The 57,671-nt window shown below is 66.5% G+C and carries 51 protein-coding genes (1 of these 51 cut by a window edge); 15 read left to right on the top strand and 36 right to left on the bottom strand.

The window, feature by feature from the left end:
* Positions 1–115: 115 nt before the first annotated feature.
* Together BMY74_RS40785 and BMY74_RS40780 are read right to left on the bottom strand one after the other, a co-directional pair.
* Positions 116–2,143: a hypothetical protein gene (locus tag BMY74_RS40785; RefSeq protein ID WP_143091923.1), complete on the bottom strand. Its 2,028-nt coding sequence runs from the start codon at positions 2,141–2,143 to the stop codon at positions 116–118.
* A gap of 132 nt (positions 2,144–2,275) precedes the next feature.
* Positions 2,276–4,933 carry an NACHT domain-containing protein gene (locus tag BMY74_RS40780; protein WP_143091922.1) on the bottom strand — a complete coding sequence of 886 codons (2,658 nt, stop codon included), beginning with the start codon at positions 4,931–4,933 and terminating at the stop codon, positions 2,276–2,278.
* Between the two features lie 613 nt (positions 4,934–5,546).
* Between BMY74_RS40780 and BMY74_RS40775 the strand changes: the two genes are divergently transcribed.
* Both BMY74_RS40775 and BMY74_RS40770 read left to right on the top strand, forming a co-directional pair.
* Positions 5,547–5,897 (top strand): histone-like nucleoid-structuring protein Lsr2, encoded by a 351-nt coding sequence (locus tag BMY74_RS40775; protein WP_089926849.1) that lies wholly within the window; start codon positions 5,547–5,549, stop codon positions 5,895–5,897.
* A 41-nt stretch (positions 5,898–5,938) separates the two neighbouring features.
* Entirely contained in the window at positions 5,939–6,709 is a 771-nt protein-coding gene (locus tag BMY74_RS40770) for a hypothetical protein (RefSeq protein WP_089926744.1), read from the top strand.
* 173 nt (positions 6,710–6,882) lie between these two features.
* Here the strand turns inward: BMY74_RS40770 and BMY74_RS40765 are convergent, their stop codons facing one another.
* The 5 genes from BMY74_RS40765 to BMY74_RS40745 all read right to left on the bottom strand — a co-directional run bounded on the left by BMY74_RS40765 (position 6,883) and on the right by BMY74_RS40745 (position 12,892).
* Positions 6,883–7,986, bottom strand: a complete 1,104-nt coding sequence (locus BMY74_RS40765; RefSeq protein WP_089926741.1) for an AbiJ-related protein — start codon at positions 7,984–7,986, stop codon at positions 6,883–6,885.
* Positions 7,987–8,032: 46 nt separating this feature from the next.
* Positions 8,033–8,791, bottom strand: coding sequence for a TatD family hydrolase (locus tag BMY74_RS40760; protein ID WP_089926738.1), 759 nt, complete (start codon positions 8,789–8,791; stop codon positions 8,033–8,035).
* On the bottom strand, positions 8,788–10,158 hold the full coding sequence (qatC, locus tag BMY74_RS40755) for a Qat anti-phage system QueC-like protein QatC (RefSeq protein ID WP_089926735.1): 1,371 nt from the start codon (positions 10,156–10,158) through the stop codon (positions 8,788–8,790). The genes BMY74_RS40760 and qatC overlap by 4 nt, the downstream gene beginning before the upstream one ends.
* Entirely contained in the window at positions 10,155–10,766 is a 612-nt protein-coding gene (locus tag BMY74_RS40750; protein WP_218159920.1) for a hypothetical protein, read from the bottom strand. Before BMY74_RS40750 ends, qatC begins: the two co-directional genes overlap by 4 nt.
* A 125-nt stretch (positions 10,767–10,891) precedes the next feature.
* Positions 10,892–12,892: a KAP family P-loop NTPase fold protein gene (locus tag BMY74_RS40745; RefSeq protein ID WP_089926729.1), complete on the bottom strand. Its 2,001-nt coding sequence runs from the start codon at positions 12,890–12,892 to the stop codon at positions 10,892–10,894.
* Positions 12,893–13,423: 531 nt separating this feature from the next.
* Between BMY74_RS40745 and BMY74_RS40740 the strand changes: the two genes are divergently transcribed.
* The 3 genes from BMY74_RS40740 to BMY74_RS40730 all read left to right on the top strand — a co-directional run bounded on the left by BMY74_RS40740 (position 13,424) and on the right by BMY74_RS40730 (position 21,000).
* Complete coding sequence (locus BMY74_RS40740) at positions 13,424–14,704, top strand: metallophosphoesterase family protein (protein WP_089926726.1); 1,281 nt, start codon at positions 13,424–13,426, stop codon at positions 14,702–14,704.
* Positions 14,701–18,144, top strand: a complete 3,444-nt coding sequence (locus BMY74_RS40735; protein WP_089926722.1) for an AAA family ATPase — start codon at positions 14,701–14,703, stop codon at positions 18,142–18,144. The genes BMY74_RS40740 and BMY74_RS40735 overlap by 4 nt, the downstream gene beginning before the upstream one ends.
* Before the next feature lie 513 nt (positions 18,145–18,657).
* Positions 18,658–21,000, top strand: a complete 2,343-nt coding sequence (locus tag BMY74_RS40730; RefSeq protein WP_089926719.1) for a hypothetical protein — start codon at positions 18,658–18,660, stop codon at positions 20,998–21,000.
* 206 nt (positions 21,001–21,206) lie between these two features.
* Here the strand turns inward: BMY74_RS40730 and BMY74_RS40725 are convergent, their stop codons facing one another.
* From BMY74_RS40725 to BMY74_RS47080, 4 genes are all read right to left on the bottom strand, one after another.
* A complete protein-coding gene (locus BMY74_RS40725) occupies positions 21,207–22,148 on the bottom strand; it encodes a hypothetical protein (protein WP_089926716.1) in 942 nt (313 codons plus the stop codon).
* Complete coding sequence (locus tag BMY74_RS40720; RefSeq protein ID WP_177230178.1) at positions 22,139–23,380, bottom strand: XRE family transcriptional regulator; 1,242 nt, start codon at positions 23,378–23,380, stop codon at positions 22,139–22,141. The genes BMY74_RS40725 and BMY74_RS40720 overlap by 10 nt, the downstream gene beginning before the upstream one ends.
* Positions 23,373–24,164 carry a hypothetical protein gene (locus tag BMY74_RS40715; RefSeq protein WP_089926713.1) on the bottom strand — a complete coding sequence of 264 codons (792 nt, stop codon included), beginning with the start codon at positions 24,162–24,164 and terminating at the stop codon, positions 23,373–23,375. Before BMY74_RS40715 ends, BMY74_RS40720 begins: the two co-directional genes overlap by 8 nt.
* 607 nt (positions 24,165–24,771) lie before the next feature.
* Positions 24,772–24,861, bottom strand: coding sequence for a muconolactone Delta-isomerase family protein (locus tag BMY74_RS47080; RefSeq protein WP_089926710.1), 90 nt, complete (start codon positions 24,859–24,861; stop codon positions 24,772–24,774).
* Positions 24,862–24,881: 20 nt separating this feature from the next.
* On the opposite strand from BMY74_RS47080, the gene BMY74_RS40705 reads away from it, so the two are divergent.
* Positions 24,882–25,526 carry an aldehyde dehydrogenase family protein gene (locus BMY74_RS40705; protein WP_245786671.1) on the top strand — a complete coding sequence of 215 codons (645 nt, stop codon included), beginning with the start codon at positions 24,882–24,884 and terminating at the stop codon, positions 25,524–25,526.
* A 532-nt stretch (positions 25,527–26,058) separates the two neighbouring features.
* Here the strand turns inward: BMY74_RS40705 and BMY74_RS40700 are convergent.
* The 6 genes from BMY74_RS40700 to BMY74_RS40675 form a co-directional block, all read right to left on the bottom strand.
* On the bottom strand, positions 26,059–26,277 hold the full coding sequence (locus tag BMY74_RS40700) for a hypothetical protein (RefSeq protein WP_245786670.1): 219 nt from the start codon (positions 26,275–26,277) through the stop codon (positions 26,059–26,061).
* 82 nt (positions 26,278–26,359) lie between these two features.
* Entirely contained in the window at positions 26,360–26,689 is a 330-nt protein-coding gene (locus BMY74_RS40695) for a hypothetical protein (RefSeq protein WP_143091921.1), read from the bottom strand.
* A gap of 78 nt (positions 26,690–26,767) precedes the next feature.
* Complete coding sequence (locus BMY74_RS40690) at positions 26,768–27,640, bottom strand: tyrosine-type recombinase/integrase (RefSeq protein WP_245786669.1); 873 nt, start codon at positions 27,638–27,640, stop codon at positions 26,768–26,770.
* A 598-nt stretch (positions 27,641–28,238) separates the two neighbouring features.
* Positions 28,239–29,276 (bottom strand): DNA cytosine methyltransferase, encoded by a 1,038-nt coding sequence (locus BMY74_RS40685; RefSeq protein ID WP_089926701.1) that lies wholly within the window; start codon positions 29,274–29,276, stop codon positions 28,239–28,241.
* The gene (locus BMY74_RS40680) at positions 29,273–30,157 is read right to left on the bottom strand and encodes a TRM11 family SAM-dependent methyltransferase (protein ID WP_089926698.1); all 885 of its coding nucleotides are present in this window, start codon (positions 30,155–30,157) and stop codon (positions 29,273–29,275) included. The genes BMY74_RS40685 and BMY74_RS40680 overlap by 4 nt, the downstream gene beginning before the upstream one ends.
* A complete protein-coding gene (locus BMY74_RS40675; protein ID WP_245786667.1) occupies positions 30,154–30,612 on the bottom strand; it encodes a hypothetical protein in 459 nt (152 codons plus the stop codon). Before BMY74_RS40675 ends, BMY74_RS40680 begins: the two co-directional genes overlap by 4 nt.
* Before the next feature lie 714 nt (positions 30,613–31,326).
* Between BMY74_RS40675 and BMY74_RS40670 the strand changes: the two genes are divergently transcribed.
* The 9 genes from BMY74_RS40670 to BMY74_RS40630 all read left to right on the top strand — a co-directional run bounded on the left by BMY74_RS40670 (position 31,327) and on the right by BMY74_RS40630 (position 42,340).
* Entirely contained in the window at positions 31,327–32,193 is an 867-nt protein-coding gene (locus BMY74_RS40670) for a hypothetical protein (RefSeq protein WP_245786666.1), read from the top strand.
* Positions 32,184–32,534, top strand: a complete 351-nt coding sequence (locus BMY74_RS40665) for a pilin (protein ID WP_089926695.1) — start codon at positions 32,184–32,186, stop codon at positions 32,532–32,534. Before BMY74_RS40670 ends, BMY74_RS40665 begins: the two co-directional genes overlap by 10 nt.
* A 59-nt stretch (positions 32,535–32,593) precedes the next feature.
* Positions 32,594–34,366, top strand: coding sequence for a TrbL/VirB6 family protein (locus BMY74_RS40660; RefSeq protein WP_089926692.1), 1,773 nt, complete (start codon positions 32,594–32,596; stop codon positions 34,364–34,366).
* Positions 34,363–35,391: a PrgI family protein gene (locus BMY74_RS47075; RefSeq protein WP_089926689.1), complete on the top strand. Its 1,029-nt coding sequence runs from the start codon at positions 34,363–34,365 to the stop codon at positions 35,389–35,391. Before BMY74_RS40660 ends, BMY74_RS47075 begins: the two co-directional genes overlap by 4 nt.
* The gene (locus BMY74_RS40650; RefSeq protein WP_089926685.1) at positions 35,388–37,178 is read left to right on the top strand and encodes a VirB4 family type IV secretion system protein; all 1,791 of its coding nucleotides are present in this window, start codon (positions 35,388–35,390) and stop codon (positions 37,176–37,178) included. The genes BMY74_RS47075 and BMY74_RS40650 overlap by 4 nt, the downstream gene beginning before the upstream one ends.
* Positions 37,178–39,649, top strand: a complete 2,472-nt coding sequence (locus tag BMY74_RS40645) for a DUF8128 domain-containing protein (protein WP_089926680.1) — start codon at positions 37,178–37,180, stop codon at positions 39,647–39,649. Before BMY74_RS40650 ends, BMY74_RS40645 begins: the two co-directional genes overlap by 1 nt.
* Positions 39,650–39,801: 152 nt before the next feature.
* Complete coding sequence (locus BMY74_RS40640) at positions 39,802–40,668, top strand: replication-relaxation family protein (protein WP_342718427.1); 867 nt, start codon at positions 39,802–39,804, stop codon at positions 40,666–40,668.
* Complete coding sequence (locus BMY74_RS40635) at positions 40,665–41,627, top strand: C40 family peptidase (RefSeq protein ID WP_089926674.1); 963 nt, start codon at positions 40,665–40,667, stop codon at positions 41,625–41,627. Before BMY74_RS40640 ends, BMY74_RS40635 begins: the two co-directional genes overlap by 4 nt.
* Before the next feature lie 152 nt (positions 41,628–41,779).
* Entirely contained in the window at positions 41,780–42,340 is a 561-nt protein-coding gene (locus BMY74_RS40630; protein WP_089926671.1) for a COG3415 family protein, read from the top strand.
* A 145-nt stretch (positions 42,341–42,485) separates the two neighbouring features.
* On the opposite strand, the gene BMY74_RS40625 is transcribed toward BMY74_RS40630, so the two are convergent.
* The 19 genes from BMY74_RS40625 to BMY74_RS40540 all read right to left on the bottom strand — a co-directional run.
* Positions 42,486–43,052, bottom strand: a complete 567-nt coding sequence (locus tag BMY74_RS40625) for a hypothetical protein (RefSeq protein ID WP_089926668.1) — start codon at positions 43,050–43,052, stop codon at positions 42,486–42,488.
* Between the two features lie 66 nt (positions 43,053–43,118).
* The gene (locus BMY74_RS40620) at positions 43,119–43,604 is read right to left on the bottom strand and encodes a hypothetical protein (RefSeq protein WP_089926665.1); all 486 of its coding nucleotides are present in this window, start codon (positions 43,602–43,604) and stop codon (positions 43,119–43,121) included.
* A gap of 36 nt (positions 43,605–43,640) precedes the next feature.
* Positions 43,641–43,874: a hypothetical protein gene (locus BMY74_RS45505; RefSeq protein WP_177230177.1), complete on the bottom strand. Its 234-nt coding sequence runs from the start codon at positions 43,872–43,874 to the stop codon at positions 43,641–43,643.
* Between the two features lie 94 nt (positions 43,875–43,968).
* On the bottom strand, positions 43,969–44,484 hold the full coding sequence (locus BMY74_RS40610) for a hypothetical protein (RefSeq protein ID WP_089926662.1): 516 nt from the start codon (positions 44,482–44,484) through the stop codon (positions 43,969–43,971).
* A gap of 24 nt (positions 44,485–44,508) precedes the next feature.
* Positions 44,509–46,242: a vWA domain-containing protein gene (locus tag BMY74_RS40605; RefSeq protein ID WP_089926659.1), complete on the bottom strand. Its 1,734-nt coding sequence runs from the start codon at positions 46,240–46,242 to the stop codon at positions 44,509–44,511.
* 28 nt (positions 46,243–46,270) lie between these two features.
* Positions 46,271–47,446 carry an AAA family ATPase gene (locus BMY74_RS40600; protein WP_089926656.1) on the bottom strand — a complete coding sequence of 392 codons (1,176 nt, stop codon included), beginning with the start codon at positions 47,444–47,446 and terminating at the stop codon, positions 46,271–46,273.
* A 31-nt stretch (positions 47,447–47,477) separates the two neighbouring features.
* The gene (locus BMY74_RS45500; protein ID WP_177230176.1) at positions 47,478–47,636 is read right to left on the bottom strand and encodes a hypothetical protein; all 159 of its coding nucleotides are present in this window, start codon (positions 47,634–47,636) and stop codon (positions 47,478–47,480) included.
* Between the two features lie 634 nt (positions 47,637–48,270).
* Positions 48,271–50,565: a BTAD domain-containing putative transcriptional regulator gene (locus BMY74_RS40595; RefSeq protein ID WP_089926652.1), complete on the bottom strand. Its 2,295-nt coding sequence runs from the start codon at positions 50,563–50,565 to the stop codon at positions 48,271–48,273.
* Positions 50,562–50,948, bottom strand: coding sequence for a hypothetical protein (locus BMY74_RS40590; protein WP_089926649.1), 387 nt, complete (start codon positions 50,946–50,948; stop codon positions 50,562–50,564). Before BMY74_RS40590 ends, BMY74_RS40595 begins: the two co-directional genes overlap by 4 nt.
* Positions 50,949–50,970: 22 nt before the next feature.
* Positions 50,971–51,360: a pilus assembly protein TadG-related protein gene (locus BMY74_RS40585; protein WP_089926646.1), complete on the bottom strand. Its 390-nt coding sequence runs from the start codon at positions 51,358–51,360 to the stop codon at positions 50,971–50,973.
* Positions 51,357–51,752: a pilus assembly protein TadE gene (locus BMY74_RS40580; RefSeq protein ID WP_245786665.1), complete on the bottom strand. Its 396-nt coding sequence runs from the start codon at positions 51,750–51,752 to the stop codon at positions 51,357–51,359. Before BMY74_RS40580 ends, BMY74_RS40585 begins: the two co-directional genes overlap by 4 nt.
* Positions 51,753–51,787: 35 nt before the next feature.
* A complete protein-coding gene (locus tag BMY74_RS40575) occupies positions 51,788–52,180 on the bottom strand; it encodes a TadE family protein (protein WP_143091920.1) in 393 nt (130 codons plus the stop codon).
* A gap of 13 nt (positions 52,181–52,193) precedes the next feature.
* Complete coding sequence (locus BMY74_RS40570; RefSeq protein ID WP_143091919.1) at positions 52,194–52,373, bottom strand: hypothetical protein; 180 nt, start codon at positions 52,371–52,373, stop codon at positions 52,194–52,196.
* Positions 52,374–52,378: 5 nt separating this feature from the next.
* Complete coding sequence (locus tag BMY74_RS40565) at positions 52,379–53,164, bottom strand: type II secretion system F family protein (protein ID WP_245786664.1); 786 nt, start codon at positions 53,162–53,164, stop codon at positions 52,379–52,381.
* Between the two features lie 89 nt (positions 53,165–53,253).
* Positions 53,254–54,087 (bottom strand): type II secretion system F family protein, encoded by an 834-nt coding sequence (locus tag BMY74_RS40560; RefSeq protein ID WP_089926637.1) that lies wholly within the window; start codon positions 54,085–54,087, stop codon positions 53,254–53,256.
* Positions 54,084–55,127, bottom strand: a complete 1,044-nt coding sequence (locus tag BMY74_RS40555; protein WP_245786663.1) for a TadA family conjugal transfer-associated ATPase — start codon at positions 55,125–55,127, stop codon at positions 54,084–54,086. Before BMY74_RS40555 ends, BMY74_RS40560 begins: the two co-directional genes overlap by 4 nt.
* 311 nt (positions 55,128–55,438) lie before the next feature.
* Positions 55,439–56,158, bottom strand: coding sequence for a CpaE/TadZ family protein (locus tag BMY74_RS40550; RefSeq protein WP_089926630.1), 720 nt, complete (start codon positions 56,156–56,158; stop codon positions 55,439–55,441).
* Entirely contained in the window at positions 56,158–56,685 is a 528-nt protein-coding gene (locus tag BMY74_RS40545; RefSeq protein ID WP_089926626.1) for a hypothetical protein, read from the bottom strand. Before BMY74_RS40545 ends, BMY74_RS40550 begins: the two co-directional genes overlap by 1 nt.
* Before the next feature lie 186 nt (positions 56,686–56,871).
* Positions 56,872–57,671, bottom strand: partial view of a hypothetical protein gene (locus tag BMY74_RS40540; RefSeq protein ID WP_089926623.1) — the 3' portion only. 46 nt of this gene lie beyond the right edge of the window; the window shows 800 of its 846 coding nt (coding positions 47–846); its start codon lies beyond the right edge, outside the window; the stop codon is at positions 56,872–56,874.

The raw sequence follows: 57,671 nt of genomic DNA, 5'->3' as shown, positions 1-57,671 counted from the left end.
ACTGACGATCACACACCAAACATGATCACAAACCGTCGCCGCACACCTGATCCCGCGCACAGTCAGTTGATCACGCAATCATGGACAGAGCCGCTCGTTTTACAGTCCCCCCGTTTCAGGCGTCGGAGGTGCTGGGCGTTGGTGTGTGCGGCGGACGTGGCGCGTATTGATGGTCGTGTTGGAGTGATCCTGTGAGGTTCCAGCCTGTAGAGGTGGGCTGGTGGATGTGAAGGCTGGTGCGGGTGTTCCAGCCGGGCCAGGGGTCGTGTTTGTGGGCATCGCCGGATCGGCGTTCTTGGTAGATGACGCTGCCTAGAGCGAGGTCGGCTTGTGTGACCTTGGTGTGCAGGATGTCGGCGCGGATGAGGAGGGCGTGTTCTCCGGGTTCGAAGATGTTGGGCGCGAATGCGATGACTTCGCCGTGTGGAGCGCGTATGGCGCCGTCGCGGGCGTAGGCGTCGGGGGCGAGGAGTCGAAGGAGGTGGACGCTGGGCAGGGAGACGGAGACCGCGTTGGTCAGTGAGCAGTCGTAGTTGCTGCCTTCCCACGTGTAGTGGTCCGTGGTGTGTAGGACTGGTGCGGGAATGTTGGTGTCGGTGGTCCAGCCGTCCTGTTGTCCGCGGTCGTCAAGAAGGTCGGTAAAGGCGGGTTGGTCGGGATACTCACCGAGAAACGCGCTGTTGGTAAAGCCGTGGTTGTAGTAGTGCGGGTCGTATGCCTTCAGCGGGGAGGCGAGGATGCCGGTGACGTCGGCCTGGCGGATCAGGACGGTGTGGTGCACTGCGGCGTGGTCGGCCCAGACCCCCTCACTGGCCAGATTTTGCGCAGGGCCGTCGGCGTCCCAGTACCAGGCAACGGTGCCATCCAGCAGTATCCATTCGTCGTGGTCGCGCAACTGTAGTGTGCGGCCGGCTGGTGAAGCCGCGACCACATTGCCGGGGATGGTGACGAGTCGGCTGGTGTCCAGCAGTGCCGTTTGGTCGGAGACCCAGGCGCACTGGAGGTCGAAGCTGGACAGGTCAGGAGCCTCGGGAGTGGGCAGCGGCAACCACCAAAAGGCGGTGGTATCGAGGTAGTCGTCGGCGGCGGAGTCCTCGGGGTTGCCGGAGAGCAGGTGTGAGGGGTCGAAGTCTCGGGTGGAGGAGATTCGCGCGGCCGTAACGGGTTGGCGCTTCGGGTGTTCTTGGAGTAGGTGGGTGTCGGCGAGGCGGGCTAGGGCTTCGTGCCATGCCTGCCACTGGTACTTCTTGCCGATGCGTTCGCGCTTGTGGGGAGCGCGTCCCACGGACTGTTCGGCGTAGAGCTCGCGGTCGAGGTCGCGGAAGCGTTCAGGTGTCCAGCCGCGGTCGGCGACTCCGAGGATGACGAACCTGGTCACCGCGTCCGCGTCGATTGGGTCGTCGCGTCGTCGGCGCGATGTGGTTTCGGCTGTGGCTTCCGCGTGGGTGAGTAGGTTGGTGAAGGTTGCGCGGAGTGGGTCGTCCTCATCTAGTGCATCGGTGAACTGCTGGAGAAGACCGGGCCGAGAAGGTTCGGTGCCGTCGGACGCCCCGACGTCGCCGGGTGCCGCATGCCGCTCCTGTTCGCTGCGTAGGCGGGTGGTGAACGGAAAGCCGTAAGGGTGGTTGGTGCCGACGATGTAGCGGCCGAAATCGCCGCCTTCGCCGGCGCTGAGGTGAATGGAGGCCCAAAGCGAGCCTTCTCGAGCCGGCTCCTCGTCGGCGAACAGCGGGTAGAGGCGTTCCAGCTCGTCCTGGTCGGGAATGTCTCGACCTGGCCACGGGCTCGACCAAGGGCCTGCTGCTCGAGTCCAGTCAGTGTCGTTTACCAGGCCGCGTCGGTGGGCGAGGCGGATGACGCCTTGGGCGTAGTCGCGGATGAGAATGTGGACCGGTGGTTCGACTTGGCCGAACACGGTGTCGAGGGTCGCTGACGCGAGGTCGCGCAGCACGGCGTCGGGTAGGCGGCGTAGCGCGACACCGTAGGCGGCCGCGCAGACCCGCTCCAAGACGTAGAGGTCGTTCACTTCTGCGGCACGGTGGATCAGCGCGGGCAGCACGGTCGGGTGGACGGAGGCAATTTTGACCAGGCGGCGGGTGGCGGTGTTGCGCACGAACCGATCGGAGTTGGTGAACGCCCACATGAGCGTAATCGCACTGGCGAAGGCCGACTCTTGGCTGAGGTGAGACAGAATGGGTTCGTCCTCAGCGTTAATCCACATGAACAGCCCGGTGTATGGACTTGGTTGTCCTCGTCGGCCGACGGTGGCGGCGGTTCAGGTCATGTCGCGGCGCCACATCGGCATCGCCGTCAACGTCGCGTGCAACCACCGGTAGTCGAGGCGGTGGCCGGGTAGACATGCCAGTGGCACTGCGACGTTTGCGGCGGCTCGAGCTACTTGGAGGTCGTCGCTCAGTAGCCGTTCTTCGACCAGTCCGGCTGCGGTAGCGGTGATCGCGTTCGGCGCGCGCAGTGGCAACGAGGCGATCACGCGGTCGGACAGCATGCTGCTCGTGTGCGGCGCCACGGCGTGGATCAGGTCGATCAGCTCGATCCCGACGCGTTCGGGCAACAGGACGGTGAGCGCGTCGAGTGTGGTGTCGCCGGCGGTCAGGCCTGCTGAGATTTGAGCCAGCTCGTCGTGGTCGTAGCGGCCGTGGTGACGGGTTGAGTCAATGAGGACGGTGGCGACCACGTGGTCGGCGAGGCGCTCGTAGGCGAACTGCACCGGCTGTGCGTCCGGCGTCGCCTCTCGCGCACCCACGAAGCTCTGGATCAGCACTCGCTCGGTGAGCAAGGCCAGGAACAATGAGCGGGAGAACCCGCCGGTTGTCGGCCACACGCGTTCGGTGATCTGCTTGGCCTCTTGCCTGCTCAACCAGCGCCTGCCCAGACTGAGCATGGCCGTGGCCAGTTCACGGCAGGCGGTGACCACCACACGGTCATGAGGGTCAATGTTGAGCCGTTCGGAGACCACCTTGTCCCTGGTGGTGAGGAACGTGTCGAGAACGGCGCTCAGACCTGGTGCGGCGCCGGTCAACAGGGGTGAGTGTTGTTGTGCTGCGCGGCAGAACAGCTCCAAGAACAGCGGTTCGCGGAACTCCCGTTGCAGGAGCGGTGTGGCGGGGCTGGTGAGCTTGTAGTGGCGGAAGAACTCCTGCACGGCGTCGAACTCCACGTCGGCGAACCCGCGATGGTCGACGACCACGGCGTTCTCGCGGACGTTGTCCGGAACGCAGGCGTCTCGGGCGATGGTCCGCACAGTCAGGACCACGCCGATCCAGTCGAACCGGCGTATCTGCCTCAGGAAGCCCGCCAATCGTGTGGACCACATCGTCGTGCCCTCGCCCTCGTTGAGGGCATCGACCATCAGAAGTGCCCGGCGGCCCGCGGCCTTGGCAAGACTGTTGAGCGCGGTGAGGAACTCCTCGGCAGTGCCGGGCCACCGCAGGTTGGCGATCGCCTGGGTCCATGGGTCGCTGGTGTGAAGGAAGTGTTGGCCCAGCAACAGCACGGCGGGCTGGCCGTCACGTATGGAGGAGAGGGCCGTGTCAGCCAAGAGGTGACTTTTGCCTCGCCCCTGCTCTCCAGTGATGAGCAGGACCGAGTCGTTCCACGCCTGTGGGATCCGCCCCCTCAGCCACCTGACGGCCAGTTCGAGGTGATCCCAGCACGAATCAACAGTGCCGCGGAACTTCGACGATTCGCGACTGCCTATAGCAGGATCATTTGGGATCTGCCGGAGAGATTCGATCATCGCCGAGCAACGGGAACGCCACGAATCGACCGGCAGAACGCCGGGACCGGCCGGGGCGTCAATCGAGTTACGCAGATCAGCCAATTCCGTCAGCAGGTCGGCGAGCCGCTGGTCACCGGACTCCTTGGCGGCGGCTCGGCCGAGAGCGGCGTGCGCTTGGCGCAGCTGTACGCGTAGAGGTGACAACGCGGCGTCGAGGCGCGCGAAACCTGCGGTCACCCGCCCTACGGGCACCTTGACGGTCAGCTCGCGGTTGTAGCGAGGGCCCAGGTCTTCGACGGCTTCGTCTAGACGATGACGCAACCACTCGAACGAGACATGTCCTCGCGGCCTGTTAGGCGTGCTGACCCCGGACTCGGTCGGGACGTCGAGTGCGGCTCTGAGCTGGTGGGTGAGCCGCCATGATCGTTCATGAGCGAATGCGATCCCCAACTGGATAAGCCGTTCGAAGGATCCGTCCGTCGCACCGGCGCATTCCAGCAGGCTGAGGGCCCGTCTGCGATCGATCCCGGTGTCAGTGAAGTCGAGCCGATGAATCTCCAGGATGCGGCAGAACCGGCGCAGCTCCTCCTGTGTGGGTGCCGTGCCCGCCAGTTCGGCCCATCGCTGTTCCAAGATGCCGAGGAAACGCCTCCAGACATCCACCTGCTTTGCGGTGCCGGCGGCACTCTCCAGCGGCAGCGTATCGGGATGGCCTCGAAGGCGGGCGAGAATGGTCGCGAGATCATCGAACGCGCCGCTGGATGAGGTATCAGTCGCAACCACCAGGCGATCTCTTGCTAGATCGACGGCACGCACTTCCACCCTGGTGCGTAGACCACCGCGGAAGGCGTCGATCAATTGGTCGATAGCCTTGCGTAGATCGCTGGAGCTGGAATCGAGCCGACGCATCCCGCGCTTGGCCTGGATGAGAATGAAGCCCCCGTTGTGCAGTGCGACTCCGACATCATCGACCGGGAACCCCGTCTCACAGCCGACAGCCAGCACCCTGGGTGCCGGAAGTAAGTCGAAACCGGGCTCCCCGTCGGATATCGCGAGAGCTGCCCACCAGGCGAAGACCTCCGCCTGAAAACCGATGCCCCCAGCGGCCCGGGATCCTCCCGAGGACGCGGCACCTCCAGCATCGTCATGCTGACCAGCCACAACCTTGTCCCTTCCGGCCAGGCACAGCGCCATGTGACGACGAAGACTGACAGTGGGTCTCGGGGATTAACCTCTGGCTCGGTCAGTTTGGCATAGGCGTGGCCGACCTAATGGACCACCGAGAACAAGGGCCCCGGCCACTTCAGTGGGCGAGCCGGGACCACACCACCCAACTCAGCCAGGGGCCCGGCCAGCCATCGCAGCGATAAGAAGTTGGACGATTCACGACCACTCGACGCAGCCACCGCGATGGAGATGAAGAGTAACGACGCATTCAGCCTCCCCAAACAGACCGTGTGTTGGCTGATCGGCCGAACCCGCACAGGCGTTACCGTAAGTACGACCAGCAGCCCTGATAGAACCCGACGCCTCTGGCCCTGCCTGCGGGAGAGGCGGGCGGCACGAGCGGCTAAGGCGTCGACGCCGACTTGGCGCGGGAGCGCCGACGATGCAGGTGCTGAGGGCGTCCGGATCAGCCGAACTCGAGCCAGCTCAGCGCCACACCAACGATCATCCTCTGGCGCGGCACGCCCCGCGGGCGCGGCCTCAGCCTACCGGCCGCCGACCGGGCACACAGCGTTTGGGCGGATGCTTTGCTATTGTCGCGGAGACCTAAAGCGCGCAAGGATTCGTGAGGCTCAGTGTCATGGCACAGAAGGTCCTCGTCCAGCTCATCGACGACCTCGACGGTACTGCGGCCGAAGACGTCGAGACGGTGAACTTCGCGCTTGACGGCGTGATATATGAAATCGACCTGAAGCAGAAAAACGCATCCAAATTGCGTGACAGCCTGGCTGACTTCGTAGCGAGTGCTCGTCGGAGCGGCGGATGGGCGAGGCGTGGGTCAACCACCAGCCGGCGTGTTGTCGGAGAGGCTCGCACCAAGGAACAGCCCCAGGCCATCCGTCAATGGGCGAAGGCCAACGGCCACGAACTGTCCGACCGCGGGCGTATCCCGGCGCACATCATCGAGGAGTTCGAGAAGGCGCACCGGTGATCGTCGCCATGCAGCTTGCACCGCCGAACCGTTGACCTGGCATGGCTGAGGACTGGGATCAGCGCTGGGATGCAGGCGCGAGAACCTTCTATATAGCCGAAGTGGTTCGGCAGTCGGCGTACGCCTTGGCTGCTCTTGACCAAGCGCTGGAAGCTGCCGAGGTAAGAGACCGTTCGGAAGCGTGGCCGGCCGTCCAAGCGTTCCTTACCGCCACCGCGAACGTGAGCAAGCTGCTGTGGCCGGTGCGGAGCGACAGGGACAACCGCGAGTCACGATGGCGCAAGTTTCGCGGCGAAAGGTTGCGCGTCGAACTTGGCATCGCTGACTCTTCGGTGTTGCCGGACAGGGATGTCCGTAACTCTGCCGAGCACTTCGACGAACGTATTGATGACCTGGTGCGCGACCAGGAGATTTCAGAGTCCTGGACAGCGGCCCAGGCAGAGGACTTCACGCGCCTCCCAGCGCCGTTTCGCGCCGTGGATCTTGAGACCGGCGAGATCATCGCGGGTCACGACCGGATGGCGTTCGCTCCGGTAGTTGCGGAGTTGAAGGCACTTCTTGAACGGTGCGCCGCGGTTGAACCGCAGGCCATCGGCCAGCATGACGTGGTGGCGATGATGGCCACGCTGCGATGGCCGCCGCTTCCGTCGATCTTCGTGCCAAGTGAACGGCCCGACGAACCTGTCACAGCGGGTGCCGAGCTCGACCGTTCGGGTCCAAGGACACTCGAAGACCTTGTAGCCAAGGTCGCCGAGCGGTTGCAGGTCGAGCAGTCGGGCAGGGAGGAAACGCCGGACAAGGCGCAGAATTGACCCAGGCTGTAGATCCGTACGTCGTCGGCGAGTGTTTAGCGGATTGATCAACAAGTACGGTGCGTTTTTGAAGTCGAGCGACTTTCCGCGGAAGTACAGCGGCTGAGGCAGTGGCGGCCTGACGCAGATCGCTCGACGCGTCGTGAACACTTCGGGTCGAGCAAGCACTACGGTCAGGTGGAGTAGCGTTCGGCGAGCCGGTCGAAAAAGGACGCAAGCCGCCTGCTGGTGGCAGGGCTGTCTGTGAGTTCGGCGCCGCCGAAGCGGTACACCTCGTAGCCGCGCAGCCGTAGTTCGCGGTCCTCGGCGACAATCTCGGCGTATCGCTGGGAGTCGGCGCGTCCGGCTTCGTCGGCGTAGTGCTGTCTGCCGTCGCACTCGATCACGATGCGGATTCGCTGCGGTAGGAGCAGGAGGAAGTCCATCCGCTGGCGGGGCAACGGGGAGGAACCGGGAGCGTGGTGGGCTCGGGTGTACGGGTCGTAGTGCAGGTAGACCTGCGGGAGCAGCGCCGGGATGCCGTCGCCGACCCGGACGTAGCGATCGGCGTACGCGCGCAGTACTCGTCGTTCGGCGTCGTTGTCGCCCAGCGATCGGTCGAGTCGCCGGTACAGGTTGAGCGAGATTTCGCGTGGAGGTGCTCCTGTGAGCCCTTCGCGCTCGGCCCACCAGTTGGTCAGGTCGGCCCACGTAAGTCCGTGTGCCGCCAACGGTCGGTCGTAGACGAGGCAGAACTGTTCGTTCTTGACTACCCGGACGTCGTTGTTGAGCGCATCGCTGAACACGATCTCCGGCTTGGGACCGTCTGCGGCGAAGATCAGATTCTTCATCGAGCCAGGCACACCAGCGCCGATCCTGCGGCCGGCGAACACGGGTGCGCCGCTGATGGCGTCGATCTGGACGATCTCGTAGCCGTCGTGAACCAGCGTCTGGTTGAGGAAGTCGTGTAGCCGCTCGACTTCGGCCAGGTTCGTCCGGACCGCTGGGTGCAGCATTTCGGCCAGGAATCGCAGGAGCGCGTCGTCGTTTTCCGCCAGGCCGAATCGCTCGTCGTAGAAGATCCAGTCGTCGGGCCAGTCCAGGTTGGCGATGCAGTGCTGGATGATGTCCTCGCGTGCCGTGGGGAACTGCTTGGACCGGGAATCGGTGGTGGGCAGCGTGCTGAGGTCGTAGAGGCGCCCAAGGAACTCGACTTCGTCGAGCACGCCGTACCAGGCCGTGGTGGCGAGACCCTCGATGAGGCGCCGCCAGGTGACCTCGGTGATGTGGCTTGCCATGGCGATGGTGCCTCCTGGACATCGGCTGCAGGCGGTGAACAGGTCGTCAGGCTGGTGGCGGCTCGCTGGCGGTACAGCGAAGTCGGTGTTCGTTGTCCGCGACCGTATTCCGCGCTTCACTGGTCGTCATGGCCCAGAGCTGTGCCAGGTGATCGAGTGTTCCGAGCAGATCGGCAGGAACGGCTGAGCGGCTTCCGGAGCGGGCGAAGGGGCCATCGGTTTCGAGTAGGACGCGTTCTGGAGGGAGTCGTTGGAGCAGCGGCATGGCTTTCTTCGACCGGACCATCGCTGGGTTGATCGAGAACCAGAGCCCTGCGTTGAGTGCATCGTCCACGGCGGCCAGCGGCCCGGTGTACCAGTGCAGGATTGCCTGCACGTGCGCTTGTGCGAGTCGGGTGATGGTCTCCCGCTCGGCGCCCCGGCTGTGGACGGTGACAGGTCGAGTTCGTAGCTGGGGGTCGGCCAAGATGGCCTCGAACACGCGAAGCTGTTGCTTGCGGGTAGCGACTCCGGCGCGAGAGAAGTCGAGTCCGATCTCGCCGATCCACGCGGCCTGCGGCACGAGCCGGAGAAATCGAGCTAGATCGTGAGGGGATGCTGCTCCTGCGCGAAGAGGGTGAAAGCCCAGTGCGACATCGACGCCTTTGCGTCGGCCGAGGCGGGTGCGCAGCAGGCGGTACTTACCAGGGTCCTCAGTCACCGCGATCACGTGAACGCCTGCGGCGCGGGCGCCATCCAGTACGGCGAGTGGGTTGTCGTAGGCGTCGATGTGGCAGTGGGTGTCGGTCAGCACCGTGGTGGTCATGATCGAGACTCCACCAGCTCGGCCAGTGGGCCGCGGGCTCCACTGGTGAGCCAGGTGCGGAGCTCGGCGAGCCCACGTCGCCAAACCCCGGTGAAGGCAGCGCGTTCGCCTTGCGGAAGCGGACCGTTGCGCAGGACGTCGCGGTCTGGTCGATCCGCGAACGCTCCGGCGATCACGGCTCGCAGGTCGGCTCCGCGGTGACTGCGGCGGTTGAGGAGGATTGTGGAGTCGTCCTCGGCGAACACGTTGTACGCGTACTCGTCGTCGTCCCATCCGACGTGTGCCAGTGAGGCGCGGCGGATCAGGCAGGGGAAGCAGTATCCGCAGTTGCCTTGTTTGCGGCCGACGTAGCGGGCGGTCTCGGGGTGGGAGCAGGAGACGCTCAGCGAGGCCAGGCGCCGCAGAAGAGGGGCGTTGCGGGACTCGGCGAGCATCTCGCCTTTGGTGCGCAGGCGGTACGGGTTGATCACGCGGTTCGACACGCCAATTGCGGCGCTGGCCGTGGCGAGTAGGTGCATGAAGTGCGGGTGTGTCGTGCGGGTGCTCGCGCTGCCGACACGGGCTCGGGTGAGTGGCACATTGATCCCGATGAAGCCGTTTTCGGGCAAGAAAACCGGCACGTCCGGTCCTTCGGCGGCGGCGAGGGCCAAGGCAGCGGACAGGAAGAGCAGGGACCGGGACCGGGTGGTGTTCTCGCGTGGCCGGGGCAGAGATCGGGCTTGGTGGTTATTCGGGGGTGCGGGACGCAGGTAGAGGCGCCGGGAGCGGATGCGTTCGGTGCCGTAGTGGTCGTTGAGTTCGTCGAGCAGAAGTTGTTGCGCAGTGGATGCTTGTCCGCCTTCGTGGTGGGACAGCAGGCAGAGCCGTCGTTCGGGGTCTTCCTCGAGGAGATTGATGACGCCGCACAGTGAGTCGAGGCCGCCTGAGAACAGGCACACGCCGTCGACGGCGAGCCCGACCGGCCGCTCGTCAAGCGGGACGCCGGACACAACGGCGAGGGGGTGCCGGCTGGAGTCGTAGGGCTGGATCTCCCAGTGGTCGCCGGTCAGAAACCGCAGTGCGGCGTCGAAATTGGCGTTTCGCCAAGCGGCGGTGGCCTCGACGGGGAGCTTGAGGGTGATGTCCCTGGTCCAGGAGTCCGGCGTGCCGCGTCGTCGGGTGGTCTTGTCGGCGCAGTACACGGCCGCGCCCAGCAGCAGGAGGTCGGCGGCGGCACGCGGCGGTCGCCAGCCCGTGAAGAACTCAGGGCCGGCGTCGCCGGTTTGGATTGTGGCCGCAATCCGGCCAGGCGCCCAATCCAACAGCCGGACATCGTCGGATTCGGTTACCGGGTCGATGAGATCCGTGCGCACCAGGTACTTGGTCACTGCGCGTCTCCGTCCAGCCCCTGCAGGGCCTCGTAAGTCATGCGGACGGTGTCCTCGGCGATCTGACGTCCCTCCGGACCGGCCCAGTCGACTGTGAATGGGTCGTCGGGGATGCGTAGCGAAACCAGGACTTGGATGATTTGGCGCATTTCCTCGTCGGCTTGGCGCACGGCGTGCGGGTCGGTGATGCGGCTTAGGCGTTCGGCGATGACGGGAACCCGGTTGTAGACGTACTGGGCGAGGAAGGTTTCCAGCAGGGTGGGCAGGTTCTCCCGCGAGACGGTCATCTCGGCGGTGTCGGTCAACTCGGTCCACGTATCGGCGTCGCCGAAGACCTCGTCCAGCACGTCGCACGCGGCGTCGCGGGCGGCTTGGGAGTCCAGGTCATCGCCGTCTCCGGCGATGAAGGTAATCAGCTCGTCGAGCACGTCGAATCGGGTTCGGCCGACGAGAGTGGCCAGTCCCAGCGAGGTCAGCGTGTTCTCAAGCCCGGTTCCGCCGACTCCAGCGAGCAAGGCGCCGAGGCGCTGGACGCCGCTTCGTCCGGCACGGGCGCCGGCCGCAGCACCGCCGGCTCCTCCTAACACGGGAACGTGGCGGGCGAGCACCCGCTGGGCGTACGTGCGGGTGCTCTGAGATCCGGAGTTGAGCCCGCGCACGTAGGACGCGGTCGCGTGTTTGAGTGGAGTCCACGCTCCGCCGCTGCCCGCGGTCCGATCAGCCGAGGTACCCATCAGCGCCGGCCGCCGCGTCGTTGAGCTTGACGCGCGGTGCTGATCACGCCCTTCAGACCGGGGGCGTCGCTGTTTTCCCACCGGTCCAGCAAAGTAGACACCATCGGGTTGTCAGCTGGGAGGCGGAGGACAGCGCTGCCGGCCTGCCCACGCGGGACCGCCTCGGGTGGAATCCTCATCAAGGCGTCGCAGATGGCCGACAGAGTGTCGGGCGCCCGCTCGGCGAGCTCAATCGCGGCGAGGAAGGCCGGACCGCCCGGTCGACGCGCCAACACCTCCACCAACGCCTCCACGAGTTGGACACGCTCGTCGTCAGGCAGCTTTCCGATCTCATCACAAGCGAGCCGCCGCACACCGGCGACCTCGGTCTGCGCCCTGGTGAGCAGCTCCTGCAGGTGTGGAAGCAACCGCGTGACGGCGACGCCGAAAGCGAGCTTGTCGCGGGAATAGGTGAAGTACGGCCCTAGGTCCACCTCGCCGAGCGGAGGCTCCAGCCGCAGCCACGCCCGCACGTGCGTTTTATCCGCCCACGCCCGCACCTCTTCGGCGACCTGCGGCTGTTGGGCGGCCCTCCGCCCCCGCTTGGCCGCGGGTGATCGGCGGGCGCCTGAAGCCTCGCCCTCGTCTGGGTGCGAAGATTCCCCTTCGTCGTCCGGTTCAGCCGCGGTCGATCCGGCCCGTGCGATGGACTCCGCGGCCGCGAGCTCCGGGATCGGGCCGGGCGAGACGAGTTGCCAGTCGAACAACCGCTGGAAGTCGCTGAAGTGTTGTTCCTCCAGGACCATGAGCTTTGCCAGCACCGGCAGGTCGAGGGCGATCTTCCGACGCTGCGCGCTGCGGTGCTTGAGCAACAGGTTGTTGAGGAACCGCTTGAGCTGTCTCGGATTCCCGCGCAGGCCACCCCCGAGTACTTCGGCGATGCTCGCCGCCCAGTTCAGGTCGCGCACCAGGTCGGGCGGTACATCGCCGAGAATCGCCCCGGCCACGCCGACGTTGAACGCCACGCGCAGGTTGCCCGCTTCGCGGCGACGGCGGGTCTCGGCCAGGACCTTGGCGAACTGCTGGTCGTGGAGGCGCAGTTCAGCCAGCAGCAGGTTGACGTAGGTGTCGGCCTCCGGCGCGGACAGCGGCGGGATGGCAACCTTGAGCTGCAGCATCTTCTCCAGATAGTCGGCACCGATTCCGGCGCCGTCTGGCCGCCGCAGCTGCGGGTAGCGCGAGTCGATCGCGGACTCCACGACCGCCTGGTTGGCTGCCAGGACGTAGGCGGTCTTGGGCGTGTTGAGGAAGAGCCGGATCGCCTCGAAGGTGTCCACCACGGTCTCAGGCAGGCACCGGTCGAGGTCGTCGATGAACACCACCACGGCGTCCACGTCTTCCAACGTCGTGACGACCTTCGCGAACTCCGCCCGGAACCGCCCAGCGTCCGTGATCGCCTCAGCCGTGCCGTTGCCCGAGAGCGTCTGCTTGGCCTTGGGGTCTTCGAGCAGCTTGTTCGCCTCGCCCGCCGCCGCGTTCACTCCTGCCTTCGTCACATCCAAGACCTGCGGAGCCATGCTCGGATCCACCGCCAGAAGCGCGAGAGGAGCCGCGGCCTGGGCAGTAGCCACAGCGACCCGACCGCCCCTGCGCCCCCACCGGCCGAGGCCCTGGGTGAACCTGCGGAGCCTGGTCACCTGCTCCTGCTGATCAGGATCGGCTCGTGCGTCGACCGCGTCGAGCACGGTCGTCATCAAGGCGACCTTGACGTCGTCGTAGTCCTCGTACTGCCAGGGGCTGAACTCGACGCACACGTACCGGGATCGCGAATCCTCGCCGTCCCGGATTTTGAGCAGCTCCTGTCGGGTGATCCGCATCAGACTGCTCTTCCCGGAGCCCCAGTCCCCAAGCAGGCCGACCGTCAGTGGGAGCAGCCGCGGCTCGGTGAGCGCCACGAACAGGGTGTCCACCAGGAAGTCGAAGCCGAGGAGATCGACCTCGGTCTCGTTGTCCGCCCACATCGCCCTGCTCCGTCCGACACGGCAACTTTGACGTATCCGCCCCTCGGTGGCCGCGGCCGAAGGCGGACATCGAGGATAGATCGGCGATCAGCCTCGATGGTCATTTGACAGACGTGTCGCGACGGACCACGTACTGTTACCGTCAGTTACGGAAGCGTGATCAGCAGGTGCGATCATGGTGCGGGTTGGCGGCCACTTGTCGGCGACTGCGCTCGCTTCGGCTCAAGAGCCTTCGCCCAGAGAGCTGCTTCGTCATCGACCAAGCTGAGTGCTCGGCGCCGCGCGGGTCTGTCCCGAATTCGTGCCTGGAGTCGCCATCTGCGTTGGCAACGAACTCAGTAACGTTTGGCCTGGATTGCTCGATCATCAGGCGTGGTTCACAGCGGCATCGGACGCGAAAAGCCTACTGCGTCACTCCTTCGAGTGACTATTCGCCGGATAGCTCTTGTATGGAGCCGATTTTGTCGGTGGTCGCTGTTAGTGCTTGTCCAGCCGGCCTGATGCGTTGACCGGCAGAGCGGAGAAGTGTCCATGACGTCAACGAGAAGGCTGCTCCACGCCGCTGATCTCCACCTCGACAGCCCGCTGCTCGGGCTGTCCGCTTACGAGAACGCGCCCGCCGAGGACATTCGCGGAGCGACGCGTCGAGCGTTCGAGGCGATGGTCGATCTCGCGATCGAGGAGCAGGTCATCGCCGTGCTGCTGGCCGGCGATCTCTTCGACGGAGAGTGGCGCGACTACTCCTCTGGAATGTTCTTCGTGAAAGGACTGCGGCGCCTGCGCGAGGCTGACATCCCTGTCTTCCTGTTGCGTGGCAACCACGACGCCGAAAGCCACATCACCCGTACGCTCGAGCTGCCGTCGAACACCCGCGAGTTGTCCACGGCTCGGCCGGAGTCGGTGCACCGCGAAGACCTCGGCATCTCCGTGCACGGCCAGGGTTTCGCGCAACGGCGGGTGATGGAGAACCTGGCCGCGGCGTACCCCGAGGCGGCCGGTGGGATGTTCAACATCGGGATGCTCCACACCGCACTCGACGGTGCCTACGGGCACGACCCGTACGCGCCGTGCACAGTTTCGGATCTGGCTGGACTCGGCTACCAGTACTGGGCGCTGGGCCACGTGCACTCCCACAAGGTCGTCGAACGCGAGCCGCACATCGTGTTCCCCGGCAATCTGCAAGGCCGCTCGGTCCGCGAGACCGGACCGAAGGGCTGCGTGATCGTCGAGATCACCGACACCACCGTCAGCTCGGTCCGGCCGGTCGCGCTCGACGTCGTGCGCTGGACACGGGTGAAGGTGCCGATCAGCGGATGTCGAGACAGACACGACGTGTGCGATCGCGTTGGTGCCGCCCTGCGCAATGCCAGCGAGGAGGCCGGCGAGCGTCTCATGGCCTGTCGGGTCGAGCTGGAGGCGGACGCGGCGACACAGTCGCTGGCCTGGCGGGAGCGGGACGCGCTCGACGCGGAGATCCGGTCGCTTTCCGGGGACTTCGACCAGGTCTGGGTGGAGAAGGTGCGCCCGGTGACCGCTGAACGGGAAGTGCTCGCCGCAAGCCTCGGGTCCGCGACCGGTGAGGCACTGCACGCCGCTGCGACCGAGCTGATGAACGACCCGGCCCGGCTGCGCGAGGTGCTGACCGACGCCGGGCTGACGACTGGTGTGCTCCAGGTGTTCCGCGACGGTGAAGTCGATCTGCACGATCCCGGCCTCGGACGCAGGCTGCTCGGAGAGGCACTCGACGAGCTGCTGGCGCACCTTCATCCCACCCGAACGGACGGCACCGACCAGCGGAAGGCAGGCCTGTGAGGCTCGGGTTTCTTGAGCTGAGCTGCTACGGAATCTTCGAGCACCAGCGCCTCGACCTGGCCCAACCCGGCCTGCATGTGGTGCGCGGCCCGAACGGCGCGGGCAAATCGACCGTGGTGAACGCGGTTCCCGACCTGCTGTACGGCGTGCCGTGGCAGTCCGACTTCACCTTCGCATTCCCGACGACGAGCCTGCGGCTGAGCGCCGAGTTGGTCGATGAGTCGGGCGTGTCGCTGAACATCGTGCGCCGAAAGGGACGCAAGAACACCCTGATGACGCCGGACGGCGAGTTCGTCGACGAAGGCAAAATGACCGCGCTCGTCGGCGAACTGACCCGCGACGAGTACATGTCGTCCTTCGTGCTCACCCAGGATGAGCTGCGCAAGGGTGGCGCCGCGATCGCCGCTGGGAGGGGACACCTGGGCGAACTGCTATACCACGCCCGTGGCCTCGCCGGGCCGGCCGCGCTGCTTGCCGAGCTGGCAAGACGCAAGGACGCCATCTATCGGCCGCGCGGCCGCAACCTCGATCTCAACCGCGCGGTGGACGAGTACAAGCGCAGCCGCGACCATCTGCGGGACAGCGTCGTACGACCACAGGTGGTGGCCGACCTGACCGCTGAGATCAAGCAGTTGCAGGAGACCGTGGACGGAGAACACCAGGAGCTGCTGCTATTGCGGCCTGCACAGCAGCGGTGGATCACCGCCCGCGCGATGCGCCCCGTCCTACTGCGCAGACGCCAACTGCTGAAGGAATTGAGTGAGCTCATGGACGAAGGTCCAGCGGTGGCATCTGCGGTCCGCGACGAGCTGGGGAAGATCCGGACGATTCTGCGCGAGTCGTCCGCGGCCATGAAGTCCGCCGACGACGAGCTCACCCGGATCAACGACAGGTTGCGGGAGTTGGTCGTCGACCACCGAGTGCTGGAGCACGCAGACGAGATCGAGATTCTTGCGAGGCAAGCGCATTCGCAACAGGAAGCTCGCGACCGGCTGGCTCTGCTGACCCTCGACCTGGCACCCGCCGAGCAGGAGTTGCGCCTCGCGCTGGCACGGGTGCCGGACTGGTCCCAAGAGGATGCCGCCATGGCCGACATTCCGGACGACGTGCCGGTCGAGGTATCCCGGTTAGCCGAGAAGCATCACAACCTCGGCGAGGAGCTGGCGGAAGCCCGCCGCGAGGCCGAGGCATTGCGCGAAGAGGGCGAACAACTCGACCGCCGCCTTGCTGAGACGCCCGAACCGCCTGCCACGACAGACCTGCGGTCCGCGATCGTCCACGTACGTGGCAGGGAAGTGTCGGACAAACAGGTGACGCAGGCCCGTGCACAGCACCGGCAGACCAGGGCGAAGGTCACGCGCGAGCTGGAGGACCTGCTGCCCGATGTGGACGTCGAGCAGGTGGCAAAGCTGGTGTTACCCCTCAAGACCGCGACCGCCTCCCTGGTCCGGCAGTTCGACGGCCTCGCTGACCGTGAACGAGACCTGGCAACGCGTCGCGCGAGCCTCCGCAAGCGCACACAGAAGAACAAACTCGCGCTGGACGGTGTCCTCGCCGGAGACCCACCACCCACCGAGGACGAACTGGCGTCGGCGCGCGGCGACCGCGACACCCGGCTCGACGCCCTGGCCGCCGACGAACCTACGAGCGGGCTCTCGGTCGTGCGAGAGCACGTGACTCGAACCGACCACATGGCCGACCGCATGCGCCGGGAAGCCGATAGCGCGGCGCGGCGTGCGAGTCTCGAGCAGGCGCTGTGCGCTGATGCCGACGACGCGGCCGAGCTGGCCAGATTGGAGGCATGCGGCAGCGATGACCGCGCCAGCCTCGACGAAGAGTGGCGCGCACACTGGGCGGGAGTTGCGCTGCCGGCGCCGCCCAAGGTCCACGAGGGTACTGAGGTGCTCGCCCGCCTGAGTCAGGCCCGAGAGCACGCAAACGCTGCCATCGAGCAAGAGACTCACGCTGCCGAACTGTCTACTGTGGTCGCGGAGAGCAGTCGGCTGTTGCGGCGGGTTCTCGCGGATACCGGCCACGAGACGGATCCGGACGCCCCGCTGAGCCGTTTGCTGGCATTGGCGGATGCCCAGCTGACCGCGCTCGACGATGCTGCCCGCGAAAACGGCGACGTGCGCCGTGACGGCCAACGGCTGGAGAAGAGGATCACTCAGACCGCCCGGCGTATTAAGAAGGCCGAGGACGACTTGGCCGCGTGGCGGTCGGAGTGGGACGTGGCGCTCGCCAGGGCCGGAGTCGGCGCTGCTGGCCCGCACAACGCCCTCGCACTCGTTGAAGACCGCCAGCGTTGCCAGCGCCTCGCCACGAGGGTCGCCAGACTGGTCGCGGAGCGCGACCAGCTGACCGCACGCGCGGAGGAGTTCGATGTACAGGTGCTGACGTTTGCGAGCCATGCGGGCTTCCCCTCTGGGACAGACGTTTCCCTGATACTGACCCGTTTGGTAAGTGCCCTGCGCACCCAGCAGGAGCTCGCTCACACTCGGACGGTGCTGCTTGGGCAGCAGCAACTCGCGGAGAGCCGGCACGGCACCGCCGCCGCTTCGGATGAGTCAGCGCGCGCAGCGCTCGACGAGCTGCTGCGCCGCCACGACCTGCCCGACGAAGTGGCGCTCGAGCAGGCGCTCAACCGCGGAGACCGGCGAGCCGATCTGGCCAAGCAGCTGGATCAGTGCGCGAGGGACCTCTCCAGCTCAGGCATGGAGACCGAAGCGCTCGAAAGCATGATCGGAGACAAGGACGTCGCCGAGATCGAGCTCACCTTGTCGAATTTGGACAGTGAGATCAACTCGCGGCAACAGCGCAAGGACCAAGCGACGCAGCTTCTGGGCACCCGCAATGCTGAGCGGCACGCCTACGATACCAAGGCACCGGTGGCCGTCGAGGCGGCTCAGGACGCTGCGGAACGCCGTGCCGCAGCGGAGGGGTTCGCAGAGGAGTATCTGCGCGTGCACCTGGCAGAACACCTGCTCCGCGGGGAGATGGAGCGCTACCGCGCCGAGCACCAGGACTCCGTGTTGCACCATGCCCAGACGTTGTTCGCCACCTTGACTATGCAGGAGTACCCGCGTCTCGAGGCCACCTACGACGACAGTGACGTCCCTGTTCTGCTCGCGCACCCGTTCCACGGCTCGCCACGCCGCGTCGACCAGCTCAACGAGGGCGCACGCGACCAGCTGTACCTGGCCCTGCGCCTCGCCACGCTGAAGGACTACACCACGCGCCACTGTGGCATGCCGCTGCTGCTCGACGACATTTTCATGACCTTCGACGACCGTCGAACGCCGGTCGGTCTGGAGGTCCTCGCCGAACTCGCGAATGAACTCCAGGTCGTGGTGTTCACCCACCACGACGCTGTGGCCGAGATCGCCTCCCGCTCGTCCGCCATCCGGGCGACCGTGCACGAACTACTGCCCGCCGCGTGAGGCCGGTCAGTCCGTGATCAAGATCATTCCGCGGCCCCAGGTCGTGGCGTGAATTCCAGGGTGCAACGAATTCGTTCTCCTGCTCATCAAACACGTCTCCGTGAGTGTTGGCTTCAGCGTTGTGAGAACTTCGCGAGGGTTGCTTGCCGATCCGCCGTACGGTGTCGGTCGAAGAAGGACCTCGCAGGGGAGGGGAGTCTGTTGGCGGGAGTGACAGTGCTGTGGTGCGAGGTGCAGACACTGGCTGGACCTCATCGTGCTATCTGAAAAAGTTATGGCACTGCGGCATCAGGATGAACAAAATAAGTCGAGGTAACGTCCGGTTGGCGGCTTCCGATCGTCTGATCAGACCCCGATGAGGAGCGGGGACGCAATTGCCCCGCTATCGGTGGGCACGGTGACCCCAATGTCGCGGGCAATGCTGCCATTCCTGCGCTTGGGTGTGCAGCTGGAGTGATTTCAATGAATCGAAGGCGTGGATCGTCCCCGTTGCTGTTGCGGACTTTCCTTGCTGTGGTCGTGGTTGCCTCGAGCGTCGTGATCCCTTCGGCGGCCCAGGCGGAGCCGAGTCCTCAGCAGCCCGCGACGTCGTCCATCGACCTGCAAAACCCGCAACAGGGCGTCGCGGACCCGGTCGCGGCGATGCGACCGCTGCTCAGGGACTGCAAAGTCGGGCAGATCGATGTGAACACCGCGGCCCCGCGCGAGATCGAACGCGCGCTGCATCTGGCGGAGCCGGCGGGCGCGGCCGTGGTGAGCGGCCGACCTTGGCACCGGACGGTCGACCTGATCTCGGTTCCGGGCATCGGCCCGTCCAAGGAAACGTTACTGGTGGAGCGGGCGTGCGCGACACCGACCAAGTTGCCGCCGCCGACGCCTCTAGCATGCGTGACGGGCAGCGACGCGGTGGACTTGCAGTCCGCGTCGCTGGAGCAGATCGCGTCGCGCACCGGCCTCGGCCGGCCTGCGATCGAACGGCTGATCGCCGCGCGACCACTTCCGCAGAACCTGGAGCAGATCGTCGCTCCGCGAGTGCCCGGTGTGTCCCGACCAGCGGTGAAGCGGCTCGTGGACGACCGCGCCGTGTGCGTGACCCCCGCGCCGTTCCGCTTCTCCGGCACGAGTTGGCGCTGGGCATCTGGACGGCACGGCGCTGTGGTCTCCGCCGAGGACCCGAAGTACGCCCTCTTCGTGCCACCGGGGCGCGTGGCCGGGGACACCGGAGCATGGGCAACGGTGAAGCCCCTGCCGGGTGAGCTCGGTGTGTTGCCGAGCGCCGATTTCCACATCCACGGACCGTGGACTCCCGAAGTCGCGGTACGTGTGCCCGCGCCACCCCATTCCGAAGGCATCGACGATGTCGTTGTGGCGCACGACCGCGGCGACGGGGACATGTCGGCTTCCTTCAACCAGGGCACTGCGGAGTCGATGACGCCGGAGGGACGCGTGGTGACCGCGCCCGCGTCGTCCCTGAGCACCTTCACGACCTACCTTCCCGGCAGTTGCGGCGATCCGGGCCGCACCGGCCTCTTCGCCTGTTCCGATTCCGCCGCTCGCGATACCTCGGACCGCGCGCTGTCCGTGCAGTGGGCTACCGCCATGGCGCGCACATTGGCGCTCGCGGCCACCAACTGCGATGTGCGGAACGTGCGTGCGCGGACGGCCGGGTTCACGACGAGCGGGCTTGACTGCGTCGCGGACATGAACGGCGAGACAGGGGAGTGGACCTTCGAGAACAAGAGCAGCGTGCTGTTGTCGTCGGGCGTCGTCTTTCCGGCGGTCCCCAAGGGAGGCACGTTTGACCGCTCCGCCGTCCGCGGCGACCTGGGCGTGCTCAGCAATTGGCTCGCGGACAGCGCGATCGAGCAGGGTTTCCTGCCGCCGAACGGCAAACTGACCGTTCGCAAGGCGGTCGGCAGTGGCGACACCGTGCTGGACGCTGCCGCCGCGATCGGCTGGTCTTCCGGATGGGTGAGCGCTCAGCAGGTCGTCTCCGTCGTCGACGAGGCACTCGATCTTCTCCCGCTCGATGATCTCGACAGAGCCCGCAAGCTGTACGTGGCGTGTTCAGCGGAGCTGGGCCTGCTGGCCGGGGCCGACTTCGCCGGCGCGCTCCTCGAGTGCCTTTCGGAACCGCTCGTCGACCTTCTCGAACGGGCCGCGGAACGGTATGCGGGAGACGACCTGCGCAAGTCCAAGCTGGCGAGTGCTGCAAGGCTGGTCGCGAGGTTCCTGGGCAAGGCGTTCATCGCGGTCGACCTGGCCCTGTCCGCTGCTGGCGTTTGGCAGAGCCAGGGCCGGACTGTGCAGATGCGGACGTTGTCGCCGCCGCCTCCGCCGCCGGCAGCAGGACGTTTCGACGGCCCGTCCGGTGATCACACCTACATCGCCAGGATCAGCGACGGACGCACCTACCTCGTGGAAACGGTCAACGGTGGCCGACCGAGCAGGGCGATCCACATAGGTACCAACGGCCTGTTCAACTGTCTCGCGATGAGCCGGTACGTGGTGGACGACGTCCAGCCTTCGCAGGAAGGCGACAGGTTCGTGTTGATCCTTCCCGGCGGTACGACGCCGGTGATCGATCTGGAGCTGACGTGTGACCCGGCCGGTTCGGCTTGGTCGTACACCGGCGTGCGGCACGGTGGGAACGTGCTCGACAACGTCATCCTCAAAATGCCCGATTGGTTGGGCACCGGCTCGTGGTTCATCGACGGTGACGGCAAGATCTCGTCCATTGCGGACGGTGGCACGTACCTGTGCTTGGCCCGTGCGCACCCGGTGATCTATAACGTGCCGTTCGACCGCATCAGCGCGTGGCCTGACGTCGCGGACCACCCAGCCGCATGTTCATGAGCTGAGCGGAACGACCACTTGGGGCCGCCGAGTGCTCCTGCCCAACGGGCTCGACCGGTATCGAGAGACAGCCGGTCGAGCCCGTTAGACCGAACCTGTGGGCCGCTACGCCGCAGCGTGATCGAGGAACCGCCCAGTGCTAGCGTTTTCGCCGTACTACGGCGATAGCCGATGGAAGCTGGTCCAGCTTCGACCTAGCTTCATCGCTAACGCCCAAGAGGTAGCCAGCACCGTCCCTCCTGTTCGGCTGCATCGATCTTGGCGATGAGAGCATCCGACAACGTCATTCGTCCATCGAAGATGGTGATCAGGTCTTGGGCGTCAACCAGGATCAGGTTGTTGCGAGACCCGCGTGCCACGTTGGCGAGGTGATCAAGGGTGTTGTTGTCGAAGCCGGCCATGGCAACGAACAGGCCGCGCGTGCTGTCCAACTTGCCGTCGACGTTGAACTTGAACTTCGCGAGGTCGCCGAAGGTGGGCGGGTGCTTCTCCCACTTGGCCTCCACGAGGTAGGTGAACCCTCTGAAGTGGAACGAACCGTCGATCTGCTCGTGCTGCAGCCGATACGGGCGCCGGTACTCGATGTCGTACAAGGAGAACAGGTCGACGAGGAGCGTTTCCAGCGCGTAACCGCGCTGCTGTCGGTCCTGCTGGGTGCGCGGTTGTGCGCGTAGTAGGTCGAAGAACTTTCTCTCCAAGCCGCTGAGTCGTTCGAGTCGTTGTTGCTGTGCACGTTGTTGCTGATCTGCGCGTGATCGCCGTTGCTCCGCAGCAGCCTGCTCGGGGTCTACGAGAATGTGTTGGGTAGTTGCTTCCTCCTTGAGGGCGGCGAGGGCGGCACGCCCTTTTGCCTGGTCCGGGGCATCGGTGTGCGGTCGTCCCATGCGGCACAGCTCGTCAACGATCTTGCGTTGGATGACCGCGCCCGTCGGTCCCAACGCGTGGAGCTCGTTCAACACTGCTCGGGCGATCTTGGCTTTGCTGAAGTCGGCGTGGTTGTATCGCTCGTACATAGAAGCTGGCACGCCACAGCCGAGGTAGAGCGCCTCCAGGTCGCCGCGCCAGTGGAGTGCATCGCGACAGACGCAGACGATCGCCGCGCGAACTGTCTCCGGTACCTGCTGTTGGGCGCCGATGTTCAGCGACATGCGGAGTTTCCTCTGGTACGTGTGTCGCCTGTGCCTTGATCTGAAGGTTTGCTCTGAGAGGTGCCTGCAGTAGGAGACGGCGCGACCAGCCTGAGAGCTGGCCGGGAGTCGTCCATGCCGAGCAGCTGCCGAACGCGCCGCAAGGGCCACGCGAGCTCGTTGGCGAGCTCCTTGAGAGACAAACCGTGCTGCTCGGCGAGCTCGAAGGCACTGGGCAATAGCGTTGGGGTCTCACCGGGATAACCAGCGATCGTGTCGGGACGCATCAATCCTGCGCTGCGGAGTTGCTGAACACGCTGGTATGCGCGTCGCGCGGACACATCCGAGATCACTCCCAGCTCCTTGGACCTGCGTACCAAGGAAGCTGGGGACACACCCCACACTCGGCTCAGCTCTTCCAGCGCCGCCATACGGAACCGAGACGGCAGCTCTCGCTCGATCTCGGCCGCTGGTGTCAGCAGTTCGGCTGCGAACCTGCTTGCTTCTCGTTCCTGTTCCAGATCGCCCGGAACGATGTCTGCGTGGAGCATCAGGTGCCCCAGTTCGTGGGCCGCGGTGAAACGGTGGCGGTAGATGTCATTGGCTCGATCCGGAGTCAGGATCACCACGGGGCGTGGAAGGCGTGAGGTGCAGAAGGCATCTACGCGCGCGACATCATCGCCTGCGAACGACAAGACCGAGACGATGACGCCGCGAAGTTCCATCGTGCGGACGAGGTGTCGCAGCGGTCCTTTGTCGATTCCCCATTGCCGTCGAACTTCGCGAGCGACGGCCTCCGGTTCCGCGCCTACCGGAAGAGACGCCCCAGGAGGTGCGATCGGCAGATCAACAGGAGGAAGCTCGACCCGCTTCTCGAGAGCGAAGGTGAGCTCCCACAACTGCTCTACGAGGGCCGTGGCCTTCGCGCGCTCGCCGACGCGTGTTGTTCGAAGACTGCGGAAATGCGCCATCGAGGAGTCCAGCCGTGCGTAGGGTCGCCCGCCGGCGAAGAACGCAACCGGGAAGTCCAAGGTGCTGGACAACGTCTCGATGTGGTCAGGCCGAGGCCGTGTGATCCCGGCTTCGTACTGCCCGACCGCGGCGGGAGACACGCCGAGCTTGTCGGCCAGGTCCTGTTTGGTCATGCCTGCGAGAACCCGTGCCTGCGTAAGGCGCGCGGGTTCGAACAGGTCAGCCACCATGCCCGTTGAAGGGGCGTCGAACAGTGACGGCTGACGGGGATCCTTACTCATCAGTTGCCGTGTTGTGGGGCCTCACCGGCGGTTCGCTTGAGGGTGCGTCGTCCAGCGCAACGCGTGGGCGCAACAGTGGTGACGCTGGCTTGCCCGCATCGAATGCCAGGCGACCGTCGACTGTGGTCGCAGGACGCATAGGACCACGCCGGACCGGAACGAGCTCAAGGGATTCCCGGAACGCCCAGCTCAACAGCCCGTTCGCGCGAAGGGTGGCGAACCCGAAGTAGCTGCTCAACAGCGCTTCCGGATTGCTGGAGTAGGCGAGGACGCCCACTAGTTGCTCGGTCGCGAGTTTGGCGATCTGCTCGCTGTGCCTGTCGAGTTCTTGACGTTCCTGTTGGGAGAGCCGGTTGACCACCGAATCACCCAGCCCGGATTCGCCGAGGTCGAGTTCCAACGGAGTCTGAACGGTTGTGAACAGCGACTGCTTGCTGGCCGACACCGGTCGTCCGAAGGGAACCTGATCGATGTCGGTCGTCTTGTCCTTGGCGAAGCGCCACGGGATCAGCGGCACTGAGTTGATCACGGGAATACGGTAGCGGGCTCGTCTTGGGCGGTAGGCCCGCACGCCCGCAATACCGAAAAGTCCCTCGACTAGCGCGTTGGGCATGCCAAGCCAGATCAGGCCGTAGGGATCCGCGCTGGGCAGTCCTGTCGAAACCTGGAGGGTGGAGTACTGGCTGTGGGTCTCGGCGAGGACCCTGGGCAGACAATCCCGTACGTGCGGTCCCTCGGTGCCGAACATCCTGCGTGCCCAAGCGACGCCAGCGAGATCCTCCATGCGAGCCTCCTCGTGCTTCAGTGAAGCGCCAAGAGGCTAGCATACGACTTCAGAAAATCTCACAACATCGACAATGTGGACTATCGTCGCAGCTCAGCGTCATTTGGAGAGGGAACCTGTCTCAGTTGGGTCCCGCCGAGTACTTGCTGCCTGCCAAGCGCACTGCAACGAGAATCGGCGCCACCAAGCTTGCGGCCAGCTGTCGCCAGAGCCACGGATCGGCTCATGATCTTGACGGCTGTGACTGCCGACCAGCCTGCAAGCTGACCCTCGGTGGGGTGATCAATTAGTTTCCGTGCGCAGTTCGAGCTGCACTGATGACCTTCGGGCTGTAGACCGCTCGGTCAGTTGAGCAGCGTGGCGGCGTTTCGCAGACGTCCCCGGCATGGAAAAGATCGAGTGGTGCGGCATTTGCCAGGACATGACGGCTTGTGTGCCTGACGGCGACGTTTGGATCTGTGAGGGTTGTGGTCGCAGCGTGAGGCGTGCTCCACGCCGCCGCACGTCGGAGCAGAAGGGTAGTGCGCCCGAAGCGCTACTGTGGCCGCCCGACCTGCAATTTCGTGAAGTCTCGTGGTGCTCCGGGAACACGTCGGTGTGAAGATCCCTATCGGATGTCTGATGGGTGCTTCGCCAGCGGGGTGATCTCGATGTCCATGTACGGGAACAGCGGTAGTCGGAGGCGACAGCGCTCCACAGCAGTTCATTCCGCACCTGGTGGACCTCTTCAAACAACGCAGGTTCCCGATCGACCGGCTCATCTCCACCTACGCCTTCACCGACATCAACCGCGCCGTGGAAGACGCCGAGAAGGGCGCCGTTGCTCAAGTCGGCGCTGACCTTCGCCTGACCCGATCGGAGCCGGCCATGAACCTCCAGTACGACAAGCTCTGGATCGGCGGTCAATGGGTCGCGCCCAGCAGCACCCAGGTGATCACCCCGGTCGACCCGAGCACCAAGCAACGGATCGGCAGTGTCCCCGAAGCCGTGGAAGCGGACGTGGACGCCGCTGTCGCCGCGGCCTGTCGTGCCTTCGACAACCCCTATGGCTGGGCCGGCCTGGCGCCGGCACAGCGCGCGGAGGCGATGGAGCGACTCGCCGACGAGATCGACGCCCGGTCGGCCGGGTTCGTGGAACGGGTGAGCGCCCAGAACGGCAAGCCCGCCGCCGTCGCGGGGATGCTCGAGACCGGTCGACGATGTAGCCGGCGTCGCCGGCGATCCTCACGCTGTCGTCCCCGGCGCTCGCCACGACGCTGCCGCCGACCTCGGTGCCGTGCAGTTCGACGACATCGTGCCCCCCGCTGGTCGCGACGTTGCCGCCGAGGCGGGTGTTCGTGGAGACCGCGTTCTACGCGCTGATCGATCGACTCACTGTCCGAGATCGGCAGAACCTGTTGGCTGACGTGCGTCGCCTGGTCGGGTGGTGCACCGCGTCACGCCGATGATCAGGGGGTAGACCCACCGGGGAAGCCGGCATGGTTCGCTCGCGGTCCTCGGCCAGGCCCCACGCTCCGCAAGCCTCGAAATGTCGGTGCTGTCTGCTTTCCTGATCTCCAGGACCAGCGGTGACGAGCGTGGAGACGCTGCGGAGCAGATCATCCGCGGTCGGCCGACGTTTGGCGGCAAGCCGCTGACGAGTTCATGAGCGGCCTCGGTGCCGGTCACCTCGACGACCTGCTGGCGCGCCGGAGGCGGCCACGAGCCGCCGGGCACGACCCGGCCGCCGGCATCGTTGGGGGTGAGTCAGGGCGTGTACGGCCAGCGCCTGCTGCAATGTCGCGCACCAGGGCATGGACGCACGCGAGGGCGGTGTCGAAACACTTGGCTCGCTGCCGCAGACCGCGGCAGCGAGCGTGGTGCTTCCCGCCACTCAGTAAGCGTCGTTACATCCCTAACCGCGTTTGCGTAAGACGTGGAATGGGACGAGTTGGTCGACGAGGTACAGCTTGTCGCGGCGGCCGTCGGCGTAGCTGATCTCGTAGTTGACCACGCCGAGCCAGTCGCCCTCGATGCTGGGAAAGCGTCCGTGCAGTCGGCCTTGGACCTCGCCGGTCAGGTCGAGTCCGGTCGCGATGACGTGCCTTTCGGCGCCGGGTGGTCGGGCGAACAACTTGTCCAGCCGGACACCTACGCCCGTGAGAACGGGCCTTCGGCCGTGGATGTTGTCGCCTTCCCATGTCGTGAATGGACTGTTAAGGCCCATGGCTGCCCGCCGGGATCAAAGCTCGTTGGGTGCGGTGCAGGACGAGCTCGAAATACCGTTCCTCGGACAGTTCGGCGCTGTCGGGTGGCGGGGCGGTGGCGGTCAGGCGCCAGGAGTGGTCGGCGTTGTCGGTGGCGCAGGCCAGGCAGCTGATGTGAGCTTCACCGTCGTGCACGATCGGGCGGAACTGGGAGTAGCCGAGCGTGTGCCGGCCGAGTTTGCACCTCGCGGGCAAGATGGCGACCGACCGTCCGGTCGAGTCGTACCTGTGCGTGAGCTGGCCGTCCATTGGGGACGGTTTGAGAAGCTGCCGATCCATGACGCGAGAACCTATCACTGCAATCGCACATATGTTCGATTGGATGCGTGTGGCGTGTTCGGTGTCTGTCCAACCGGGTCAGTTGCCGAGCGCAGGGGAGGCGCCGGAGAGTGCGAGCGGATGCGGTTCGTTGGTGAGCGCGGCGAGTGCGGTGGCGACCTCTTCGATGGTGGCGCGCACGTAGGTGGTCGTGGTGCCGGCGTCGCTCTTGCCGACGTGTCCGGCGAACTCCCGCGCGACCGCGTAGCCGAAGTTGCGTTCTACCCACGTCAGGGTGGTGTGGCGGATCCAGTGAGTGCTCACTTGTTGGGTCGCGACCCAGGGCAGGTGTTTGCCGAGGCGTTGCCACAAGTAGTCGTAGCGGCGCCTCGTGATGGGGTCGCCGTTGCGGTAGCGCAGAAGTTGGTTGGTGCCGACGGCTCCGCGTTCGTCGCCGAGCTGTAGGAGGTGCTCCATCATCGACGGTGACACGGGCTGCCAGCGCAGGGTGTCACCTTTCTCGAAAAGTCTGACAAGGCATTGGTCGGGATCCAGGTCGCACCGTCGCAGCGCGAGCGCACCGCCACGACGTGCGGCGGTTTCGGTGTGGAAGCGGAGCAGGACGAGGTCGAGTTCGGGGTCGTTGCCGGTGGCTCCGGCGACTTCACTGATCTCGCGGAGTCGGTTTTCGGGAAGTGCGCGCCGGGTGCTGGCGAGGCGGCGTGGTTTGGAGACACGGCGTGCTGGGTTGTCGGTCTCGGACATGAGGCGGTCGGCGACCGCGTGCTGGTAGAGGCACCGTGTTGCGGCGATGAGGTGCTCTGCTGCGCTGCGCCCGCCACGGGAGTTCCGGCGGACGATCGCGTTCGCCTTGGTGAGCTCGGCGAGTTGCTTGATCTCGAGCGGTGTCGGTTCGTTGAGCGGCCGGTCGCCCCACTCGTTGACGATGCGGTTCCAGTACGGCTCGTACACGCGTGACGTTCCGGCGGGTACGGCCTTGGTGACGCGTTCGACGTAGTCGCGGATGTTCGGCATCGCCGCGGGTGCTGGTTCGTCGAGTAGTTGTTCGGGACGGACCCCGAGGCGGTTGAGCAGGAGTCGCACCGCCTCGAGGTCGATCCCGTTCACGTTCGTTCTCCGCGCAGATGCGCACCGAGCATTTGGTCGAGTGCCCCAGCTGTGCAGACGACCAAGAGGTCGTGGCCGTCGGACGTCGTGAGCAGGAGTCCGTCACCCGCGCGCAGGTGGCATCTGTGTCGGATTGCGGCTGGTAGTCGGACGTGACCCAGTTTGGTCACCTTGGCGGTACCGGTTGACCTGGTGAGCACGATGACCTGGTCGTCGAGTACGGCCGGTTTCAGCGAGGTGCCCGGCAACCAACCCAGAGCTCTGACCAACGACCGGTCGCCGAGGCGCCCTCGCTCGTCGATGGTGGTGAACGCGTAGCGCGATGAACTCCGTTCCACAGGTCCGGGGAGACGGGGTACCGGGAGGCTGACGATTCGGGGTGACCGAGTGACGCGGCTGGCGGAGTTGCTCGAGAGGCTTTCGGCCAGCGCTTCGACGAGGTTCATGAAGCATGCCCTCGTTCCGGTGCGTGCGCGGCAGCGTGGAAGTCGTCCAGCAACATCGCGACCGCGGAAGCAGCTTGGAGCGGGACAACACCGTTGCCGAGGATGCGCAGCTGGTCGACGCGGGGGAGTGGCAGGTCGGTGACCCAGCCCGGTGGAAGGCCCATGAGGTGCTCGACGAAGGCTGGGGCGAGCACAGGACCGCCGTGTTTACCGGGCGTGGTCGGGTGCGGTGTGGATCGGCCCGTGACGCCTTCCCAACCAGCTATGGCTGAGGAGTAATTGCGCCACCGCGGGTGCGTTCTCCGCGTCGGGAGGATGCGCGTGTGGGACGAGCAGGTGACTGAGTCGACCTGCGCTTGCGCCCGTGGGTTGTTGGCCGGCCTGCTGCAAACGTCGCGCTGACGACGTCGTGCAGACTCACCTGGCGACCGAGGGCACGGCGCCGGGTGGGATCTGCGGGACCGCGGTTGTCGCCGTCGCGGGCTTGAGGTGTTGGCAGCAGCGGGCCAGGCGAGCAGGAACACGCGTTCTCGACGGTGTGGTGCGCCGATGTCGGAGGCGCGAACGCTGCGCCAGACCGTGTCGTACCCTGCCTCGGCCAGGTCGCCGAGAACGCGGTGGAGTCCGCCGTTCCTCCACCGCAGGGCGGCGACGTTCTCCACGACGACGAGTTGTGGTCGTAGTGCGCGAATGCCTCGGACGGCGTCGATCCACACCCCACTTCGCGTTCCTTCCGTGATGCCCTTGCGTTGTCCGGCGGCGGAGATTTCTTGGCAAGGGAAGCCGATGGTGAGGACGTCGACTGGATCGACGGTGGTCCAGTCGACGAGGCGAAGGTCGCCGAGGTTCGGCACGCCGGGCATGCGCGCGGCGAGGACCAGTTGCACCGCGGGGTCGATGTCGGCGCACCAGGCGATGTGTCCGCCACCGAACGCGGCGAGCACACCTAGGTCCAAGCCTCCGTACCCGGTGCACAGCGATCCCATGACGGGTCCCGGGCTCGATCGGACGGCGATGTCGGGTCGCGCCGTCATGCCGCACGGACTTCGGTTGCGGCTTCGTGAGCAGGACGCAGTGGTGTGCGAAAGACGAGCACGTCCTCGTGTGCGATGAGATGGAGGGGGAGTCCTGCCTCGCGTTGCTTGCGGAGGAAGTCGCGTTGGAAGAAGGAGCCTCGGGCGACGAAGTCGTGCTCGGCGACGCGGGCCAGGAGAGCGACGCAGCGTTCGACCGGGATGAGGCCGGCGTTGCGTCCACAGGTGAGGATCTGCGAGGGCAGGTCGATGAGCTCGGCGTGCTCGCGCCACGGGCGCACGGTGATGGCGATGTGTCCTCCGGGGCGCATGAACTCGGCGGCTGCGGCGAGGATGCGGGTGAAGCCGGCGAGCAGCCGGTGGTGTCCGATGTTGGCGAGGTTGCCGCGGTCGAGCGTGCTGCCGTACTGGTGGAAGTACTTCTGGATGCCTTCGCCGGGGGCGACGGCGACGCGGCCGTGCGTCGACGGTCCGTACGGCGGTGAGGTCACGACGAGCGAGACCTGACCGCGTAAGTCTGGCGGCAGCAATGTGGTCAGCTGGCGGGCGTCGCCGTGGATGACGTGAGCGTCGTGTTCGACGCCGTGCTCGGTTGCGAGGGCGAGGTTGTTGTTCGCGACGGTGACCCAGTGCGGTTCGTACTCGATGCCCGCGGCGCGCCGTCCGAGGTGGACGGCTTCGACGAGCGTGGTGCCGATGCCGCACATCGGGTCGAGCACGAGGTCGTCCGGTTCGGTGTAGTGCGCGATGGCGTACCGCACGACGTCGGGCAGCATCTTCGCGGGATGGGCGATCGATTCGCGGGTGTAACGGTTCTTGCGCTGGGTCGTCGGTGAGGCCTGTGCGGTTGCCCACACCGAGACCGGCAGGTCGTTGCTCATCGGATGACTCCCGTCTCGGCGGCTGCACGGGCTGGGGTGAGCGGTCGAGCGAGATGGTCGTGCGGTTGCGCGAACACCAGCACGTCCGAGTGGATGCGCAGGTGTGGCGACGGAAGCCCGCGTACCGCGGCGCGGTGCTGCGCGCGGCCGAGTTCCTCTGCTTCGCGGTCGTTCAGTTCGACTTGGAACCGGCCGTCACGGATCGGGGCGTGCAGTGCGACGACGTGTTGCAGGTAGAGCAGATCGGCGAACTGGGCTCTGGTGACGAGTTGGCCGGTGTGGTCGGTGAGTTCACCGGTCGTCGTGTAGTTGTGGGTCAGCGCGACGAAGATGCCCCCGAGGCGGAGCAGCCGTGCTGCGGTGAGCACGGCTTCATCCGCGAGTTCCGCGGTGGTCTGGTTTGGCGACGCGCTGGTGACCACGAGGTCGGCGAACCCGGATGCGTTCCAGTCCACTTCGGAGCCGCAACTCGCGCGGCGGCCGAGGTTGTTCGCGGCGTCGACCGCGTCCGAAGTGGAGCTCGGGTTCGTCGGCCAGGGCAGGACGACCACTCGATCGCGAGTACGGCTGAACGCGCTGACCACCTTGACGACGAGCTGCGTCGGCCACGTCTCGTCGAGTGCTATCGGTGTGGATCCACAGGACCAAACCGTTGCCGGGGTGGAAGAGGTCGTGCGTGAAGGTGACGGCTTCGCGGGTCGGGCAGGGCTGACCCTGCTGACGTTGGGCGCGGTCGGGTAGGGCCTGCGGTTGGCGTCTGCTCGTGCACTGCGCGGTGGCCGTGCACCAGGCCGGCGTGCCGACCCTTCGGTGTTGTGAGAATCGCCGAGACGCGTCACGGGTCCTCCAGTTCGGGGCTGTTGCCTGATCGGAAGTCTTTGTGCTGGACACCCCTGAACTCCGAATGAGGATCCTGTTGGGGACGTACAAATTTCCTGCGTCTTCCGAGCACCGTTTCCGCCGCTGACCGATGAGGTACCGATGAGGTACCGGAACGTAAAACCGCAGGTAGGCGAAGTGTGGAAGTGCTGCCGACGATCAGGTGGTACCGGCTTCCAGGACCGAGCTGAATGGGGCCGGTAAGAGTCCGGTCATCGCTCGGACAGAGTTTGGTGATGGTCGACATGGCGTCCTGACGGAGTTCAATTCCCGCTGCGTCAGGAGTCGCAATGCTCCCCAAGGATTGCCCCGGCATCACAGCCGATTCAATGCCGCTCGACGTCGTGCGCTCTGCCTTCGCATGGCTCGTCACCGGCCCTCACCCGGTCTCGCTGGACGGGCGCCTGTTCGACGGCTTTCCCCGCCGTCGCGTCCGCGTGGACGAGGTCCGCGACCTCCTGCTGCTTCGCAGCTGTCCGCAGAGCGTTCGAGACGCCGTCTGGGCCTACCTGGTTCAGCTCGCCCGCGAGGAAGGTTCGACGTGGACGGTCGCCTGCGCCGGCATCGCGCTGCCCGCACTTCTCAACATCGCGTCGAAGCTGACGGCTCGCTTCGCCGACGACCCGAGCGACATCCACAGCTCAGTGCTCACCGGGTTTGTCGCCGAGCTCGCCACGATCGACCTCGGTCGCCCGCGCGTCATGGTGCGGTTGCGCTGGGCCGCGTATCGCGCCGGACATGCAGCGCTTCGTGACGCTCTCGACGCGCCGGTCCCGTCGAGCAACCCGTTGACCGCGGCCTCGCCGCTCGCGCCCTGTGGACATCCGGACTTCGTTCTCGCTCGTGCGGTCGAAGACGGCGCGATCTCGTCCGCCGAGGCGGAGCTGATCGGATCGACGAGGTTGGAGAAGGCACCGCTCGCCGTGGTCGCCCACCAGCGCGGCGCGAGTTACGAAGCCACCAAGAAGGCGCGCCAGCGAGCCGAACGACGTCTGGCCCTCTACCTGCGCGGCGGCGATGAAGCGGTGTCCCCGAACACCTCTGGATCCGGAGTTCAGGGGTGCGAGAGGCGGCTCTTCGCCTCGACTCACACCAGTCCGCCCGACGTGCCAGCGCCGCCGTCGAGCACAACTCCGGAGGTGCCGCGATGCGCTTGATCCGACCTTTCCGCACCAGCAGCCGTGCCGTCCTGCTCACCGTCGTCGCCTTGCTCATCACCGCCTCAACCGCATCCGCTCAACCGGTGCACGTCGTCGCGCTCGCGTCCACGTTGGACGAAGTACTGAACAACATCCGCAACTGGATCATCGGCATCGCCGCCGCCATCGCCACCGTGTGCTTCTCGATCGGGGGACTGAGGCTCCTCATCAACGGGTCGGAGCCCGGCGAGGTCGACAAAGCGAAGGCCGCGTTCAAGGCCGGCGGGGTCGGCTTCGCCATCGCGATGCTCGCACCGCTGCTGGTAGCAATCCTCAAGACGTTGGTCGGAGACCGGTGATGAACTCCGCGCCGACAGCCACACGCCCTTCGGCAACCAGGCGGCGGTTCGGGTGGGCGGTGTTCGGTGCACTGGCCGCGATGCTCAGCGTGGGTGTCGCCACGGCCGCCGCCGAACCGGAACCACCGAGCCCGAGCACGACGACCACCAGCCCACCGACGACGCCAACGCCGCGTCCACCGGCACTGCCCGCTCCTGAACAGGACGAGTGCGGAATCACCGACGTCGGCGCGTGCGTGTCGGAAGGCATCACGAGCTTCTTCTCAACCCTGGTGGTGGGTGCGCTCAACCCACTGCTGCAGACGGTTGGCGAGACGCTGCTGGCGACACCTCGCCTCGACCAGGTTCCTCAGATCGCCGAGTTGTGGGAGTCGTCTCGCGGGATGGCGGTCACCGCCTACGCATTGCTCATCACCGTGGCCGGGCTGATCCTGATGATGTACGAGACGGTGCAGACCCGCACGACCATCCGCGAGGTCGCACCGCGCATCGTCGTCGCGTTCCTGGCCGCGAACCTGTCCCTACTCCTCGCCGGACGGGCTGTCGAGTTCGCGAACGCGGTGTCGTACGCGTTGGTCGCGGACGGAGTCGAGCCGAACGCCGCTGCGGAACAACTCGCCGGGATGCTCGCGGACACCGTGACGAGCGCGGTGACCGGGGGCAGCATCTTCAACCTGCTCGTCGGGCTCGGCATCGTGGTGCTGCTGGTGGCGTTGCTCGGCACCTACGCGGTGCGGGTGGCGGTGACGGCTGGTCTTCTGGCGGGCGCGCCGCTGTGTCTCATCCTGCACGGCTTGCAGGAGACCGAGGGTGTTGCACGGTGGTGGGTACGTGCGTTCGGTGGCGTGCTGATCATTCAGGTCGGACAGTCGCTGGTGCTTATCGTCGGGCTCCGCGTGCTCCTGTCCGACGGAGGCTTCACCGTCTTCGGTCCTACACCGGACAACCTGATGAACCTCATCATCGCCGGCGCACTCCTGTGGATCCTGGTGAAGATCCCGAGCTGGGTGATGCAACGCGTCCAGATCGGCGGCGGTCGCAGCTTCCTGGGTTCTCTGGTCCGCGGCTTCATCGCTTACAAGACCTTCGGCCTCCTCCGCGGTGGTACGGCGGGCGGCTCGAAGGCGGTTGGCGTTCGACCGGTCCAAGCACCCAAGGGGCCGCCGGACCCGTACGCGAACGTCAAGTCGACGGCGTCGGGGCAGTACATGCTGCCGTTGCCGGGGCTGAGGCGTCGCGCCAAGAGCACTCCGGCGACTGCAACTCCTGCTACCACCGGGACGCGGAAGCCCCAGGGACGGCAGCTCGCGCTTCCCTTCGAGAAGGGCTGGCCCTCTGACCGGCCCGTACTCACCCATAGCGGTCAGTACCGGCTTCCCATCGACGTGCCTCGGGCAACGCCGAGCAAGCCAGCTCCACCGACTCCGCCTCCGGCAGCACGCCGGGACGTGGGACGACAGCTGGAGCTCCCGTTCGATCCGTACCGAGGCATCCGGCCCTCGAGGAACGGCCAGTACGCGCTCCCGTTGGACGTTGCCCGCACGCCGAGGCCGCCGACACCTCCTGCTCCGAGGCAGCCGCGGCGAGCCATCGGCCGGACAGTTCAGCCGGAGCTCCCGTTCGACCCGTTCGCCGGCTCTCGCCCGCGCAGGGATGGCCAGTACGCGTTGCCGCTCGAAGACGTGGCCCGCGTTGCGCCGCCACCGGTCCGGAAACCACCGGACGCGAAACCAGCGCCGCGCCGAGCACGTGCTCGTCAGCTCCGGCTCCCGATCGACCTTCCAGCCCGCGCGCCACGACGCACCAAACCGACGACCGGTGGTGACTCATGACTCGGCCCGTACGAATCCCAACTGATGTCGATCGCCCTGATCGGATCCTCTTCGGTCTCACGGGACGACAACTCGCCATCCTGACGACCACCGGCGTGGCTCTCTACATCGCCTGGGCGCTCACCCAGCGGTTCGTTCCGCTCCCGGCGTTCTTGGTTCTCGCACTCCCGATTGGTGCGGTCACGGTCGTGCTTGCACTCGGTCAGCGTGACGGCATCTCGTTGGACAGGCTCTTGGTGGCGGCTGTCCGGCAACGGTTTACCCCGCGAAGGCACGTGGCCACGCCCGAGAGCGTCTTGTCCACACCGGACTGGATCACCGCGAACGTCGAGTCCGGCGCAGGGCAGGAGGATGCGTCATCACCGTTGCGCTTGCCTGTCGAAGAGGTGTTGCCGACCGGTGTCGTCGATCTCGGCGTGGACGGCCTGGCGGTCGTGGCCGTGGCCAGCACTGTCAACTTCGCCCTGCGGACCCCGGCCGAGCAGCAGGCCGTGGTGTCGAGTTTCGCGAGGTACCTGCACTCGCTCACCGGACCCGTTCAGGTACTCGTCCGCACGCACCGGCTCGACCTCACCGACCAGATCGCCGAGCTGCGCGAGACCGCCGGCGGGCTGCCGCACCCGGCGTTGGAAGCTGCGGCGCGCGAGCACGCGGACTTCCTCGAAGACCTGAGCGCGGGAACAGAGCTGTTGCGCCGGCAGGTCCTGCTTGTGCTGCGCGAGTCCTTCGGGATCGCACAGGAGACCAAAGCCGCGCTGCCGGTGCTCGGTCGTCGTCGGGGCGTTCCGGTGGGAGAGGGTGCGAGGCGATCTGCCGAAGCGCGGCTGGCTCGACGGCTGAGCGATGCGATCGAGCTCTTCTCCAGCACAGGTGTCGTGGTCACGCCGCTCGATGCCGGGCAAGCGACCGCCGTGCTCGCGGCTGCCTGCAACCCCGACACCCTCCTTCCGCCCTCGGCCGAGCTGGCCAACGCCAGCGAGGTCATCACGACCGCGGCCGACTACGACTGGGAGCAGGCACGATGATCAACGCGATCGTTCCGGACGCCATCTCCGTGGGGACGAGGCACCTGGAGCTCGGCGACGAGCGGGTTTCGAGCTTCGCGATAACGGGATTTCCTCGCGAGGTCTACCCGGGCTGGTTGTCCCCGCTGCTCAACTACCCGGGCCGGTTGGACGTCTCGCTGCACATCGAGCCGGTGGACCCGGTGACGTCGGCTGCCAGGCTGAAGAAGCAGCTCGCGCGGCTCGAATCCGGCCGCCGCCACGACGCCGCGCACGGTCGGCTGCCCGATCCACAGGCCGACATCGCGACCGAGGACGCCCACGACCTGTCCGATCGGGTGGCCCGCGGTGAGGGCAAGCTCTACCGAGTCGGCCTGTACCTCACGATCCACGCGAGCAGCGAGCAGGAACTCGCCGACGAGGTGGCCGCGATCCGGTCGTTGTGCGCGAGCCTGTTGCTCGACGCGAAACACACGACGTACCGAAGTCTGCAGGGCTGGGTGTCGACGCTCCCGCTGGGCATCGACCTCATCGGGATGCGCCGCACGTTCGACACGAGCGCGTTGAGCGCGGCCTTCCCGTTCACCTCGCCGGACCTGCCGGCGCCTGACCCGACGAGCGTCGCCGCGCCCTCCGGGGTGCTGTACGGCTACAACATCGGCTCGCAGGGCCTCGTGCACTGGGACCGCTTCGGCGACGGTATGCACAACCACAACTCCGTCATCCTCGGCCGATCCGGCGCTGGGAAGTCGTACCTGGTCAAGCTCGAACTGCTCAGGTCGCTCTATCGCGGCATCGAGGTCGCGGTCATCGACCCCGAGGACGAGTACGTCCGCCTTGCTGCCGCGGTCGGCGGCGTCCAGGTGAGGCTGGGCGCGGACAACGTGCGCCTCAACCCGTTCGACCTACCCGTCCACACCCGCGCCGACGGACGCCGCTCTGCCCCTCGCGATGCGCTCCAGCGGCGAGCGTTGTTCCTGCACACCGTCATCGCAGTCCTGATCGGACGAGAACCGGACGCGGCAGAGCGCGCCGTACTCGATCAGGCCATCGTTGCGGCGTACGAGTCGGTCGGGATCACCTCGGATGCCCGCACGTGGTCCCGGCCCGTCCCCACGCTGCGGACGCTGCGGGAGGTCCTCGACAGCCACGGCGACAAGACGGCGACGGCTCTGGCCGCCCAGCTCCGGCCCTACGTCGAAGGCGCGTTCAGCAAGCTCTTCGACGGTCAGACCACCACGCACCCCGAGGGCCATCTGATCGTGTTCAGCCTGCGCGATCTCCCGGACGAGCTGAAGAGCGTCGGAACGGTTCTCACGCTGGACGCGGTGTGGCGGCGCATCACCAACCCGGCGATCCGCCGTCGACGCCTCGTAGTGGTGGACGAGGCGTGGTGGCTGATCAAGGAACCGGCAGGTGCGGCGTTCCTGTTCAAGACCTCGAAGGTCGGCCGGAAGAACAACGCGGGCCTCACCGTGATCACCCAGGACGCGATCGACGTTCTCGGCAACGAGATCGGCCAAGCCGTGGTCGCGAACGCCGAGACGCAGATCCTGCTGCGGCAGGCACCGCAGGCGATCGAGAAGCTCGCCCACCTCTTCCACCTCTCGGAAGGAGAGCAGGAGTTCCTGCTCTCCGCCGATCGCGGTCAAGGGCTGCTGTCCACAGGCACGCAGCGCGTCGCGTTTCACAGCATCGCGTCCCCGGCTGAGCACGGGTTGATCACCACCAACCCGGCTGAACTCGCAGAGGACCTCGAAGACGCGGACGCGGCCTACATCGACCTTGACGACGGCGAGGCGGAGTGATGACCAACTGGATCGACGACTACTTCACCGATCCGGGCGTCGGCATCGGCGACTTCATCACCAGCGCACAGGGCTGGATCATCGGGCATGGCCCGGTGGCTGCACCGGCCCTGGCGACGGCAGCAGCCGGGGCATGGGCCTGGCGCCGATGGTGGAGACGCCGTTGCCATCTCCGGCTCACAGCCGGAGCGCGGATGGTCCTCGTCCGGGTTCCACCCCAACCGGATGCGACGGGTGGCGCTGCGCTGTGGTCGCACCTCGTCGGGCTCCTGCGTCCGGCGTGGCATCGCGCGCTGACCGGCCAACCACACCTGGCCTTCGAGTTCACCTTCTCACAGACAGGCGTCGGGATCCGGCTGTGGGTGCCCGGTTCGATCCCACCCGGACTCGTGGAACGTGCCGTGGAAGCCGCTTGGCCGGGCGCCCACACGAGCACCGTGCCCGCCGAACCACCACTCCCGGTCGCGGAGATCGGTCAGCGGCTGTTCGTGGCTGGGGGAGAGCTCCGGCTCGCGCGGACAGAAGCTCTACCAATCCGAGTCGATTTCGCTGCAGATCCCCTCCGCGGACTTCTTGGTGCGCCGGTCGGCCTCGGTCACGACGAACACGCGTGCGTGCAGGTCCTTGCCCGTCCAGCTACGGGACGGCGCCTCGCACGTGGGCGACGGCGAAGTCGAAACGGCACCAATCTGGCTGGCCACCTGCTCGACCTGCTTACACCGTCGTTGCGGACGTCGCACCGAAGCTCCGGCTCGCGAGCCGGCTACATCCATCCCGAGTACAGGCTCGAGCTGTCGGCGCAGGGCCGCGCGTCCGTGAACAAGCAGCGGAGCAGCCAGTTCGAGACCGTCGTCCGCTATGGCGTCTCCACGGTGCTCGATGCCGGCGCCACCGAGGCTGATATCCGCCGAACGAGAGCAACCATCCGCGGGCGAGCTCATGCTTTGGCGACGACGTTCGCGACCTACACAGAGCACAACCACTACGCCCGGAAGCGGCTGCCTCGACCCGCGAAGGCCCTCGCCGAGCGTCGTCTCGGCAGGGGAGACCTGCTCTCAGTCCCCGAACTGGCAGCCGTAGCACACCTGCCAACCGACGACACTCTTCCCGGCATCCAGCGCGCTGGCGCCCGCGCGATCGCTCCACCGCCCGGCATCCCGGCGACCGGCCAGGACATCAAGCCGCTCGGCTTGACCGACAGCGGACACAGCCGACCGGTGGGGTTGCGAGTAGCCGATGCTCGCCACCACATGCACGTCATCGGAGCCACCGGCTCCGGCAAGTCGACACTCCTGGCGCAACTCGTCCTGGCGGATGCCGAAGCCGGGCGCTCGGCCGTCGTGATCGACCCGAAGGGCGACCTCGTGACCGACCTCCTGTCACGCCTGCCCGCCGAGGTTGCGGACAGGGTGGTCCTGTTCGACGCCGACTCCCGCCACCGGCCGCCCTGCCTCAACCCGCTCGACGGTGGCGACCCGGATCTCGCCGTGGACAACCTCGTCTCCATCTTCCGCCGCGTGTACTCGGCGTTCTGGGGCCCGCGCACGGACGACGTGATGCGAGCCGCCTGCCTCACGCTCCGGATGACGGACGGCGTCGCCACGCTCGCCGACGTCCCGAAGCTCCTTGCCGACCCTGCTTACCGCGCGAGGACGACCGCCGGCATCACGGATCCTGTGCTGCGCGGGTTCTGGTCCTGGTACGACGACCTCACCGACGCCAGCCGGTCACAGGTCATCGCACCGCTGATGAACAAGCTTCGCGCCTTCCTGCTGCGCCGGTTCGTGCGGGACACCGTGGCAGGCGGGCGGTCCACGGTGGACATGAAGGAGGTGCTGGACAACGGCGGAATCTGCCTCGTCCGCATCCCCAAGGGATCGCTCGGCGACGAGACCGCACGGCTCGTCGGCTCGATCGTGGTGGCCAATGTCTGGCAGGTCGCCACGGCCCGTGCCCGCACGCCCCAACGCGACAGACGAGACGCGAGCCTGATCCTCGACGAGTTCCACAACTTCCTGAATCTGCCGTACGCGGTCGACGACATGCTCCCCGAAGCGCGAGCCCTGCGGCTCGGGCTCGTTCTCGCCCACCAGAACGACGCGCAGCTGCCACGCGACCTCCAGGAAAGCATCTCAGCGAACGCCCGCAACAAGTTCTTCTTCAACGTCAGCCCCGAGGACGCGCATCACCTCTCAAGGCACACCGCCCCGCGGATTTCCGCTCACGACCTGTCTCACTACGACGCCTTCCACGCTGCTGTCCGCCTGGTCGTGCACGGTGCGGAGACCGAGCCGTTCACGGTGGTCACCGAGCCGCTGCCGCCCGCCGTTCCGGGACGCAGCCGCCTGCTCCGAGCCGCTGCTCGTGAGAACCAACGCCCCAAGACGAAGCCCGTCGACGCACGGCTCGATGGTGACGAAGCCGCCTCGCGTCGTGCGGCTGATCCACGCCGTGGCAACCCAGCCAGCTGACAGGGGGAGTACGCATGCTCGCCGCACCCACTCCACAACGACGTCATCGCGCACCCAAGCCAACTCGACCTACGCCTCGCATCGCCAACTCGGCAGCCCATCAGGCAGTGCTGTCGACCAGGCTCACCCCTCGAGACCGGTGGATCATCACCATGCTGTGGGAGCACCGGGTGCTCACGTCCGAGCAGATCACCTCGGTGGCGTTCCCGTCGTACCGCTCCGGACGGCAACGACTGCGAGAGCTCTACCTGTGGGGCGTGGTCGACCGGTTCCAGCCGTTCACCCCGACCGGTAGCACACCGATGCACTACGTACTTGCGCCTGCCGGCGCTGCGGCCTTGGCCTCGCAGCACGGTCTCGAGGTCAAGGAGCTGGGCTATCGGCATGACCGCGCCGTCGGTATTGCGCACAGCCTGCGGCTCGCCCACACCGTTGGTGTGAACGAATGGTTCCTCAGCCTCGTCTCGGACGCGCGCCGCAGCCGTTCTTTCACGGTCGACGCGTGGTGGTCGGAAGTCCGGTGCGCGAGGCTGTTCGGTGACCTGACCCGGCCGGACGGCTACGGCCGACTGGACCGCGGCGACGAGTACGCCGAGTTCTTCCTCGAGGTCGACCTCGGCACCGAGCCGTTGACGAAGGTCGTCGGCAAGCTCGTGGGCTACAGCGCCCTCGCCGACAGCACAGGCATCTCGACCCCGTTGCTGTTCTGGTTTCCGACCGCACGCCGCGAGACCAACGCCCGCAAACAACTCCTGACCGCCTGGCGTGGCCTCGACGACCCCGGCTCGGTGCCGATCGCCACTGCGGCCGCCAACCTCCTCGACTCCGACGACGAGCCGAGCCCGGCCAACTCCGTCTGGCTGCCGCTCAACACCCACTCCGCGAGTAGGTCGAATCTGCACGAGGTGCTACCGCCTTGCCCAAGCCCAGCCTTGCCGGCGTCGGACTCGCCGTCGGTGCTGCCTCCACCGGACCCGATGCCGCCTCCAGCCTCTCGACCTGATGCTGGTACTCGATGATGGCCAAGGCCGCCGCCGTAGTCGGTACGGTTCTGCTCGTTGCCGTCCTGGCTGCGGCTGGGGTTGTGAACGCGGTGTCCTCGCTGTTCGGCTCCACGTCGTCCGGTCACGTGAACTGTGCAAAGCCTGTCGACGACATACCGCCCTCGTTCTGCGCGCTCTACATCGCTGCCGCGCGAGTGTGTCCTGGCCTGGACTGGAGCGTTCTCGCGGCCATCGGCAAGATCGAAACCGACCACGCTCGTCTCAAAGCGCCAGGTGTGAGCATCGGCGAGAACTTCGCCGGTGCCGGCGGACCGATGCAGTTCCTCGAGCCGACCTTCGCAGGCGTGCTCGCCCATCACACGATCCCGTCCGGCGGCGCCACCCCGCCCTCGCGCTACAACCCGCACGACGCGATCCACGCGGCAGCCTTTTACCTGTGCGATTCGGGTGCACCGCGGGACCTCTACAAGGCGATCTTCGCTTACAACCACGCCGACTGGTACGTCCGAGACGTGCTCGCTCAAGCTCGGAAGTACGCCGAATCAGCCAACCTCGGCAGCGGGAACTGCACCGAGATCCGCGCGGTGACGCCGGCGGCTCGCGCGGCCATCGAGTACGCCTGCACCAAGCTCGGCCTGGACTATGTCTGGGGTGGAGATGGCGAGACCGAGGGCGGGTTCGACTGCAGCGGCCTCACCAAGGCCGCGTACAACGCTGCAGGCGTCGAACTGCCCCGCACGGCACACACGCAGTACAACGCTGGTCCAGTGGTGCCTGCGGGCGAAACGCTGCTGCCGGGCGATCTGGTGTTCTATGGGACGTCGCGGGACATCCACCACGTTGGGCTGTACATCGGTGCCGGGCAGATGATCCACGCGCCCACCTTTGGCCAGGTGGTTCAGGTCGGCCCGTACCGCTGGACCGGGGACGACTACTACGGTGCCACGCGTCCGCATCGCCCTGTGTCTACTTGAGACAGAGGTTCTTCTATGCGCCGCTTGACTTCTCGGGCTGAAGGAAGCGTTCATAGTCCTGTAGCCGATTCAAGCGGTAGCGCTCCGCAGGCTAAATGCAAGCCCTGGCCAGGGCATGACCGTGAAACCACTTCCGAGACGCGGAGACTGTCATGCCCAGCAAGAACCGGACCAAGACGACAACCAAGATCAAGAGCGAAGAGGTGTCTGCACCTGAGACGGCGACGGACAAGTTGCGCGCGGCGCTCGTCGCCGCACCGGGTTCCACGGCCGTCGGTCTGGCGGCAGCCATCGGGATCAACAAATCCACGGCCGGGAAGATTCTGGCGCGCTGGGAGGCCGATGGGACCGCAGTACGGGCCGTGCAGGGTGTGGTCGACGGACGACGTGCCGGTGATCAGTGGTCGGCTGTTGCCGAATCGTCAGGCCCGGAGACGGTCGCAGAACCTGAGGTGCTCGACACCGCAGTTCCGACCGGCGTTCCGTTCGGGCCGCCGCCGGTAGGTCGCCTGAAGCCGGGGGCGTTGAGGCACCTTGTGGAGGTGTTCCTGCGCAAGCACTCTGGTGAGTCGTTCGGACCGACGCACATCGGGAGGGTGCTCGGACGTTCTCAGGGCGCGGTGAACAACGCGCTGGAGGCGTTGACGTCCGCCGGAACCGTGACGAAGACGCAGGAAGCGCCGAAACGGTTCGCGATCGAAGCCACGAAGTAGTCCAAACTGAGCCGATGCCGTTGCCGGACCCACGGGGTTCGGCAACGGCTCGCTTTGTGTGCACGGGAGCGAGCCGACCTGTGGGAGAAGAAGGCCGACCGGCGACACCAGGTCGTCGGTCGGGTGGAGCTAGGAGTGCTGGAACCTAGGTCATGGCCGGGTCACCAGCACCAGCCTGCACGGCCTGGCACCTACCGTCGCAGGGGATTTCGCACTCGCTGGTGAGCAGCGGGCAGTCGTGCCGGTGTGCCTTGGTGAACAGCACGCTGCCGTCCGGCCGATCGATTGCGCGGAACGGGCCGCCGCTCGCCTTCGCCCATCGCACGTCGTCGGGTGTGATCACGTGTTCGCCCGTGCTGCCGTAGGCCACCGCCAACAACGCGCCGACGACGTCCAGGACGTGCTCGGGCAGCGTGATCGACTTGACCAGGATGGCCGTGACCCGTCGCATCAGGTCGTCCGCGAGGGGTTCTAGTTCGGTCTTCACGTTGACGTGCTTGAACGGCGTGGCCGTGCGGTCGAACCAGCACTCCGGGTGGTGCATGACGAGTGGCGTCCAGGTCATGTCACAGCTGAGGACCTCTGCCGCGGCGAAGCACGGCTCCAACTCGACTTCCCGGTGGACTCGCACTCGGACCGTGTGCGGGCCGAGGCGCACGATCCGGAGGAGCGTGTAGTAGCGCTCGGCCGCGCTGACACTTTCATCGACCACGGTGTGAGGGAATGGCGTACTCATAGCTACCTTTCGGTGGGATTCATCGGACTGGACGCAGGGCGGTCAGTCGCCGTCGCCAGGGCTCTTGGGCTTTGTCCGCAGCAGCAGGGCAGCGCCGGTCTCGGAGAGTTCGCGGGTTGCCACGTCCGGGTCGCAGCCCACCTTGGCGAGGCGGGCCCTGATGGCGGAGGGGGATCGCTGCATGTGATCGGCGAGGCGGTTGATGCGCTCCACCGCGCCTCGGTCACCGGGCTGCAGCCAGGCTTGCCGCAGCTCGTTGTCGAGGTCCTGTGTCCAGGGAAGGGTCGCGTTCGCGTGTCGGGACGGGCGGACCTGCATTCGCGTGTGCGCGGACAGGACGCGGGTGAGGAGCTTGCCGATCGTGCTGCCGCCGTCGACCGGCAGGCGAAGGCGCCCGTCGGCGACGACCTCACCTGACTCTGTGGTGCCGAGCAGGTCCATCACCAGCAAGCCTTCGGACTCCACCTTCGCGGAGAGTCTGTAATCGATGTCGCCGAGCTTGATCTCGTTGCGGAACGTGGAGGTCATGTCTCGCCTTCCTGGTCTCTCGGAACGAATGGGGGGTTAGGCCGGCGAGTCCGCGTTCTTCATCAGCAGGAAGACCGCATCGCCGTCGTGGGTGAGCTCGACTGGCTCGTCGCCGAAGACGAGGTGTCCGCCCTCTGCCGCGACGACGCGCCAACCTGACTGGCGGACCTGGTCGGTGCAGTAGTAGCTGCCGACGAGAACGCCGTTGCGGGTGACGGTCCCGTAGAGAACCTGTTGGGCGTCGGACGGATCGGCAACCACAGAGGTCACCTCGAAGCCGTCCTCGTGGAAGCGGCGGACGACAGTTTCCGCATGTGTATGAGAGGGCATCGCAGATCTCCTTCGTGTGTTGGTGGCGGTTTGATCAGTGGGAAGGCACGAGTGCGCAGCCAGCCCCATGAACCGACGGGTCTCCCGCCTCGTCGTCGAGGACCAGGTCGGTTTCCGGGGCGAGGTAGTCGCCGAGGTCGGCGAGGCACGCGATGCGGACGACGGGGACCTCGGTGCCGCATTCCGGGCACCGGTCCAGGACGAGCCAGCTCTCACCAGGACTGGTGAAGTCGGTGAGAAGCCGCCACTCCTGACCAGTCGCGGGGTCTGAGACTGTGATGAGGTCACCGGGCACATTGCCCCCGCGTGTGGGGTACTGGCGGTCCGGATCGTCCGCGACGGTGACGCTGTCGACCGGTAGCTGCAGCGCTACCGCAACCGTTCGTGCGACGCGGGCACGACGTGCCCACCTGTTCCAGCGTTCGGGTGTGTCATGGCGCTGTTGGAAGTCACCAGCCCCCTTGGCCCGTACGTCTTGGGCGGCACGAACGGCCCGCTCGGCAAGGCCGAGCCCCGATCGATGCGCGGGCGTGTTGTGATTGCTGTGCATGGAAAGCACCTCCAACGGAGTGGGTCAGCGTGAGGCGGACTTGAGCGCTTTGGTGGCCGCACGGCCGATCGCCGTTGCGGTGGCGGTGGGATCGTTGAGCTGGTGCACGGTCACGCCGTCGAAGTGCTCATCCCATTGGCTTGAAGTCAGCCACAGCACCGCGCAGCCGGACGCGCGCAGTCGGTCAACGCGCTTTTGCCCGTCCGGGCGTTCGGTGCCATCGTTGAAGTGCCCGTCGGACACGATCACCAGGAGCCTTGCGGCGCCGGGGCGCGAGAGTCCGAGGGCGCCGTCGAGGGCATCGATCGCGGCCACAACCCTCTCGGTTCCGTCGTCTGCCCTGAACTCCGTCACTTCAGCGGGCACCGTGCCGGGGCGGGTGATGGGACGAACGTGCTGACCGAAGATCACCGTGGCGGTTTCGGTGGGCACTGTGGAGTGCTGTCCGGCGTGCGCCAGAATCCACGCTGTCGACGCAACAGGTCCGCGAACGTGGCGCATCGAACTGGACACGTCACACGCGATGCCCAGTCGCAACGGCGGAGTCGGCACGGTGAGGCGTGCGGTTCGGGTGAACGGCTCGGCGGTGGGCATCGCCCCTGCCGCACGTTGGGCATCGGCGGCGAGTGCGCCGCGCATCCGGAGTCGTCCGGGTGGGATCGGCGATGTGGACCTCACGGCGACGCGCTCACGGGTCGCGGCGGTCGACAGCGCACGTCCCAGAGTGCGCGCTGCGCTGCGCTCTTCCGTGGTCGGTTGGCGGGTTCCATCGGTGGCCGTCCAACCGCGACTCGAGTGCGAGTGCGACTTCGAGAACACGGACCGCGCGGCCGCCTCGGCCGTCTTGGCGGATCGTTCTGCAGCCTCTTTCGCTGCTGCTGCAACAGCGGCGGGGTCGTCTGGAGTGGGTTCGTCCGCCACCGCGCGCGCCACGTTGGTGAGAGCGCGTCCGAGTGCTTCGGCCAGTGGTGACGGCGATGAGGACTCACCCGGTTCACCGGTCGCACCGGGGTCAGGCGTTTCGCCGTCCGGATCGGTGCCGATGGCTTTGCACCAGCGCCTTCCGAGGTCGACCATCGCGTCGGCGTCGTCGTCCGCCGTGTCGAGCGCCTCCTGCCACAGTGCACGCAGTTCGGCCAGGGTGTCCGGTCCGAGGATCTCCTCGACGACGTCGGCCACCGGTGCGGTTTCCGGGCTGGTGAGGATTCCGCCGTCTACCCGTGCCAGGACCAGGGCAGCAGCACGGGCGGCGTCCGCCTTGCTCATCGTGGGCAGCTTGGCGAAGTCAGCGAGGATCAAGTTCGTCGCGGAGGCGCGCAACCAGTGTCGATCATCGGAGCGGCGTCGGATGTGTGCCGCTTCCATTCGCGACTCTTCCAACACCATCGCGGCGTCAGCGACAGCGCCCGTGACTCCTTCGGGCAGCTCCCACGCGCTGTGCTTCGCGTGTGCGCACTCGTGGGTCAACAGGCCCCACACGACGGGGTAACGCGCACGGTCGGAAAGGTTCGCGGGATCAACGGTGGCGGGGTCGACTCCCAGGTAATCACCGTCGACTTCGATCAGCGCACGGGTCGTGTGGAAGCACGCCGGGGCACCGCCACCCGCACCGGGTGCGATGGTCACCAACAGGTCTTCGCGGTCGGCGATGACCGGCACCTCGTCCGCCAGTGCGGCGGACAGCGTGAGCCATTCGGGACGCGCGGGGAAGATCGCAGCACCGATCGCGTCCGGGTCAGCTACCAGGTGGGTAGTCATGGCGGATGTCCTTTCCGGACGGTTTGCGCTAGATGCGGGTGCCGAGTGCCAGGGGCTGAACCGGGGTGCCGAACGCATCGCGGACAGCGGCCGCAACGGTCGTCCGGTCCTCTTCGGGCGCGATGCCCACCAGGTTCCCGGCGGCCGCTTCGGTGCCGAGTACGCCCGCGATCTTCTGGAACGCGATCAGCTCACGCAGTTGTGGTGCCCACCCGATCTCGCCCCTGGTCTGGCGGGTGGCGAGATTGCGCGCGACCTTGACGGCCCTTTTGTCGATCTTGAGTTGCGTGGCGAGGTCGAAGTCGGTGGACACGTGGATCTGAGCCGAGAACCGGGATGACAGGGCGTCGGTGAGGATCGCGCCGTGCACTCCGGGGTTGTGTCCGGCGACCACGTAGAACCCGTCAGCGGCGTCAACTACTTCACCGCCGTTCGCCTTGACGATGATCTGGCGGCGGCCGTCCATCGCGGGGTAGACCACCGCCAGAACGGTGGGCGCTATCAGCGTGGCGTCATCGATGAACAGCGGCACGCCCGCGCGCATCGCCCGAACCAACGGGCCGTGCACGAACACGTAGCGGCCGTCATCGGTCTGGGTGTACTCGCCCACGAAGTCGGCGACCGTGGTGTCGCCGTCGCCCTGAACCGTGATCAGGTCTGGAAAAGCGGCTTCGACCACCGACGTCTTCCCGGTTCCGGGCGGCCCGTACAACAGGGCGGCGACTCCCGCTTCGCGCAACCGGTGCAACGCCGTCACGTCCGGCATCCCGGACAGCAACCGGGGGTGGTAGGTCAGCCCGTTCGGGCGCATCACCGGTCCCGTGACCATGGCAGACGCGGTGGGTTTCGCGGCGGGTGCAGCAGGTTCGGGACCCGTTTCGGGTGCCGCTGACTTCTTGCGGCGGGAGCGTGGCGTGGGCGCCGGGGCGGGCGTGATCGTGGTGGCAGCCACAACGGCGGTGGTTTCGGTGGCACGGTAGGCCAGGGGTGCGGTTGAACTGACTTCGGCGGCACCACAATCGGTGAGCACTTTCAGCGCGTTGCCCACCGCGCCCGATGATCGTCCGCCGAGTTTGGCGGCGATGGCACGCGGGGTCATCGCGGTTGCGGGTTCGTCTGCCAGGACGCGGGCGACCATGGCGCGTAGTTGGCCGTTGCCCAGACGGGTTGCCGATGCCGGTGCGGGGGTGGCAGGCGTGGTCATCGCGGTTCCCTTTCGGTTGCGGGTGCAGGGGTCAGGCGGCCGCGATGGGCGACGCGTCGTCGGTTGCGTTCTGGTGGTTTTCTGCAGCGATGTCAGCGGATTCGGGGGTGTGTTCGTGTTCGACCCAGCCGCAGTAGCAGTACGCGGTAACCGTGCCGTCGGTTTCCGTGATGGTGTCGGCGTAACACATGATTGACCCCGTTCAGTAGACATGGCTCACGCCAGGTGTGGTATTCGATGTGGTTCCCGGTTTTCCGGCGTGACTTAAATATAACTCCGATGCAGGTCAATTGCCAGGTGGATTCGTGGTATTTTCCAAGACTCTTTTGGGAGAATCGTCGAATGTGTGGGCCATGGCAATTGAATTCAAATTGCGATTGCAGTGCTGCTGGTCGGGGGTGCTGGGGAGCGAGGCGTCCTGCCGGCGAACTGCGACCTGGTCCGCGGCTTGTGGTTGTTCAACGGGTTACGGAGCCTCTGTGGGGGCAAGGTGAGGTGTTCAGGCAAGGTCTGCGCAGGTGACGAAGGGTTGCAGACCGCCCTGGCGCGGCGTCTTGATCTCCCGCTTGTGGCCAAGCGAGTCTGGGATACCGGGTGATCCCGCTGTGGTCATCCTGGCCAGCGCTGTAAGTGCGCGACGGGCGGATCAGGTCTGGAGGTGCCCTCGGCCTGTATTGCGACCTGAACCCCGGGATGATCCTCCTTTGTTGGTTGGTTAGTTTGATCATGGTGATTGCACGGTAGCATCGAGTCGTATGTAGTAGAAATTCTATGCAGAGGTTCTTTTTGTGTTGTCGCGCCAATTCTCTGTTTGTTGATTCTCTTCAGGTGAGTCTTTGGTCTTTGGCGTGGTGGCGCGGAAGGTTGGTCGCAAGCCAAGTTGCTTCTGCTGATGGCTTGTCGTCGACCTCAGCCAGCTTGCTGGCGAGCAGGGCCAGAGTCCGCGGGATCGCTTCAACGCGGCCGAGGCGCCCCTGAAGACGCATGATGTCGCGGTAGAGCATCTCGTTGTGCGGATCGAAGGCGCGTGCGAGTTCCAGCAGTTCCAGCGTTTGTTCGGGATCAACCTCGCGGAGCGCGTGAGCGAGCGCGGCGGCCGCATCGATGACGTCGCGTCGCACCGCTTCGCGCACGGACTCAAGCCATCCAGCGTCGAGACCATCGGCGAGCGGGCCTGCGTAGAGGCTCACGACTTCGCGGTAGACGGCGATCCGGTCCTCGGCGGTGCTTGCTGTGCGGCGTGCCGTGATCGCGCGGTCCAGGTGCCAGAAGTCAACGTTCACCAGGTCCGGGTCGAGGCGGTATCGGCCTCCTCCGACGATCAGGATGTCCGTGATCATGCCGCTGGTGGCCTTCGAAATGGCGTTGCGCAGCCGGGACAGCGCCGTGTTGAGAGCGTTGTTGGACTTGTCGGTCGTGTTCGCCGGCCACAGGGCGTTCATGACCGCCTCGCGGGTCGCGCCCTCCGGGTGCACGGCGAGGAAGACGATGAGCTCGCGTAGCCGCGGCTGAACGGCAGAGGTGATGTCGTGCTCGGCGTCAGGCCAGGAAATGGTGGGCGCACCGAGCAATCGGAGCTGCAGCGGTGGGCGCTCCGTGGGGTTGACGTTCGCGGTGAGTTCGAGCTCGGCCTCTGCGGCCGCGGGCTGTGGACGCGGTTCGGCTTCGCGGAACAAGCCGAGGAGGTCGCGCGCATCGTCGCCGTCGAGGCGGAAGAGCTTGGTACCTGAAAGCTTCTCGCCGGGCCCAGGGTTGGTCGACGAGACGGTGCCGTCGGCGCCGATGTAGAGCGTGATGCCGTGCTTCCACTGACCGAGGAAGATTCCGGCCAAGCGAGATGCGGACTCGCCCGTGAGCATGCTTTCGAGTTGTCGTCGGTTGTCTTCGGTCAAGCACGCGACCGCAACGGTCCGCGGGACGCACTCGACCAGCTGCTGGTAGCTCGAGAGGACCTGCATCCTGGACGGTGGCTCGCTGATTGCAGCTTCTCCGAGAAGCGAGACGGCATCGTCAGCGACGATCGCGACGGTCGTGTGCGCCATCGCCGTCAGGGCCAGCGCACGTGCGGCTGGAGCTGCGCCGGGCCCGACCAAGCCGAGGCCACCACAGGCGGCGAGGTCGAGCGCGACCTCCTGACCGTTCTTCACACCGAGGGGTGTGGCCTCGTCCTCCGGACACGGCTCGTGCTTGGTGTGGCCATCGCGACGATGGGCGATCTGCAGCTCGTAGACCACGGGAGCGACGGCAAGATCGTCACGTAGCCCGCTGCCTGGTTTGTACCTACTTCGACGCCGCCTTCGCGCCACCACGACGGCTGCGCTGACGGCTGCTGCAAGGGCCACACCGACGAAGGCCGTGTTCTTGGTCGGCGCGGCGCCGGGCTGTGGGGGCTGCTGTTGATCCTGAGCCATCTCGTGCGGGAGCGCTGGTGGCGGGGGAGGCGCCGGTTCGGGTGGGGAAGGGGGCACAGGGGAAGGAGGTGCAGGTGCCACCGGGACGAGAAGTTTCTCTCCGGGGAACACCCGGTGCGGATCCGTGAGCGACCGCCCGTCGGGCTGAGGTTTGCCGCGGTTGAACTCGAAGATCTCGGGCCAGCGGGTGCCGTCGCCGAGCGTGCGCTCAGCGACCGCCCACATCGAGTCGCACTGCCCGGTGGCCGGATCAGGGCCACGCACGGTCTCGACCGCGGCGACCGGACTCGAGGAAGCCAATTGCAGGCCGTCTGCGGTCGCGCCGGCGGCTCGGTTGCCGAGGACACCCAACACGATCGAGCCGACCAGCACCGCAGCCGGTGATCGCACGGCCGCCAGGTTCGGCCACCGCGCTCCGCGCAGGACATCGGCGGCACGAAGTCCGACGTCCAACACGAATGCCGCCCACGACAACCAGCACACGCAGGCGAGTCCGTCGATGAGGAACGAGGCTGACATCGGCTGGGTGAGGACGACGGACAGCGCGGCCCAGCTCGGGACCTCGTCAGGTAAGGGCCATCCGACGTAGTGACCCAGCGCAAGAGGAAGTCCAATCAGCACTGCGAGCAGCACCACCGAGGCCGCTGTCGCGAGCACGACACTGCCCAGACGCTCGACTACGCCTCGGTGTGCTGCGTTCGTGGTCATCGCTCTGCGACGCGCGGACCGGCCACCCCGCCCGACGAGGTCTCCGGCACGCTGGAACCAGGTTGTTCGCCGGAGGAGCCGAGTTTTGCCGTCCTTTCGATCGACCGCTTCCTGCGGCCTCGCTTCGGCTTGCTCGCAACCGTCCACTGCGTGAGTTCGTCCACGGGAACGTCGGTGAACAAGGCCAGCTCGGGCAGGCTGATCACGTCCTCGGCATCGATGATCAGGTTGCCGAGCTTGATGTCGATTTCGTGTAGTTCCTTGGACAGCGCCGTGCGTCGATGCGCGAGTTCGCCGACGAGCTGGGCGGTACCCAGCCGGCGACTGCTCCTTTCAGCGTCGGCGATCTCGATCCGCCTGCGGATCTCGTCCGTGGTCGCCATGGTGTTCCCCTTTCGAGCGTCTTCACGGGCCTGATGTGGTGACACTGCGGTGGGGACTCGCGTGGCCGGTCGCTTGAACCTCGATGCTGGAGATCCCAACGAGGTCGAGCAGCTGTGTTCGCTGGGAGGCGGTGACGACGACCGTGACGGTGTTGCCGGAGACGGAGACTTTGCCGTCAACGCCGGCCGCTGACAGGTGTGCTCGTGCCTTCTGCACCGCTTCGGCAGGTTCGAGCTGGAGCCGGCTGTCCGAACGGTAGGTCGCCAGGTCGATCGCCTGAGCGCCCGCTCGCGCTGCCGCTTCGGCCGCTCCTGCAGCCTGGACCTTGGTAGCCAGCGCGAGACCGCCGTCGAGAACGAGCCCGGCGAGGGCCAGGAGGCTGGCGGCGAGTCCGACGAGGAACGCGGTCATGTCTCACCGTCGGCAGACCGCCACGTGTCGACCAGTTCCGATGCGCTGGACGACAGCCGCTTCCGCGCCGCGACGCCGAGCAGTGCGGCGTCGGCCAGGTCGACGTCGCACGAGACCGTCACGGTTACCGCCGCGCCGGGGCGTACAGCTCCGAGGACGTTGACTTGCACCGACTGGCAGCTCACACCGGCGTCGGCGAGTGCTCTGGTCGCTGCAGCCATCGCCGCGGTTTCGGCGCGTGCGTTCGTGTGCTCGATGCTCGCCGCTCGTGCCGCCTGATGTGCGACGTCGTTGAGCCGAAGACGGGCGTCCACACCGCGGTGCACGACGACCGCCACCAGAACCAAGGCCATCACCATGACCGGCGCCCACAGGGTGACCTCCGCTGCCACAGATCCGCGTTGATCGCGCCACCAGCACATGCCGATCACCGCCTCGGCTCGACGAAGCGCTCGACGGGACCCGCGGCCTCGGCGTGCACCGACAGGTTCAAGAACGGCACCACCTGCTTCGCCGTCCCCGAGACCTGGACGACTGCTGTCTCGGAGCCGCGCTCACAGCGGACGTCGGCACCGCGCAACGGTCCGCTGCCCAGACCGTCGAGCACGCTTCGGGCACTCGCGGTGCCGTTGGCCGGCGATCCGCCGTGAGCCCGGACGGCTGCGAGCCCGTGTGAGGCTGCGGCCTGGGCGATGTGCGTGGCGTGGGACCACATGGCGAACTGCACGATCAGGAAGAACGACAGGAACGCCACCGGAAGCATGATCACAACCTGTGCCGAGGCGCTCCCGCGGTCGTCTGGAAGCCGAAGTCGGTGCATCGCACGTCTCCGCTCACAACGAGATCTTGGACGCAGCGCCGACGAACAACGACGTGAGGAGGGCGGCGACTGCCAACGCTGCTGCGACCAGCGCGGCGATGGTCACCACCGTCTCGCCCACATACCCACGATCGTCTTGCCGCAGGCGCTCGATTGCTACGCGCACGTTGTTGAAAACGAGGTAGATCATCATCACTCCTAGAGTCCGTTGAGGACTGCGATCAAGGCCGGATATCCGATGAACAGGAGAAACCCGAGCATCAGGAGAACGAGAGGCAGGCTCATCCGTTCGGTTGCCGCGCGGGCCTCGCCCTCCGACGTGGTCAGTTCCCTCGTGCGCAACGCGGCCGCTTTCGAGGCCAGGCTCGAGCGGATCTTGGCGCCGTCGGTGCCAGCGAGTCCGACCGCGGCGGCGAGGTCGGACAGCTGCTGCAGCTTGAGGTCGTCGCCGAGTCGTTCGAGGGTTTCCCATGGCGTCGAGCGGGTCACCTCAGAGGTGACCAGTGCTTGCCGCAGCTGGTGGAAAGCCCAGCCAGTGCCGACGGCTGCGGCATCAGCCAGCGCGGAGTCCACTCCGGCACCACCTGCCAGCAGGATGCGGACGAGGTTGAGGTAGGCACCCAGCGCGTGCCGGAAGGCCGATCGACGACGCCGAGCCGCACTGCGCACTTTGAAGTCCGGGCTCAGGAACCCGATCGCGGCGAATGCGGCGATCACGACCGCAGAAGTCAGCAACGGCATACCAATACCGCTGATCATCAGCGCGAGGCCGACACACGACGCCAGCGCCGCCCCGACAAATCCCGACAGCGCCTTCGACACCAGGTGCCGCTCGACGTCCTCGCCGACGACGTTCAGGTCTGCCTGAAGCTGTGCAGTCGGCAGACCCAACGACCCGACGACGCCAGCGATCGTGCGCCTGACCCGGCCAATCGAGCTCGTGGTCGTTGAAGGCTTTGGTGGCTCTGTGAGCGCCGCGAGCACCTGGTGAAGGGGAGGCCGCGGAGGTGCCAGCCACACCACGAACGCCCACAGGCCTGTACCCAGGCACGCTCCCCACAACAAAGACCCGATCATCGCGGCACCTCCGCGGCCAGGAACCGATCGGGTTCTTGTAGTCGGGCGATCCGGCAGAGCCATGTGAAGGCGATACCGAACAGCGATCCCACGACCGTGAGGACCAATTGCCCTTGGAGGCTGTCGAACGGGTCGAGATACGCGCGGTTGAGCGCGATCAAACCGCCGGCGAACGTGATCGTCGTGATCACGATGACGCGAACGCTCGTGCGGGTCTGTCGTCGGCTCGCCTCGATCCGCATCCGCATGGAGGCCTGCTCACGTGCCTCCGCCGCGAGCTCACCGAGCAGTTCGGCCAGATGTCGTGCCTGGTGTTCGCTGGAAAGGACGAGAGCAGCGATCACCAGGTCCGCGGTCTGGTCGTGCAGCTCGTCCCCGAGACGTCGCAATGCCACCGCCAGCCGTTCGCCACCACGTAGGTGTGCGGCGAGCGACGTGACTTCCGGCCGGATTGCCTCGGGCGCGCGTGCGGCGGTGGCCAGCACCGCGTGCTCCAGGCCTGCCGCGGCCACCAAGGTGTCGCGCAACATCTCGGTCCAACTCGCGATCGCCTCGATGCGGTCGAGACGGGCGTTTTCCTCCGCACCCGCCCGCAGGACCCCAGGCAACAACGCGACGCCCAGTCCAGTCAGGACAGCAGCGGCGGTCCAGCCCGTGGCCAGACCGACCAGCAGCGCCGTCACCACGCTGAGGACCAATCGGACGACGGTGGAGCGATCGGGCACGGGCAATGACCGTTGTCGCGCGGCGACTCCACGGATTCCTAGGGCAACCATGCACACGCCGATGGCGCATCCGGCAGCGAGCGCACCCATCAGGACGGCGCTCATTCTCGGTACCGATCCACTAGCTCGGGATCGAAGCCCGCTGCGAGGAGGTCGTCGAGCGTGCGAGAACGGAGTGGCGCTGCAGGCGCCGCCTGCAGATCGGGGCCGGGACGCCAGACCTCGTTGCTGATGATCTGACGTCCGTCGGCGTCCACGACCTCTCGGACCGAGGACACGACGCGATGGCGCCGGTCCGGAGAAAGTTCGAGGTGCACGACGAAGTGCAGCGCGGAAGCCACCAGGAGGTTGGTGGCCTCCAGAGTCAGGCGCTCAGGTCCTTGAACGGCGTACGCGCCGAGCTTGGTGAACGCGCCGGCGCTCGAACTGGCGTGCAGCGTGCCCATCGAGCCGTCGTTGCCCATTGACATGGCGTTGGTCAACGGAATGACCTCGGGGCCACGGACCTCGCCGACGATCACGCGGTCGGGCTGCATCCGCAATGACTGCCAGACCAGGTCCGACAAGGTGATCGCGCCGACTCCTTCGAGGTTCGGTTCACGCGCCTGAAGCGCGACCACGTCCGGATGGGCAGGGTCCTGGTCGAGGCCGAGCTCGAACACGTCCTCGATGGTGATCAGACGTTCGTGAGCCGGAATCGCAGAGGCGAGTGCACGCAGCAGCGTCGTCTTGCCGACTGAGGTACCTCCGGTCACGAGCACGTTTTTCCTGGCCCTGACCACGGCGGTGAGAAACGACTCCATCCCTCGGCCCAGCGTGCCGTTCTCCCGCAGTTCGGCCAGGTTCACCCGCCGGAGGCGGTGTCTGCGGATGGACACCGAGGGTCGAGCGGTCACCGTCATCACCGCCGAGATGCGTTCGCCAGAGGGGAGGGCGAAGTTCACGACGGGGGAGGCATTGTCGAAGCGGCGCTCCTCGATGCCGCTGCGCGCCGCGAGCGTCCGGATCAGGTGGACGAGGTCCTGGTCGGAGTCGACGATCGGCGGCAGCACCTCGCGGGTGCCGTCGGCGTGCTTGACGAAGACGTGCTCGGCGCCGTTGACGTTGATGTTCTCGATGCTGGTGTCGGCGAGCAGCGGGTCCAACCTGCCGGCGCCGAACAGCTCGGCGAGGACCTCGGCGACAGCGCGCTGTTCCACGTCGGCGTCGAACAGTTCGAGTCCGGCTTGAAGCCTCTTCTGGGCGATCGACTCGATCGAGTCGCGCAGAACCGCCTCGGCCAGCTGTCGCCGTTGCAACGGTCCGAGAGGGGGCCGCTCCGCGTTTCCGTCCGCTCGCAGCCGCGCGCCGAGTTGGTCTGTGACGTCTGTGCGGAGGCGGTCGCGCAGACTTCGCACGTCGCTCATCGGCCGCTGGAACGGCAGGTCGGTGGGTCCGCTGAGCGAGCTCACGGCGGTCATCGCGCACTCCTCTGCAGGGAGACGTCCTGCTGCCCTGTGTGCCAGAGCTGCTTGGCGAGCGTTTCCGCGTGTCGGCTCACCGCGGAGTCGAAGCCGCGTTGATGCCAAAGGGCCTGCGCACCCTTGGCGTCCTCGGGAATCCCGGCGAGAACCGGCAGACCCAGTGCCTCCGTGACCCGGGCCGGCGGATAACCCTTGCCCACGAGCACCAGGCCGAGACGGTGTGACCAGGTCTGCAGCTGGGCCCGCCTTGCCGCGACATGTGCCAGCGAGTCGTCGTGAGGTCGCGCCACGACGACGAGTGCGTCGGCGAAGCTCAGCAGGCCCAACATCGTGGGATCTGGATTGGCACGGCCGACATCGATGATCACGGAGCTTCCGAGCGTCCTGAGCGGACTGAACTGGGAGGCTGCCAACGCTGCGATCGAGGCCCGCGACTGCGCAGGGTCCGACGGCGCGGGCACGATCCGCAGGCCGTTCGCCAGGACATGTGCGTGTCGTGCCAGGAGATCTGCGTCGGCATTGCCACGTGTGGCAGCGGCGAGGCTGACCAGGCTGGGGGAGTTCGGCAGCCGAAGCCGTGCGCCGACATCTCCGCCTCCGGGATCAGCCTCGACGACGATGGGGCGCGTCGGCTCGGGCCAGCCGGCGCCGAGCGCGACAGCGAGGGTGCTCGAGCCGGGAGACCCCTTGAGAGAACAGGTGACGACCATCATCAACGACCTCCGACCATCAACACGGCGACCTTGTCCGCGGGCGTGGAAGACAGGGCTCGCGCGTCGGGCTCCGGCAGCTCGACCGAGACCACGGGCACCTGATCGGTCCTGTCGACGGCGACGACCACGGCGCGCCATGAACTCGCCGTGCCGTCCTCGGTTGCAGCGGAGGCGAGCACGACCACGTTCGATCCGGGCGACAACTCTGGAGGGAACTGCCCCGGCTTGAGTCCGAGGGCAGCTATCGCTCGGCCGCCGGAAGGCATCCGTGGCGGTCCGAGCACCTCGTCGGTGAGGAGAACCCCGACCGGCAGCGAGTACGCGACCTGCCTCCCGACCACGCTCGACGCGGCAGAAGCGGGAACGACCTTGACGGCGCCGTCCACGGCGAGGCTCACCCCGACGAGGTCCTGCTCGAGAATCACGTGTCCGACCTCGACCGGCCGCGCCAGCGCGATGACCTCTTGGCGCTCGCCGAGCTGCTGTGCTGCAACGACTCCACCGGCCGCACATGCCACGACCAGCACGGCGCCGAGCGTCAGGTGCGGAATGCTTCGTCGCCGTCGACCAGGCGTTCGGGGCGTGGTCCCCGTCCACGTGCTCGAAGACTTGGGTTCGAGCGTTGATGACGTTCGCATCGGGCCTCCTGTGGGCATGTGGAATCACGACGTGGCGCCGGGATCGGCGGCACGCTCGGGTGTTGCTGCTGGGGATCAGCGGGAGTTGAGAGCCTGGCTCTCGGCGACGCGCAAGGTCGTTGACGCTGTCGTCGTCAGGCCGGGAAAGACGCCGCTCTGGCCGGCGCCGGACCAGCGCACGTTCCAATGGACCGTGACGGAGGCGGTGAAGGCCTCACCAGGCAGTCCCCTGGAGGAGCGTCGGTAGGTGTGACCGCAGTCAGGCGAGGCGGCCTTCGGGTCGTTGCCGGCGGTGAATGCCGTACCCGGTCCGGAGCACGTGACGGTGCTGCCATCGCCCGTGGACCATGACGCGGAAGCCGGCTCGGCGACCGCGGTCACGGTGATCCCAGGTACCGAGGCGCTCGCGGAAGTAGTGCTCCAGCCCTCTCGCAACCACAACCAGGTGGGTAGGTGCACGAGCTGCTCACCGGCCGGGTTCATCGCGATGGAAGGGGCAGGCAAGCGCAGTCGGTCCCTGGCCATCATCGCCACCTGCTCCGGTGTAAGCGACGGCGCGGCCTGCTGTCCGGCAGGTATCCACACCGGAGGCTGATTCGCAGTGTTCTTGCCGTCGGCCGAGCACAGGAGGTGGAACCAGCCTCCCGGCCCGTCCGGCTGAGCGACACCAGGAGCTCCCTGGTCAACCGGGACGTACCTGCATGCGAAGGCGTCTTGAACACCTTCGTGCGCCGTCGTGTCGGACACGCTGGGGCGTCGGCCTTGGTCGCCGTGAGACATCTCCGCGATGAGCTCGCAGCCCGGGCCGGGTTTCGCTGAGCAGTCGACCGAGCCCCAGCCAGGGTCACCCCGTGCCGACGAGGAGGTGGCCACCA

Origin of the sequence: Lentzea albida, assembly GCF_900111005.1 — a bacterium.
GTDB lineage: Bacteria > Actinomycetota > Actinomycetes > Mycobacteriales > Pseudonocardiaceae > Lentzea > Lentzea albida.
Note: the sequence above shows the minus strand (reverse complement) of the source record. Positions and strands in the feature narration are given on the sequence as shown.

What these genes read in the sequence shown, in the direction of transcription:
- BMY74_RS40780 (WP_143091922.1), bottom strand. Translation starts at nt 4,933, where the DNA reads ATGGCGCTGTGCCTGGCCGGAAGGGACAAGGTTGTGGCTGGTCAGCAT.
- BMY74_RS40670 (WP_245786666.1), top strand. Translation starts at nt 31,327, where the DNA reads ATGCTCCCCAAGGATTGCCCCGGCATCACAGCCGATTCAATGCCGCTC.
- BMY74_RS40685 (WP_089926701.1), bottom strand. Translation starts at nt 29,276, where the DNA reads ATGACGGCGCGACCCGACATCGCCGTCCGATCGAGCCCGGGACCCGTC.
- BMY74_RS40590 (WP_089926649.1), bottom strand. Translation starts at nt 50,948, where the DNA reads ATGGCGACCACGGACGAGATCCGCAGGCGGATCGAGATCGCCGACGCT.
- BMY74_RS40640 (WP_342718427.1), top strand. Translation starts at nt 39,802, where the DNA reads ATGCTGTGGGAGCACCGGGTGCTCACGTCCGAGCAGATCACCTCGGTG.
- BMY74_RS40630 (WP_089926671.1), top strand. Translation starts at nt 41,780, where the DNA reads ATGCCCAGCAAGAACCGGACCAAGACGACAACCAAGATCAAGAGCGAA.
- BMY74_RS40680 (WP_089926698.1), bottom strand. Translation starts at nt 30,157, where the DNA reads ATGAGCAACGACCTGCCGGTCTCGGTGTGGGCAACCGCACAGGCCTCA.
- BMY74_RS40560 (WP_089926637.1), bottom strand. Translation starts at nt 54,087, where the DNA reads ATGAGCGCCGTCCTGATGGGTGCGCTCGCTGCCGGATGCGCCATCGGC.
- BMY74_RS47075 (WP_089926689.1), top strand. Translation starts at nt 34,363, where the DNA reads ATGACTCGGCCCGTACGAATCCCAACTGATGTCGATCGCCCTGATCGG.
- BMY74_RS40775 (WP_089926849.1), top strand. Translation starts at nt 5,547, where the DNA reads ATGGCACAGAAGGTCCTCGTCCAGCTCATCGACGACCTCGACGGTACT.
- BMY74_RS40695 (WP_143091921.1), bottom strand. Translation starts at nt 26,689, where the DNA reads ATGGATCGGCAGCTTCTCAAACCGTCCCCAATGGACGGCCAGCTCACG.
- BMY74_RS40740 (WP_089926726.1), top strand. Translation starts at nt 13,424, where the DNA reads ATGACGTCAACGAGAAGGCTGCTCCACGCCGCTGATCTCCACCTCGAC.
- BMY74_RS40765 (WP_089926741.1), bottom strand. Translation starts at nt 7,986, where the DNA reads ATGGCAAGCCACATCACCGAGGTCACCTGGCGGCGCCTCATCGAGGGT.
- BMY74_RS40570 (WP_143091919.1), bottom strand. Translation starts at nt 52,373, where the DNA reads ATGATGATCTACCTCGTTTTCAACAACGTGCGCGTAGCAATCGAGCGC.
- BMY74_RS40595 (WP_089926652.1), bottom strand. Translation starts at nt 50,565, where the DNA reads ATGACCACGAACGCAGCACACCGAGGCGTAGTCGAGCGTCTGGGCAGT.
- BMY74_RS40635 (WP_089926674.1), top strand. Translation starts at nt 40,665, where the DNA reads ATGATGGCCAAGGCCGCCGCCGTAGTCGGTACGGTTCTGCTCGTTGCC.
- BMY74_RS40770 (WP_089926744.1), top strand. Translation starts at nt 5,939, where the DNA reads ATGGCTGAGGACTGGGATCAGCGCTGGGATGCAGGCGCGAGAACCTTC.
- BMY74_RS40600 (WP_089926656.1), bottom strand. Translation starts at nt 47,446, where the DNA reads ATGACCACGCCTGCCACCCCCGCACCGGCATCGGCAACCCGTCTGGGC.
- BMY74_RS40645 (WP_089926680.1), top strand. Translation starts at nt 37,178, where the DNA reads ATGACCAACTGGATCGACGACTACTTCACCGATCCGGGCGTCGGCATC.
- BMY74_RS40665 (WP_089926695.1), top strand. Translation starts at nt 32,184, where the DNA reads ATGCGCTTGATCCGACCTTTCCGCACCAGCAGCCGTGCCGTCCTGCTC.
- BMY74_RS40605 (WP_089926659.1), bottom strand. Translation starts at nt 46,242, where the DNA reads ATGACTACCCACCTGGTAGCTGACCCGGACGCGATCGGTGCTGCGATC.
- BMY74_RS40575 (WP_143091920.1), bottom strand. Translation starts at nt 52,180, where the DNA reads ATGCACCGACTTCGGCTTCCAGACGACCGCGGGAGCGCCTCGGCACAG.
- BMY74_RS40715 (WP_089926713.1), bottom strand. Translation starts at nt 24,164, where the DNA reads ATGGAGGATCTCGCTGGCGTCGCTTGGGCACGCAGGATGTTCGGCACC.
- BMY74_RS40785 (WP_143091923.1), bottom strand. Translation starts at nt 2,143, where the DNA reads ATGTGGGCGTTCACCAACTCCGATCGGTTCGTGCGCAACACCGCCACC.
- BMY74_RS40610 (WP_089926662.1), bottom strand. Translation starts at nt 44,484, where the DNA reads ATGCACAGCAATCACAACACGCCCGCGCATCGATCGGGGCTCGGCCTT.
- BMY74_RS40620 (WP_089926665.1), bottom strand. Translation starts at nt 43,604, where the DNA reads ATGACCTCCACGTTCCGCAACGAGATCAAGCTCGGCGACATCGATTAC.
- BMY74_RS40725 (WP_089926716.1), bottom strand. Translation starts at nt 22,148, where the DNA reads ATGTCGCTGAACATCGGCGCCCAACAGCAGGTACCGGAGACAGTTCGC.
- BMY74_RS40585 (WP_089926646.1), bottom strand. Translation starts at nt 51,360, where the DNA reads ATGACCGCGTTCCTCGTCGGACTCGCCGCCAGCCTCCTGGCCCTCGCC.
- BMY74_RS45500 (WP_177230176.1), bottom strand. Translation starts at nt 47,636, where the DNA reads ATGTGTTACGCCGACACCATCACGGAAACCGACGGCACGGTTACCGCG.
- BMY74_RS40760 (WP_089926738.1), bottom strand. Translation starts at nt 8,791, where the DNA reads ATGACCACCACGGTGCTGACCGACACCCACTGCCACATCGACGCCTAC.
- BMY74_RS40650 (WP_089926685.1), top strand. Translation starts at nt 35,388, where the DNA reads ATGATCAACGCGATCGTTCCGGACGCCATCTCCGTGGGGACGAGGCAC.
- BMY74_RS40745 (WP_089926729.1), bottom strand. Translation starts at nt 12,892, where the DNA reads ATGTGGGCGGACAACGAGACCGAGGTCGATCTCCTCGGCTTCGACTTC.
- BMY74_RS40720 (WP_177230178.1), bottom strand. Translation starts at nt 23,380, where the DNA reads ATGAGTAAGGATCCCCGTCAGCCGTCACTGTTCGACGCCCCTTCAACG.
- BMY74_RS40550 (WP_089926630.1), bottom strand. Translation starts at nt 56,158, where the DNA reads ATGATGGTCGTCACCTGTTCTCTCAAGGGGTCTCCCGGCTCGAGCACC.